The sequence below is a fragment of the Litoribacter populi genome (genome assembly GCF_007483685.1).
Taxonomy (GTDB): Bacteria; Bacteroidota; Bacteroidia; order Cytophagales; family Cyclobacteriaceae; genus Litoribacter; species Litoribacter populi.
This window is the reverse complement of record NZ_VMKN01000001.1, coordinates 2,968,676-3,025,477: the sequence shown is the minus strand read 5'-3', so window position 1 is coordinate 3,025,477 and position 56,802 is coordinate 2,968,676. Positions and strand designations below refer to the sequence as shown.

The following is a 56,802-nucleotide window of genomic DNA, read 5'->3' as shown; positions in this document are numbered from 1 at the left end:
CATGATTCCAATTCCAGATCATATTAAGGTATCCAGTAATAATTATAGAATTCTGGCTGCTAATTATATCAAGTTTCTGGAAGAAGGCTCGCCGGAAATGGATCAGGAGAGGTTTTCAGCAGTTCCTGATTTGATCAATAAGGCTAGTACTGAGATGAATGACTGGGTATACGAAACAGTAAAAAAATATAAGTCTCAAGGAAAACTGGTCGCCCTACTTGGAGGTGACCATAGTACCCCGCTGGGCATGATCAAGGCAATGACTGAAGAGCATGATTCTTTTGGGATTCTTCAGATAGATGCTCACGCCGACTTAAGAGTTGCTTATGAAAACTTCGAATACAGCCATGCCTCCATATCCTATAATGCTCTTAAATATTCTCAGGTAAGCAAGTTGGTGCAAGTAGGTGTTCGGGATTATTGCGAGGCCGAAGCGGTGATGGCTCAGGGTAACAAGAAGATCAGTACCTTTTATGATAAAGCTTTGAAAGAAGCCTTATTTGAAGGAAAAAACTGGAAGTCAATCTGTGATGACATCATTAGGGAGTTGCCAGAAAAAGTTTATATCACCATCGATATTGACGGCTTTGACCCGAAGTTATGCCCAAATACTGGAACACCTGTAGCGGGAGGTTTTGAGCTTGATGAAGTTCTGTATCTTATGAAACAAGTGGTGAGGTCCGGTAAGGAGATTATCGGTTTCGACCTAGTGGAAGTGGCACCAGGACCTGGAGAGGATGAATGGGATGGAAATGTGGGAGCTAGAGTCTTGTACAGAATGTGCAATCTTTTGGGGGTTTCACAAAAAAGATTGAGTTTTAAATAACCTTTAGAGAGGCTGTGTGATCGCAGCCTCTTTTTTATGATATTAATCAAAATGATTTTTGAATGAAAGGATTAATTCTAACCGATAAAATTTCCGACAGAATTGCTGTAAGGGATGTCGAATTACCAGAGTTAAAAGATGATGAGGTACTGGTGGAAATAAGGGCCGCTGCCCTCAATCACCGGGACCAATGGTGCCGAGAGGGCCGATATCCCAATATCCAAAACGGGGTGATTTTAGGTTCTGATGGGGCTGGGGTGGTCAAAAAGCTTGGGAGGGACGTGGATCCCACTTGGCAGGAAAAAGAAGTGATCATCAATCCGGCCATGAATTGGGGTGAGAATCAAAAGGCCCAATCTAAGGACTTTCAGATTTTGGGCATGCCTTCCCATGGGACATTTGCCGAATTTGTGGTGGTAAAAGGAGATAGACTTTACACCAAGCCTGAGCACTTGAGTTGGGAAGAGGCCGCTGCCTTGCCCTTAGGTGGATTGACGGCTTATAGGTCGGTGTTTTTCCATGGGAAAGTTGAAAAAGGGCAGAAAGTCTTGGTTACCGGCTTTGGCGGAGGAGTAGCTCAATTTGCGGCTCAATTTGCCGTAGCAGCAGGAGCTGAGGTGTTCGTGACAAGTGGGAAGGAAGAAAAGCTCTCCATAGCAAGGCAACAGGGTGTAAAAGAAGGGTTTAATTATAAAAAGGAAAATTGGGCCGAGGATGCACGAAAAGTAACAGGAGGGTTTGATTTGGTAATAGACAGTGCAGTAGGAGATACCTGGGGGGATCTATTGAAGGTTTTGAAGCCAGGGGGAAAACTGGTGTTTTACGGCGCTACTTTAGGCAATCCAACTGGACTGGATATGAGAAGGGTTTTTTGGAACCAATTGACTATTCAGGGCAGCACTATGGGGAGTGACTCTAATTTTGAGGAAATGTTGGCTTTTGTCAAAAGTACTAAAATTGTTCCCGTTGTGGATCAGGTTTTTAAACTTGATGATGCACTGCAGGCTTTTGACAGAATGAAGGCAGGAGATCAAATTGGGAAGATTGTTTTGAGCATGGATTAATCCAAATCATTTTCGAAAAGAAAATTTTGGTAGGCATTTTGCAGCTCCCTTTGGGCATGGTTATCATTTTTAGCCTTGGCCAGAGAGATTCCCTTTACAAAAATGGATTTAGCTTTTTCCAACTCATCTTTTTTTTCAAAAAACAAACCCGCATGATAGTAAGTAGGTAGATAATCCGCAAACTTCTCAAGTAGCAGGTCGAAATAATAGGTAGCCTTTTGGATGTTGGAGTTTTGATACTCCAGCGCTAATGCATAAAAGTTAAAAGGGTTGTCAGGCTCCTCCTTTGCGAAGTCCAAAAGTTGCTCAATACGGCCTAAATTGCTCATGATTACGTTTTTTAATTAACATTGTATTCGTTAAATTCACGACAAATTAAAGAAAAATAAAATAATAAAATATATGAAAATTCTTGTATGCATCACTCACGTGCCGGATACAACATCCAAAATTCAATTTACAGATAACAATACCAAATTCGACAAGTCTGGTGTTCAGTTCATTATCGGTCCCTATGACGACTACGCGTTGGCTAGGGCTGTGGAATTGAAGGAACAGACAGGTGGAAGTCTTACCGTTTTGAATGTTGGAGAGGCCGAGACTGAGCCGACTATCAGAAAAGCTTTAGCTATTGGGGCAGATGATGCCATCAGAGTGAATGCATTTCCAAAGGATTCCCTTTTTGTGGCCAAGCAGATCGCTCATTACGCGAAAGAGGGCGGTTATGACTTGATCCTTATGGGTAGAGAATCTATAGATTTCAATGGCGGTATGGTTCACGGTATGGTTGGAGAACTTTTGGGCATGCCCTCGATTTCCCCAGTCATGAAGCTTGACATCGAAGGAAGTACAGCCAAAATGGCCAGAGAAATCGAAGGTGGAAAAGAGTATTTGGAAGTTAATCTTCCATTTATTGCCGGGTGCCAGGAGCCAATCGCTGAATGGAAAATTCCCAATATGAGAGGAATCATGTCAGCCAGAACCAAGCCTTTAAATGTCGTAGAGCAGGTTTCAGATGAAGCTGCCACAGGCGTAGTGGAATTTAAACTTCCTCCTGCCAAAGGTGAAGTGAAGCTGATCGACAAGGACAATGTGGAAGAGTTGGTTAAGCTTTTGAAAAACGAAGCCAAGGTCCTTTAATTAATTGTTTGAATCCAAAATTGAAAAATATGTCTATTTTAGTATATATAGAACAGGCTGACGGAGCCATCAAAAAAACATCATTGGAAGCGGTCTCTTTTGCCAAGGCTTTGGCCGACAAAGAGGGCGGAGACGTTGTTGCTGTTGCACTTGGTACGATTGACCAAGGTGAACTTGCGAAGACTGGGTCTGCCGGTGCTAGCAAGGTGCTTCATGTAAACGATGAGAAGCTTAATGCTGGAGTGATTCAGGCTCATGCCGCTGCAGTTGCGCAGGCTTTTGAAAAGGTAGCTGCTAAAACTTTGATTCTGGCAAAAAGCTCCTTAGGAGATGCAGTAGCTGCAAGGTTGGCTATTAAGCTTAACGCTGGATTAGTTTCCAATGTGACGGATCTTCCAGAGACCGGGTCTGGGTATAAAGTGAAAAGAAGCATTTACACAGGAAAGGCATTCGCAGAAACTGAGCTTACTACGGACAACAAGATCTTGGCGGTGAAGAAAAACGCTATTGACTTGAAAACTGACGGAGCGGACGCTACTGTTGAGGATTTTGATGTTAACCTTGACGAATCTGTTTTCGCTGCAAAAATCACTTCAACGGACCAAGCCACTGGCGACATCCTATTACCTGAGGCTGATATTGTAGTTTCTGGTGGTCGAGGTATGAAAGGTCCTGAAAACTGGAATTTGATCGAAGATTTGGCTAAAGAGTTGGGAGCAGCTACTGGTTGTTCCAAGCCGGTATCAGATATTGGGTGGAGACCTCACCATGAACACGTAGGACAGACAGGTGTGAAAGTAGCACCGACTTTGTACGTGGCGGTTGGCATATCAGGAGCCATTCAGCATCTTGCAGGAGTCAATTCTTCCAAGTATATTGTAGTTATTAATAAAGATCCGGAAGCTCCTTTTTTCAAAGCAGCTGATTACGGAATTGTAGGCGATGCATTTGAGGTGTTGCCAAAACTTACGGAAGCTGTAAAAGCGTTAAAATAACTTGCTGTGGATAACACTGTAGAATTAGAAATATTAGGATTATCTTCCAATCATTCCCAGTCAGGGTCATTTACCCTGGTGATGGGGGAGCAAGAGGGGAGTAGGCGTCTTCCGATTGTCATCGGTATGTTTGAGGCCCAAGCCATTGCTATAGAGATTGAGAAGATTATTCCTAATAGGCCTATGACCCATGATCTTTTTAAATCATTTGCGGCCAATTTCAATTTTTCAATTGACCATATTTTGATTTCCGATATGCGGGAAGGTGTATTTTACGCCAAGATTGTTTGTCAAAGTTCTGTCAAGAATGTGGAGATTGATGCTAGGCCTTCGGATGCCATAGCGATTGCGGTCCGCTTTGACGCGCCAATTTACTGTACACAGAAAGTGATGTCGGAAGCTGCCATTGAATTTACTGAAGAGGAAGAAGAAGATAAAAGCACCGCTAGGGGAGAAAAAGCCTCCAAACCTGCTGCCAAGTCGACTACTTCTGAGGGCAGTTTGAAAGATTTTAGTCTTGAAAAGCTAAATCAAATGCTTGACAAAGCTATAAACAGTGAAGATTATGAGCGTGCAGCCCGGATCCGGGATGAAATAAACAGACGTAATTAAGAAAATGAACAAAGCCTGAAGAAAACTCAGGCTTTTGTTTTTTGTATGCATATTCCAGTCAAAATCCATTATATTTACCGCCTTGTAAAATATTGTATTGTACTTTTGAAGGGCAATTCTGGAATATATAAATGGATTACGTTAGAGGTATTATAGGGATAGTTGCCCTGCTGGCATTTGCGCTGATTTTTTCATCTAGTAAACGATCTGTGGATTGGCGTTTGGTTGGTATCGGAGTTATTCTTCAATGTGTGTTTGGGTTCTTGATTACAAAAGTTGATTTTGTGGCTCAAATTTTTTCTGCGGTAAGCCGTGGTTTTGTAAAATTTCTTAGCTTTTCCAGTGATGGGGCCATTTTCCTTTTTGGAGATCTGGCTACTAATTCCTTCGGGTTTATATTTGCCTTTCAGGTATTGCCTACCATTATTTTCTTTTCTACTGTATCAGCAGGGCTTTATTATCTAGGTGTCTTACAAAAGGTCGTTTTTGGTATTGCCTGGGTGATGTCTAGAACCATGGGGCTGTCGGGTGCAGAAAGCTTGTCTGCGGCGGGCAATATTTTCTTGGGACAGACAGAGGCTCCGCTGCTGGTAAGGCCCTTTGTTCCCACGATGACACGTTCAGAGCTGATGTGCTTGATGACTGGGGGAATGGCCACGATTGCAGGAGGCGTCTTAGCAGGTTATGTGGCATTTTTGGGTGGTGACAGTTTGGAAGAGCAGAGCCGTTTTGCTGCCTACCTTTTGGGAGCGAGTATTATGAATGCGCCAGCTGCCATTGTGATGTCAAAGATCATCATTCCTGAAACCAATAGGGAAAACCTAAACGATGAATTGGAAGTAAGCCAGGAAAACATGGGTGTGAATCTAATTGACGCCATGTCAAGAGGAGCTTCTGATGGGTTGCGTTTAGCCGTGAATGTTGCGGGGATGCTTTTGGCCTTTATTGCAGTGATTGCAGCTGTAAATTATATCCTAACAGGACTGATAGGAGAGGTGACTGGGCTGAATTCATTTGTGGTAGCCTCCACTAATGGTCAGTTTAGTGGGTTTTCTCTTGAATATATCTTAGGTCAGGTGTTTAGAATTTTTGCTTTTCTAATCGGAGTGGAGTGGTCGGATTCCCTACAGGTAGGATCATTGCTTGGGCAAAAAACAGTGATCAATGAATTTGTGGCATATCTTGGACTGGCCGAGATGAAGGAGGCAGGATCACTTTCTGCCAAGTCGGTAGTAATTGCCACCTATGCCTTATGTGGGTTTTCCAACTTCAGCTCAATTGCTATTCAGGTAGGAGGCATTGGCTCTATTGCTCCAAATCAGCAGGGGAATTTATCAAAATTGGGTATGCGCGCCTTATTGGCAGCAACTTTGGCATGCTTGATGACAGCTACTATTGCTGGTGCGCTTTTCAGTTAAGTGGCACTATTAGATAAAAAAAATGCCATGGAAATTTATCCATGGCATTTTTTTATGCTTAAGACCTTTAATCGTTGATGACAATTTTTTCGATTCTGTCTCCAGCTTTAATTTGATCAATGATATCCAAGCCTTCCGTTACTTTTCCAAAGCAAGTGTGGTTTCTGTCCAAGTGGCGAGTGTTGTCCCTATTGTGGCAAATGAAAAACTGGCTGCCACCGGTGTTTCTACCAGCATGAGCCATGCTGAGCACACCTTTCTCATGGTGTTGGTTGCCACCATTCAGCTCACAATCGATATGGTAGCCTGGGCCACCGGCACCAGTTCCATTAGGACATCCTCCTTGGATTACAAAATTTGGGATTACCCTATGGAAAGTAAGTCCGTCATAGAATCCTTCCTTGGATAATTTTACAAAGTTTTCAACGGTCTTTGGGGCGTCTTCATCATAAAATGAAACCTTCATGACCCCTTTGGCTGTTTGTATTTCTCCTGTTGTCATAATTTTTTTTATTTCTGCAAAAATACTGATTCTCTGATGTAGGGCAAATTAATTTAAACATTAGGATAAAGAATTTGATTAAATTAAGACTACCAACTTGTATAGTATTATGAACAATAGAGAGAAACTTGAAAAAATGGACAGGGCCTTAAGGCTCCTGGAAGATCTGAAAAACAGTCAGGTCGCCCTGATAGAGAAAGCTTCACAGCTTCAATTAGATGCTATGGAGTTTAGTTTTAGTCAGATGGAGAAAAATATGGGCGATCTCTATTCCCGGTACAACGAATCCTTAGATATGTTAAATGAAGAAGTGGAGAGGTTCGAAATCAGAAGAAATAAATTTGAACAGGAACACGGGTTGGATAAGGAAGAAGAGTAAAAATAAAAACGGGCCACCGCTTAGGAAGGCCCGTTTTATATTTGGGTTTATATAAAGGTATATTTATACCTTTGGTGCTCCTGCAAGGATTTCCTGACTTGCATAGTCAGCATATTTTTCGAAGTTCTTCACGAAAGATCTAGCTAGCTCCTGGGCTTTCGCATCATATGCAGCTTTGTCTGACCATGTATCTCTAGGGTTCAATACCTCATCCGGAACATTAGGGCAGGTCTGAGGTACTTCTACACCGAAGATTTCATGCTTTTTGAATTCTACATTGTTCAACTGGCTTTCTAAAGCGGCACTTATCATGGCTCTGGTATATTTCAGCTTCATTCTGCTGCCAATTCCATAAGGCCCACCTGTCCATCCGGTGTTGATCAACCAAACATTCACATCATTTTCTTCCATCTTCTTGCCAAACAAAGTTGCATACTGGGTTGGATGTAAAGGAAGAAATGCTGCCCCAAAACACGCGGAGAAGGTTGTTTGAGGTTCAGTGATGCCAACTTCTGTTCCGGCTACTTTAGCAGTGTAACCTGAGATGAAGTGGTACATTGCTTGGCTAGTATTCAGTTTGGAGATGGGAGGAATCACACCAAAAGCATCTGCAGTAAGGAAGAAGATGTTTTTTGGGATTTCACCTACAGATGGAGTAACCGCATTGGAAATGTGGTGGATAGGATAAGCAGTTCTAGTGTTTTCAGTCACCTCGCTGTTTGAGTAATCTACCGTCCTAGTGTTAGGATAAAACCTGGTGTTTTCTACAATAGCTCCAAATTTAATTGCATCCCAAATATCTGGCTCTTTCTCTCTAGTAAGGTCAATTACTTTAGCATAACATCCGCCTTCAAAGTTGAAAATTGCATTTTCAGTCCATCCATGTTCGTCATCGCCAATAAGTCCTCGTGAAGGATCAGCGGATAATGTGGTCTTACCTGTACCGGAAAGGCCAAAAAAGATAGCTGTATCACCTTCTTTGCCGATGTTGGCTGAGCAGTGCATAGAAAGTACATTGTGCTCGTGAGGTAAGATATAGTTAAGAACAGAGAAGATGCCTTTTTTCATTTCACCAGCATAGCCAGTTCCGCCAATAAGAATCATTCTCTTGGAAAGATTCAAAATGGCGAAGTTTTTTTGTCTTGTTCCGTCCACTTCAGGGTCGGCCTCAAATTCAGGGGCACAGATGATAGTGAAGTTAGGGTCGAAATCCTCTAGTTCATTAGCTGCAGGGCGAAGGAACATATTGTGGCAAAACAGGTTTTGCCATGCATGAGTGTTGACAACACGAAGGTTTAATCGGTAATTAGGGTCGGCACCAGCAAAGGCGTCTCGCACATAGACGTTCTTGTCTTCTAAAAATTTCACCATTTTCTGGTGTAAGCCGTCAAAGTTTTCCTGACTGATCGGGATATTGATATCTCCCCACCAAACGCTTTCCGCAGTTTTGTCGTCTTTGACTACAAATCTGTCCTTTGGGGATCTTCCAGTAAATTTACCTGTATCCGCCATCAAGGCTCCATCATCAGTGAGTTTACCTTCATTGTTTTGAAGGGCATGTTCTACCAGTTCTGCCGGAGACAAGTTCCAAAAGGCCTTGTTTACCTTTTCGATTCCTATTGAAGACAGTGTTTTTTCAGCAGACTTGAGCATAAGATCTTGCATAATTTTGGGTATAAAAAAGGATTGTTAATTTGTTGCGTAAAGATAGATATTATTGGCAAGTAGTATGCCAAAAAAGTGGATTTATTCGCAATTCAATCGATTTCATAACCCATAGGTGAGAAATTAAACAATAATTAAAAATAACAAAAAATACCCAGAATATTAATGTTTATCTCATCTATTTTTGCAAAATAATTAATTAGTGGTATCCCTTTCCGGATAGCATTATCTTCCATTTCAAAAAAATCCATTATCATTGCAGGTGCGAAATTAATTTTGAATTTAAATATTTAGAGTTGGAAAACGAAGAAATGTATCAGGGCAAGCATCATGCTCCTGAAAATCTGACCGAACCCGAGTTGTTTGGCCATCCGAAGGGGTTGTTTTACTTATTCTTTGCAGAGCTATGGGAAAGGTTCTCTTTTTATGGAATGAGAGCATTGCTGATGCTCTATATGGTAAATGAGATTTTCCAGGCCATTTCCAATAGAGATGCGGTTTCAGCAGTCATCTATTCGGCATACGGATCCTTGGTGTATGCTTCCCCGGTGATAGGGGGTAAAATCTCCGATCAATATCTAGGATTTCGGAAATCCATCATGCTCGGCGGCCTGTTAATGTCGATTGGACACTTTGTGCTTGCCATTGAAAATAACATTGCTTTTTTTCTTGCCCTGGCGTTGATTGTAGTGGGGAACGGCTTCTTCAAACCTAATATTTCCACTTTTGTGGGCTCCTTATATAGGGCGACTGATCCCAGAAAAGATTCAGGTTTCACCATTTTCTACATGGGAATCAATATCGGAGCTGCGGCCTCGCCTATTCTATGCGGACTTTTAGCCACTTATTATGGCTGGCATTATGGATTTGGGCTGGCCGGAGTCGGCATGCTTTTGGGTCTTTTCTTTTTCTGGAACGGTATGAGGAAAGGTGTGTTCATGGATAAGGGCCTTCCTCCGGATCCTGAAAAACTGAAAGAAAAAGTTTTGGGCCTACCTTTGGGTACATTGATTCCTGTTTTGGCCGTTTTGTCGGTACCTTTAATTGCATTCTTGATTTCTTCCTATGGTTACATTGGTGGCGGAGATACATTCCTTGGAGAGGTGACAATTGTAAATGTGCTGTTCTATGGAATAAGTTTGGCCATACTTCTTTTTCTGGGATATGAGATTTACCGGGCCTCAGCTGCAGAAAGGGGTAAACTGTTTGTTGCAATTCTACTTACTATATTTATGACCTTCTTCTGGGGTTTCCATGAGCTTAGTGGGAGTGTGATCACCTTATTTGCTGACCGAAATGTAATTCTTCCAAACATCAACTTTGGCTGGCTACCTTTCGTGGATGGAAGCTGGTCAATAGGTGCGGCAGAAACAAATGCTATCAACCCTATCTTTATTATCTTGCTATCCATACCCGTTTCTAAAATGTGGACTGGACTCGACAAGTCCAAACTCAACCCACGTACACCTTATAAATTCTCATTTGGACTTGGCTTAATGGCTTTAGGCTTTTATATATTGGGATTCAGTAGGGTGTTTGCTGATGCCCAGGGTTATGTACCTTTTATTTACCTTATCTTGATGTATATGCTGATTTCTTCTGGAGAACTGTTTATGTCTCCAGTTGGGCTTTCGAAAATTACTTCCTTGTCACCAGCCAGGTTGGTTGCTTTTATGATGGGGGTTTGGTTTCTTTCCTCAGCTTATGCTTTTCAGATTGTAGGTTTTATTGCCAAGCAACTGTCGGTTGAAAATACGGAAGGCAGGGCTACATCAGGTCTTGCAACTTTGGACGTGTATGCGGATGGTTTTCTGTTGATAGCACAATATGCTATGGGAGGGGCTATTATTGTATTAATAATTTCTCCATTTATGAAAAAGTGGATGAAGGAAGTCCACTAAAACTAAAAGGGCCGCTTCATCAGAAACGGCCCTTGTTATTATTAATGTTCGTTATTTCCCTTGCTTGCAGACTTTCTAAAGTCGATGGCTGTGATGCCTGCTCCAAGGCCAACTAATATACAAACGATTAGCAAAAACGTCTGAGCCCCTGGCATGATTGGAGCACTGAAAATTTCTAATAGCATATGAAAGTGATTTTATAGTTTCAAATTTTGCGCAATTTAATACAGACTGGTGTTAACACAAAGGAATAAGTCTCTAAAAACAAAACCAACCTCTATCAGGTTGGTTTAGCGGTCTAAATAAGGTTGTTTTAATCAATCTCATCGTCGAAATCTTCGAAGTCCCCGTCATCTTCATTGAGGTCATCATCAAAATCTAAGTAGCTGTCATCTACCAATTCATTTTCTTCATCTAAATCGTAGACTTCTTCCCGAAATTCTGCTTCGAATTCGTTGACATCATCCATGTCATCGAACTCATCCATGTCATCTTCAAACATAAGGATTATGGTTTTATTTTCTACAAATATATTAATTGATGTAGAATTACCCATTTGAGGAAATAAAAATTTTCAAAAAAATATTTTTGGATAAAAAATTGGTTTTCAGAGGTTTGTGTGGTTGTTCTGAAGGGTATAAAAAAATAGCTCTGAATTATTCAGAGCTAAATGTCAATTGAAAATTGTCCTGATGTATTTTTTTATTAAAGGCTTGGACAAATACCGTTTTACGACCGAATAATTCATTGCTTTGTTGATATCACTTTCATCTACAGAGCTGCTGAGAATGTAAATCTCTGGATATTTCGTTTCTCTTGAGGTAAAAGCATCCAAAAACTCCCACCCGTTCATTTCAGGCATATTTAAATCCAAAAATAAGTAATTGGGGGCGATGTTGGTTATTCGCTCTAAAGCATCTGTCGCCTTCTCGAACTTAAAAATCTCGCAGGGCTCCTTTATGTTCTTGGAAATTAGCTTTTCCGTAACAAAAGTACTGATAGGATCATCATCAATCAGAACAATTTTAACCATTGAAATACAAAATAAGGGTGTCGAATAGCATAAATAATTATGTAAAAGTAAGTATTAATAATTAGCTTTCAACACAAATAGCAAAATATTTTATTCGAAAACAAGTTTTTTGTACTTAAAATGCATTTTTATTCCATATGTTTCAGCTGGTTACCATCCAAATAGGCCTGGCTGTTTAATATGAAGCATAAGCTTATTAGGAGTTTTTACTAACCAACTTGGTGGAGAATTCCTTTAGAATTTTTTCCACAGCGGCTTTGACTTTTTTTTGTTTTTCATTAGGATTATTAACAGTACCTACAGCAGTAGCCCTCATAATTACTCGATCTGCTTGAGGGTCGATGAAATCAATGATCACCTCACCTTGATCGTACTTTTGTGTCCGAGCAGTAGGCGGTCCCCACATCGGCCACCACATGTCATAGGGGTGGGGGTATATTATTCTTTGGTTTGGAGTAACATCTGTATTATACCTAATGATTAAATCGGGTTGATCGGCATTGTAGGAAAAACCCCGTTGCTCCATTCCCTCCACCAAATGTTGCTGCAACCTCTCTTCGATAATAGGGGAATCAAATGCAGGCTTACCTTTCACCTCATTTAATATTGCAAAGGTGTGGTATTGCTTCGCTTCAATAAAATCGCTTTTTTCAGTATAAACCTTTACAGGGTTACATGCCAATGAAAATATTGCCAGCAATCCCCATATGCTCAATGTTTTAATATTAAACTTCATTTTGAACTCCTTGTATTTTTCTTTCATTTAAGTTTTAAGGAAGTGTTAGCTTTGTCACCTCCTTTTACCAAGGTTATAAACGAGGAGGCTTAGTCCAGGTTGTGCTACTGGTTTTTAAATTATATTAAAGGGAATAGCCAAAATTGCTGTCATTCCTTACATTTGTGCCAATCAAAAAATTGAGAAAAATGGCAAAGCCGGATTTTGATGATATTTTTATGGAATTGGCTGTCAACTTGGCCAAGCGCTCGCATTGTATCAAAAAGCATGTAGGAGCAGTATTGACAAAAGAGACCCGTATTATTTCTATAGGTTACAATGGGCCGCCTCCCGGAACCCATAATTGTGATGAGGAGTTTCCTGAGCATGGTTGCAGCAGAGATAGCAAAGGAAGCTGTTCGCTTGCGCTTCATGCTGAGCAGAATGCGATCCTGTATGCTGTGAAAAATAATGCTTCCGTTGAGGGCTCTACACTTTATGTCACTTTAGCACCTTGTTTGGCATGCGCAAGAATAATTTTCAGTATGGGAATTTCCAAAGTCGTCTTCCTTTTTAGCTATGCGGAGTACAAGGGCTTAAAGGAAGACGAAGGCTTGGCATTTTTAAAGAAATTCGGCGTGGAAGTGGAGAAGTATGAAAAAGAAATTGAGTTCCAAGACACCTTGATTTAGATGAAATTCACCTCAGGATGGAGTTCAATTCCGAATTTGCTATTTACATCCTTCTGAATTTTATTACTCAAGTCTTTGATGGCTGAACCTTCCCCATTGCCATAGTTGACTAATACCAAAGGTTGATATTCGTGAACGCCGATTTGGCCAAAACGCTTGCCTTTCCAGCCTGCCTGCTCAATAAGCCAAGCCGCGGGTACTTTTACCCCGTGCTCATTTGGATAGCCAGGAATTGAAGGATGTGAATTCTTTAACTCATTATATTGATCGACGGGAATGGTTGGGTTTTTAAAAAAACTACCGGCATTTCCGATCTTTTTTGGATCAGGCAATTTACTTTGTCTGATTTGGATCACCGCATCACTTATGGATTTCAAGTTCAGATCGGTCACTTTCATGGACTTCAACGTGTCAGCAATAGCGCCATAACTGGTGTTGAATTCTGGCTTTTTATTTAGTTTGAAAGTAACATGGGAGATGATATACTTTCCTTTTTGGCTGGTTTTGAAAATGCTTTCTCTGTACCCGAATTGACATTCATCATGAGTAAAGGTTTTGCTTTTTCCTGAAGACCTTTCTATTGCTTCTAAGCTGTGAAAAACTTCCTTGATTTCCACTCCGTATGCCCCGATATTTTGCATAGGAGAAGCGCCCACTGTTCCTGGGATAAGACTAAGATTTTCCACTCCTGCCCAATTTTGGGAGATAGCTTTCAGCACGAAATCATGCCACACTTCACCAGCACCAACTTTTACCAAAACGGAATGATCCAATTCTTCAATTACATTAATTCCGGGGAGGTTGATCTTCAATACCAGCGCATCTATGTCCTGGGTCAAGAGAATATTGCTGCCACCTCCCAATACAAAAAGCTCTAGATTTTCCCTTTTGGCAACTTCCAAGCCGTCTAAAATGTCCTCAACAGTATGCGCTTCGGCGAAAAAACGTGCTTTTTTGTCAATTCCAAAGGTGTTGTATTCTTTTAAAGAAATGTTTTCTTGTATATTCATGCCTTGTTTATTATTGCGAATTAAATAAGTTTTTGGCCAATAAGAAAGGAATTGGCTTTTTGCCTTTCAAATTTCACCTCAATCCAAATTAAACCTCGATGAAGGAAAATAAAGAAATAATCATCAACGGAGTAAATATAAGACCTGGGCAGACCATAAACATTGACATCGCCATTGCCCGGTTACCGACCCATACTTTAATTGACCTGCCCGTATTCATAAAGCGTTCCAAACAGCCCGGACCGGTGGTATTGATCAGTGGAGGAGTGCATGGTGATGAAATAAATGGGATCGTTACGGTGAAAAGAATGCTGGAGGAGGAGATGTTTGATCCCATCAAAGGTACCTTGATATACATTCCTTTGGTAAATGTATATGGTTTTTTGAGTAATAGCCGGACTTTTCCTGATGGGAGGGATTTGAATAGGAGTTTTCCAGGAAGCAACAAAGGTTCATTAGCATCCCAAATCGCCCATATTATTACTACTGAAATAATACCACATATTGATTATGGAATCGACATCCATACCGGTGGTCGGATGCTAAGCAATTATCCTCAGATTAGAGTGGATTTTAAAGATAAAATGGGTCTGGACCTAGCCAAGGCATTTGGGTCATATTTTATTATTAACTCTCCTCATATTGATAAATCTTTCAGAAAGGAGGCTTATAAAAATAATAAACATATCCTAGTATATGAAGGGGGTGAGTCAATGAGATTGGATGATCTATCAGTTGATGAAGCCATAGCCGGGACTAAGAGGATGTTGCAATACTTGGGGATGATAGAAGGGGATCTTCAACTCAAAGAATCATTGGTCATTAATGAAAGTTCGTGGTTGAGGGCTAAGATTTCAGGGATATTTATCCCTACAGTCAAGCTTGGAGAGCAAGTGAAAAAAGGGCAAATTTTGGCAAAAATTTCCGACCCTTATGGGCAGGTAAAAGTGCCTGTAAAGAGTACTACAAATGGCTACATTGTAGGGTTGAACAACCTTCCAGTGGTAAATGCAGGTGATGCATTAGTACATATAGGTCGAGTTTAGTTATAAAAAATCTATAAATTTTTACAAAAAATTACTAAATTGAATCGTTTCACCTTTTAAAATTTAGAAATGATTAATTTTGAGCAATTTAAATCTGTAAGGGGTTTAACTGAGAAACTTAGTGAAAACCTTGAAACAGAAGATTTTGTAATCCAAGCCACCGAAAAAGTTAGCCCAACAAAATGGCATCTTGCCCATACCACCTGGTTTTTTGAAACTTTTATACTCCAGGAGCTTGACCCAGACTATACCGAATTCCATCCTGATTTCAATTTTCTTTTCAATAGTTATTACAATGGCAAGGGGGATCGCACTGAACGTGACCACCGTGGTCTGATGACAAGACCTACCGTAAGACAGGTCTTTGCATATAGGGACCATGTGAACCGTGGGATGAAAAGATTCTTTGAAAAGACGGAAATTGACCAACATTTACATGACCTCCTGGCCCTAGGTCTAAACCATGAGCAACAACATCAGGAACTGCTACTTACTGATTTGAAATTCAACCTTTCTCTTAACCCTTTATACCCGGCAGTTTTGGATTGCCAGGAGTATCAGAAAAGTAACCATAAGGGTTGGGTGAAAATAGAAGAGGGCCTGTTTGATATTGGTTTTGAGGGGGAGGGTTTTTCGTATGACAATGAACACGGACGGCATAAAGTGTTCTTAGAATCTTATGAGATAGCCAAGTCCTTAGTGACCAACGGTGAATATTTAAAGTTTATGGAAGCCGGTGGCTATCAGGATCATAATCTTTGGCATTCGGAAGGGTGGGACTGGGTCCAAGAAAATGAACTCGACAAACCTTTATATTGGCAAAAACAAAACGGCGAATTTTATTATTATACTCTAAACGGGTTTCAACCTATAGCATGGGACGCGCCTGTCGCTCACGTTTCGTATTACGAAGCATCTGCATATGCGGCTTGGAAGGGTTGTAGGTTGCCCACTGAATTTGAATGGGAGGCTGCTGCTGACCATTTTGACTGGGGGCAGCGTTGGGAGTGGACCAACTCTGCCTATCTTCCTTATCCTCGTTACGCGAAGGCACCTGGAGCGATAGGTGAGTACAATGGAAAATTTATGGTGAATCAGATGGTATTGAGAGGGGCTTCCATTGCTACATCTCCAGGACATTCGAGAAAAACCTACAGAAATTTTTTTAGTACGCCATCCAGGTGGCAGTTTTCAGGAATTAGACTAGCAAAATAATATATGAACCACACTACCACTTATGACCAGATTTTTGCCCAAGATGTGTTGCAGGGATTATCTTCCCCGCAAAAGTCGCTTCCGTCCAAGTATTTTTACGATGAGAAAGGGGACAAACTCTTTCAAGCCATTATGGCCTTGCCTGAGTATTATCTCACAAGAACCGAATATGCCATATTGGAATCCTACAAGGATAAAATTTTGGCCCCATTTATAAAAACTAACCAGCCCTTTAATTTGGTGGAACTTGGTGCTGGAAATGGTTTGAAGACAAAAATCCTTATCAGATTTCTCTGTGACCAGAAAGTGGAATTCACCTATTTTCCAATTGATATTTCTGGAAATGTATTGAGAGAACTTGAGGACGATCTCACTGAAATTTGTCCTCAATTGATAGTGAATTCAATTACAGGCACCTATAGAAACTCTCTGAAGGACAAAATTTGGAATAACGGCGACCAAACTTTAATGCTGTTCTTAGGCTCTAATTATGGTAACTTCCTAGAGGAGGATGCTAAGGAACTTTTGCAAAAAATCACTGAGTCACTACAGCCAGGTGATGGCTTACTTATGGGATTTGATCTGAAGAAAGATCCTGAATTGATATTAGCAGCCTATAATGACGTTAAAGGAGTGACAAGAGATTTTAATTTAAATCTCTTGGAAAGGATTAATCGGGAACTTGGGGCTAATTTTGTTTTAGATAAATTTAAGCATTGGCCTGTTTATAACCCAGTGAGTGGTGAGTGCAAAAGTTATTTGGTAAGCCTAGAGCAACAGGATGTACATCTAGAAGCCTTGAATAAAACATTCCATTTCAATAAAGCGGAACCAATTTTCACCGAAGTTTCAAAAAAATATGGGCTTCATGATATTGCAGACTTAAGTAGAGAGAAAGGTTTTGATGTGGTTAATAACTTTATGGATGAAGAAGCTTTCTTTTCTGATAGTCTTTGGGTTAAAGTTTAATTATTTCTTACTCAGTATTTTAAAACATACTATTCAGCGTTTTCCAATTTATGGGAAACGCTTTTTTTACAATCTAGAGTCATTGGCAATCAAAATTAGAATGTTGAATGAATTTTTTGTAAATAAAAATTATTATTTATAAATATTGGAAGAGTGTTTGCTTTAATTTGGAGTATATTGATTATTTTATTTACTACCTTATACCGCAACTGCTATGTCAAATCGAAATAAATTGATCGCCGCTAATATATTTGCCCTATTTGCTACCATTATTATGTTGGTAGCCGGAAAAACGCTAGAGATAGAGTTCGGGTTAGCCGCTGAGAATTTAACCCCCACTATTTTGTTACTATTAATACCCCAATTGGGATTCGTATTTACTTGGCTGACCCATCGGGAGGTTAAAAGCCAAAATACAGCTAATCTTGATTAAGAGAAATAAAAAAGGCCGTGCAGAAATTTCTGCAAGGCCTTTTTATCTATTCGAAGAAAGTTTTTAATGCTTCGATTTTTCGATTCAACGATTCTTCTACCTGCCTGTAAGCTTCACGGTTAGGAAGCGGTTCATGCACAGAAATATAGTACTTGATTTTAGGCTCAGTTCCAGAAGGCCTTGCAGATATCTTGCTACCATCTTCTAGGTAGAACTGTAACACGTTTGATTTATCAAGGGTCATCGCTATTTCAGTGTTGTTCACCACATCGTACTCTATACTTTCCTGAACATCCACGATTTTGACTACTTTGATCCCGTTGATGTGAGTAGGCCTGGCAGTCCGGAAACCATGCATCAATTGCTGGATTTGTTCTGCGCCGTCTTTTCCTTTTTTGGTCACTGAAATCAATTCCTCCTTATAGAAACCATGTTTTATATAAATGTCAGCAAGCACATCGATCAGACTCTTTCCCTGGGAACGATAATAAGCAACTGCCTCGGCTGTTAAAGCGCATGCGGATACTCCATCCTTATCCCTTACAAAGTCTCCTATAAGGAAGCCGAAGCTTTCCTCCCCGCCGGCAATGTAAATTTCCTCACCTTCCTTTTCACGGATTACCATAGCGATGTTTTTGAATCCAGTCAAAGTGCTGTAAAACTTGGTGTTGTATGCTTTTGCAATCTCTTGGATCAAATCTGTGGTCACAATTGTACTCACGATGAAATGCTGACCAGTCAGCCTGCCATGTTCCTGCATTTTGGATAAAAGATATTCTGTCAGGATAACTCCAGCCTGGTTGCCATTTAAAAGTTCATATGCTCCATTCTCATTCTTGATCGCAGCAGCATATCTGTCTCCGTCAGGGTCACAGCCTAAAACCAATGCTGCATTAACCTTTCTTCCTAACTGGAGTGCCATGTCCATGGCTTCAGGCTCTTCTGGATTGGGATAAACCACAGTAGGAAAATTTCCGTCTGGCTCTGCTTGCTCCTTTACCACATGCACATTTTCGAATCCAAAAACTTTTAATGCTGCCGGAACCATCTTACCGCTTGCCCCATGAATTGGGGAAAAGACAATCGGCATATCCTTTTGCGTAAGATTAGCAGCAGGTGAAAGGCTCAATTTTTTGACCTCATCAAGGTATATCAAATCAAAATCCTCTTCTATGTAGGTCAAAAGAGCATCATTTTTATCCCATTTCACTTTGTCAAAAGAATCAATTTTTTGAACCTCCATGATAATACTCTTGTCGTGAGGAGCTACAATTTGTCCGCCATCTTCCCAATAGGCTTTGTAGCCGTTGTATTCTTTTGGGTTGTGAGAAGCTGTTACCATTACGCCACTTTTGCAACCATAATGTCTAATGGCAAATGATAACATTGGAGTGGGGCGAAGTTCTCTGAAGTATAAAACTTTGATGCCATTGGCGGTGAGAACATTTGCAGTGGTTTCAGCAAAAAGCGTATTGTTGATGCGGTTATCATGAGTAATAGCCACTTTGATCTCCTGGCCTGGAAATGATGCCAAAAGGTAGTTAGCTAAACCTTGAGTTGCCATGCCTACAGTGTAAACATTCATTCGGTTTGAACCCACGCCCATAACACCACGGAGCCCTCCAGTTCCAAATTCCAGGTCTTTGTAGAAAGAATCGATAAGTTCTGATTTGTCTTCAGCAGCGATCATACGGGCAATTTCTAACTTGCTGGCCTCATCAATATTGCTATTTAGCCATTTCTCAGCTTTTTGGGTGATAAGTGTATCTGTCATTTTCTGATAAAAAGTTATATAATATAAAATATGGTTTTGCTATAGGAATAAAAAAGCCCCAAGTCTTTAACCAAAATCTGATGTTGTAGTTTTGGTGGTATAAAAACTTGGGACTTGTTTAATTTGTTTAATCCAGCTTACAGATTGCCCCTAAGTGCCTGTTCTCTTTCAATAGCTTCGAATAATGCTTTGAAATTGCCTTTTCCGAATGATTTGGCTCCTTTTCTTTGGATAATTTCAAAAAACAAAGTCGGTCTGTCTTGTACCGGCTTGGTGAAAATTTGCAATAAGTAGCCCTCGTTGTCTCTATCTACCAAGATATTAAGCTTTTTCAGTGGCTCAAGATCCTCTTCAATAGCTCCCACTCGGTCTAGCAGATCATCATAATACGTGCCAGGCACTTCTAAAAACTCCACTCCACGTCTTCTTAATTCAGATACTGTTTCAATGATGTTGTCAGTTGCGATAGCCATATGCTGTACCCCTGCGCCGTTGTAGAAGTCAAGGTACTCCTCGATTTGGCTTTTCTTTTTCCCTTCAGCAGGTTCGTTGATAGGAAATTTGATGTAGCCGTTGCCATTGGAAACTACCTTAGACATCAAGGCTGTATACTCGGTGGAAATGTCTTTGTCATCGAAAGTAACCAGCAAATTGAAGCCCATTACTTTTTCGTAAAACTCAACCCACTTATTCATTTCACCCCATCCTACGTTACCTACGCAGTGATCGATAAATTTGAAGCCAACCGGAGTTGGTGTATACAAACTTTTCTTTTCCACAAATCCCGGGAGGAAAGGGCCGTTGTAATTGCTTCTTTCTACGAAGGTGTGAATAGTCTCACCGTAAGTCCGGATTGAAGCTACTTTAACCTCCCCGTTATCATCAGATATTACTTTAGGAGCCTCATAGGATTCAGCTCCTCTCGATGTGGTTTCCTGATAAGCTTTTTCGGCATCATCTACCCATAAGGCCAAAACTTTCACCCCGTCTCCGTGCTTTTTGATGTGGTCAGCTATAGGGTGGTCCTGTTGTAGGGGAGTGGTAAGCACTAACCTGATTTTACCCTGCTTGAGCACATACGAGGCTCTGTCCTTCACACCGGTTTCAGGACCAGCATAAGCGATTTGCTCAAAACCGAAAGCGTATTGATAATAAAGGGAAGACTGCTTGGCATTCCCTACATACATTTCAACATGATCAGTGCCGTTGATTGGCAGAAAATCTTCTTGCATAATCTATTGTTTTGGGTTTATATTCAATTTTGATGTAGACAAAGATAAAATTTTCTAGCCAAATTCGGTAATACCAGCCTTATTACTTCAAAGCTGTTTAAATGGGGGAAAAACTTTAAATTCTACCCTTTTTGGAAACTTTTCCCTTATTCTTTACCTTCATATTTACATTGAAAACTACAAACCTTTATTTATGGATTTTGACAAACTCGACGAGGATTTGACGGCGATAGTGGAAAAGAGAATCTCCCTTAGCAAGATAACCTATGCCGATCCGAAATATGACGATATTGAAGAAGAACTTCACGATCTTGAAGATGATCTAAATGAGGAATTTGGACCATTTCTGGAAACTCAATTGGAGAAAATTTATGATAAGCTTTGTCCTGACAATGACGTGTTGCTTCCATCAGCCTATTTAGCAAATAAATATACGCCGATGTTGCCAGATGCAAGAGGTGTTGTAAGCTATGAGGTAAAAGGTATGGAAGGGGTGCCCGTGGAATCTGAGCAATTTGACGGCCAGGATGTGCGTATTATATTGGTGCCTAACCCTGCCAGGTTTGTGATGCAAATCAATGGTGTTTCTTTAAAAGATCTCTGGAGATCCAGATAAAAAGTACCTGATTTAAACAAAAAAAGGATGCAAGGGGAATTCCCCTTGCATCCTTTTTTTGTTTTGTTCAATTAAATTTAGAAGCCCAGCTTAAATCTTAGATCCTTCATAAGCCCACTTGCGATTTCTCTTGCTTTGGCTTCTCCTTCAGCTAGTTTGAGATCTAGCTCTTCGGGGTTGCTCATGAAGAAATCAAACTGCTTGCGCTGCTCAGCATATTTACCTAAAATCAAGCCGAGAAATTCTTTTTTAGCATGCCCGTAACCGAAATTTCCAGCCAAATATTTTTCCCTCAATATTTGAGTTTCCTCAGCTGTTCCAATTAGTTTGAAAAGTTTATAAACATTACAGGCGTCCGGATCTTTTGGCTCCTCAAGTGGGGTGCTGTCCGTCACGATGCTGTTGATGTTCTTTTTAAGTTGTTTTTCAGGAAGGAAAATATCGATATAATTATGGTAGGACTTGCTCATCTTTTGGCCATCAGTACCTGGGATAATCATCACATCTTCATTTACTCTGGCCTCCGGTAGGGTGAAAAAATCCTCACCTAATTTATGATTAAAAGAGCTGGCAATGTCACGAGTCATCTCTAAGTGTTGCAATTGATCTTTGCCTACAGGAACAATATTGGCGTGGTATAATAATATGTCGGCCGCCATCAGTACAGGGTAGGTGAAGAGCCCAGCGTTTACATCAGCGAGGCGGTCAGATTTGTCTTTGAAGCTGTGCGCATTTGCCAGCATTGGGTATGGGGTGTAGCAGCTGAGGTACCAGGTAAGCTCAGCTACCTCGGGAATTCGAGATTGTCTGTAGAAAACACTTTTATTGATATCCAATCCAAAAGCAAGCCAAGCAGCAGCTACGGCCTGCACATTTTCTCTTCTACTTTGGGCATCCTTGATAGTGGTCAAGGAATGAAAATCGGCTATAAAAATGAATGATTCGTTGTCATCTTTCTTGGTCAATGCAATAGCTGGTTCAATTGCACCTAATAAATTGCCCAAATGGGGCCTACCTGAACTTTGAATTCCTGTTAATACTCTTGCCATCGATAAAATTTTTGGCGCAAATTAAAGAAATGTGGACACAAATCCCTGTATTTTTACCGTTATTTGCCATTATGAGAAATTCAATGTTTTGTCTATTAGTTGTGGTTTTCTGTTTGGGTCTTACTCAAAACATTGCTGCCCAGTCTATTGCCGATCGTCCCATCATTTGGGAAAAGCAGCGAGTGGATCTGGGAATGGTGATGGAAGAATCCGGTATGGTGACCAGCGATTTCTATTTTGTGAACCGAGCTGATTTTCCTGTTTTCATTCAGGATGTGGTGACCGATTGTGGCTGTACTGTGGCCTCATTTACAACAGATACCCTTTACCAAGACAAGATTGGTGAAATAAAGGTTGCCTATGATCCAACGAATAGAGGAGGACAGTTCAGCAAAATGGTCATAGTAAAAACGAATATTGATTCGGATGGCGATACTCTATTTGTTGAAGGCTATAACTTGCCTTATCCAGAAAACGTTGACACCCATTATGCTCATAGGGTGGGGGATATGGGTTTCAAATTCACCAGTGTAAATGTGGGTGATGTCATTAACAACGAACCAAAGACTAAGTACGTTGACTTTTTCAATTTTAAAGACATGTCGGTAACGCTTAACGAGGCCAAAACCGAATTGCCGGATCATATTAAGTTAAAAATGAGTCCGGCTATCGTGCCAGCTAAATCCAGAGGTATTTTGGAAATTTCCTACGATGGGGAGGAAAAAGGGGACCTTGGCTTTTTTGATGAAACCATCAAATTCTTTATCGAAGACAAAGGAACTCACGAAATGGAAGTTAGATTATTGACAACTATTCATGAATACTTCCCTCCAGTCAAAAAATCGGAGATAAACGAACAGCCTAAGCTTGGTATTTCTGATGTGAATGTGAATATGAGCAATGTGTCGGCCAGCCGTCCTGTAAGCAATTCCGTTACGCTTAGTAGCATGGGTGGTCAGCCGGTTAATATCCGAAAGGTGGTATCTAATTGTGAATGCCTTTCTATCGAGTTGGAAAACTATGATATCGCCCCAGGAGATAAAGAGCAGTTGAGGTTTACCTTTGATCCAAGAGGGAGACAGGGACTTGACCATAAAACGATCACAATCTTCAGCAATGACCCTCTAAGTCCCACACGGACCATCCTGATAAAAAGCAGCGTCAAATAAGTTTTAAGCCTCAAAAAATTGAGGCTTTCTTTTTGCTTCAATTTTGAGATAACCAATTTTTTTTATCGTATGATAGTTAGGTTGCTGACACTTCCTTTTCGATATGGGTTTTCCAAACTCAAAAGAGCCATAGGCAAATTGGACATTATCCAGATAGAGTCTCTCTATGCTTTTGGTAATGAGAGGAAGGTCTATATAAAAGCTAGGGTGGTGGAGGCTTATAAGCAGAGTGTGCCTACTGAAAGAAAATCAGCTCCAAAAAATATGCTCGCTGCAGTGAGGAGATATTCGGGCAGCAGTGTTTCTGATGTGGAAGTGTTGGCGCGTTTGGGTGACAGTGAAATAAAAATGGTAAGTGATGAAGAGGGGATTTTGGAAGGTAAATTCAAAACACCCCCTGCTAGTAAAAATGAACTTGTAAGCTTTACCTTTATCGAGAATGGAGACCTGAGCTATCAGCAAAAAGAAGTGTTATTTCCAGTTAGTCGATATTCTTCAGAGCATCCTGTGGGTATCATATCAGACATTGATGATACGATCTTGGTGTCAAAGGCCACACAATTGGGGGAGAAGCTTTGGCTATCCATTTCCAAAAATGCCTATACCAGAAGACCCTTTCCGGGGATCAGTAAATTTTATAAAGGACTTACCAACTATGGCGAAAATCCAGTTTTTTATGTTTCCAGCAGTGATTGGAATCTAAATGAATTGATAAAAGACTTTTTGGAATATAGGCACATTCCTAAGGGACCACTTTTATTACAGGATCTACACGTTAATCTCCGAAATATTTGGAAATCTGGTGGTGGAAGCCATGTTCATAAAAAGGAGAAAATAATTCTTCTTTTTAAACTTTACCGGAGTATGAAGTTTATCCTAGTAGGAGACAGCGGTCAACACGATCCTGAGCTTTATGCAGAGGCTATTGAAGAATTTCCGGATAAAGTAATCGCTGTTTACATCCGAATCATTAGACCAATGGACTCAGAAAGGCGGCAATTGCTGGATCGGTTTAAAGATAAGGTAGCTATTGCCTACGTGAAAAACACGGATGAGGCAATCAATCATGCACTTGAAAATGGCTTTATAAAGCCTGATATTATATGAGAAATATTTTGCTTTTTTTCAACCCGACCGCCGGTAGAACTCAGGTGGCAGAAGAGTTTTTATTGTCAAAAATCAACACGGCTTTTCCCAATTTAGAAAACCTGTATAGTCACATTCTTAAAGGAGATTATAAAAAGCCAGATAGCATTAAAAAGAGTCTGGATAGACGGCCTTGGGATTTGGTAATAGTGGCTGGGGGTGATGGTACGGTCAGAAGGGTAGTGGAAGTCTTCATCAATGATGACTATAACTATACTATGGGTATTCTCCCTTTAGGTTCTGCCAATGGGTTGGCTACTTGTCTAGGAATGTCTGAACTGGAAGAGGCTTTAGAGGCTATGGTAGAGAACAGGACGACAGAGATGGATGTTTTAACTATTAATGACAACATTTGCCTTCACCTTAGCGATTTCGGTTTTAACGCTGGCTTAGTTGCCAAATACGATCAGATCGACGGTAGGGGGATGATTTCCTATTTGAAAGGAGCCTTTGCGGAAATCTTTGAGAATAAGCCTTATAATTTCTCGCTTGAAGTTGATGGTAAAACTGTAAATTTGACCGCAAGAATGCTATTGATTGCTAACGGTCACCAGTACGGAACTGGAGCAATTATCAATCCAGCAGGGAAAATTGACGACGGAGAGTTTGAAATTTTAGCATTCAATCCCGAGGGACTAGATGAGATTGCAAATTTCTTTTACCATCTGATGAGAGGAGAACTGAAAAGCTGTGATTTTGTAAGAACTTGGAAATGCACCCAAGCCACAATCCAAAATCCAGACGGTGTTACATTTCAAATTGATGGGGATGTGGAGCGAGATGTGAGAGAAGCAAGAGTTGGAATGTTGAAAAACCGGTTAAAGGTTGTAATTAATCTGTCAGAAATGTAAAAAGGGAGCAAATCGCTCCCTTTTTTTATTTTATTTAAATGCCTGCAGACCCGTGATTTCTTGACCTAAAATTAATAAGTGGATGTCGTGTGTGCCTTCATAGGTAATCACCGATTCCAAGTTCATCATGTGACGCATGATCGGGTATTCCCCAGTGATGCCCATGCCGCCGTGAATCTGGCGAGCCTCACGTGCTATTTCCAATGCCATATTTACATTGTTTCGCTTAGCAAGGGATATTTGGGCAGTGGATGCTTTACCTTCATTCATCAACTGTCCCAGTCGATGGGTGAGAAGTTGGGCCTTGGTAATTTCAGTAAGCATTTCGGAAAGCTTTTTTTGGATTAATTGGAATCCACCTATCGGTTTACCAAACTGCTCTCTTTCTAACGAGTATCTTCTAGCAGAGTCATAACAATCCATGGCAGCACCTAACGCCCCCCACGCGATACCGTATCGTGCAGAGTCTAAACACATCAATGGTGCACCTAGCCCTGATTTGCCAGGTAGGAGGTTTTCTTTTGGGACTTTCACATCATTGAATACCAACTCGCCAGTACAAGAAGCGCGCAGAGACCATTTGTTATGGGTTTCTGGAGTAGTAAACCCTTCCATGCCCCTTTCGACTATAAGTCCATGAATTCGGCCTTCCTCATTTTTCGCCCATACGACAGCTATATCAGCTTTTGGCGAATTGGAAATCCACATTTTGGCACCATTCAATAGATAATGATCGCCCATATCCTTGAAGTTGGTTACCATGCCGCTAGGATTTGAGCCATGGTCAGGTTCGGTCAAACCAAAACAGCCAAGCATTTCGCCAGAAGCTAATTTTGGAAGATATTTATTTCTTTGATCCTCAGATCCGAATTTGTAAATGGGATACATAACCAGCGAACCCTGAACCGAAGCCGTGGACCTCATGCCTGAGTCTCCCCTTTCAATCTCTTGCATGATCAGACCATAGGAAATGTAATCTAATCCACCACCGCCGTAATTTTCGGGGATTTGAGGTCCAAATGCCCCAACATCACCAAACTTTTTGACAATCTCATAAGGGAAATAAGCGTCCTGACACCAGTTTTCTATATTAGGAGAAATCTCCTTTTTAACAAAATCGCGGATTGAGTTACGGATAAGTATATGCTCTTCAGTTAGCAAATCGTCCAAGTTGTAAAAATCCACCCCCTCGAATGCGTCCTGCTTCTGAGATTTGTGTTTTGCCTCGGCTGCCTCCATAATTAATTTTGCTTAATTGGTTTTTAAAATTGAATTTTACATTTCGAATGCTGATCAAATGCTCAGCTTTAAGATTAACTCAAGTAAGCAAGAACTTTCTTAAAAAGCTACCTTGGTTACAGAAATTATTCCTTATGGATAAGCATAAACCCAACAATGACATTGCTCAAAAGATTGAACTTTTGGAACAAAAATTTAAGGCTTCCGGACAGGACCTTTCCTCATATCTGGAGGGCTTGCTCTATGCCGATTATTTGACTTACTGGGACTACATCAATCTTGATACCCTTTTAACTCTACAGCAGCCCAAAACCTCATTTAAGGATGAGAAAATTTTCATAATTTATCACCAGATTACTGAGTTGTATTTCAAATTATGCCTTTGGGAAATGGAGCAATTGGCAGAGGAAAAAGATATTAAGGCTGACTTTTTTAAACAAAGGCTAGAGCGGGTCATCATGTATTTTGACCATCTAATTTCTTCATTTGCAGTAATGTGGAAGGGCATGGAGAAAGATCAGTTCCTTAAATTCAGGATGTCCCTTTTACCGTCTAGTGGTTTCCAGAGTGCTCAGTATCGTTTTATTGAGGTACTGGCTACAGATACACATACATTAGCTGCCTTAAAGTTCCGCAAAGAGGTAACAACCCAAAGCCCGACCCAGGAGTTGTTTGACAAGCTATATTGGCAATTTGGTGCAACTGAACTCGCAACTGGGGAAAAAACGTTGACTTTAAAGTCTTTCGAGTTAAAGTATGGCAAGGAGATCAAGGACCTGATTGACAAATATAAGAGTAGCAACTTGTGGCAGCAGTATTTGATATGTGCCGACAAGGATGAGGAGCTTAAGGGGTTGATGAAGACTTTTGACCTGAAGGCAAATGTTCATTGGCCTCTCTCTCATTATAAGTCAGCTGTGCGGTATTTGCAGCGTGACCCTGTGGACATTGCCGCTACTGGCGGCACTAATTGGCAAAAATATTTACCTCCGCGTTTCCAGAAGGTAATTTTCTATCCTGAACTTTGGTCGGAGCAGGAGATCGAGGAATGGGGGAAAGGCTGGGTTGTCAAAGAGGTCTTTGGGAAAGAAGAATAAAATAATGATCGTTCGCAATTATGTCAGTAGATAATTTCCTTTGATTTTGGGGAAGGATGACCGAAGAAACCTAAATATTGATTTCAGCCATTCTTTTATAAGTTGACGGTGGATACTAGCAATAGAGTGGATATAATATAATAAATTTTAAGGATAACTACCTTACAATCATGAGAAAAGAATTGAATATAGTCCTGAAGCCCGAGGAGGCTTTTGAGGAAAAAGTATTGCGTGACGTCCTTTTGCAAAAAGCGGGCATTCCCTTGCAGAAGGATGATGTAGAGGTTAGGGTACTAAAGCGATCTATTGATGCCCGGAGCCGCAGTCAGGTAAAAGTGAACATTCAGGCGGAAGTATTTGTCAAAGAAACCCCACCCTCCAGGCTTACTAATTCCTTTAACTACCCCAATGTCAGCGATGCACAGCAAATGATCATTGTAGGAGCAGGGCCGGCTGGCCTTTTTGCAGCGCTTCGAGCGATTGAATTGGGGGTGAAGCCTATCGTAATCGAAAGGGGTAAAGACGTAAGGGCTCGCCGACGAGACCTTGCTGCTATAAATAAGGATCATAAGGTAAATCCAGAATCTAATTATTGCTTTGGTGAAGGAGGAGCAGGGACCTACTCAGACGGAAAGTTATATACCCGCTCCAAGAAAAGAGGGGATATAAGAAGAATCCTTGAAATAATGGTCGCCCATGGAGCCACTGAGGAAATTCTTGTGGAGGCCCATCCGCATATTGGAACAAACAAATTACCTAAGCTTGTGGCTGAGTGGAGAGAAACCATTCGCAATGCTGGAGGCCAGGTTCTTTTTGATACCAAAGTAACAGATTTTATGATTGAGGGGAATGAGCTCAAGGGTGTAGTTACCCATGAGGGTGAAAAAATTACTGGTATCGGGGTTGTTTTAGCCACGGGACACTCTGCTCGCGATATATTCCATTTGCTTCACAACAGGAAGGTTCTGATCGAGGCAAAGCCTTTTGCTCTTGGTGTTCGGATTGAGCATTCCCAAAGTCTTATTGATCAGATTCAATATCACTGCAAAGTCGACAGAGGACCTTACTTGCCGGCATCTTCCTATAGCCTAGTTCAGCAGACCATGTTTGAGGGTAAGCAACGGGGTGTATTTTCTTTTTGCATGTGCCCGGGAGGCTTCATTGTGCCTGCTGCTACTGCACAAGAAGAGCTGGTGGTCAATGGAATGAGTCCTAGCCGAAGGGATAGTAAATTTGCCAATTCAGGCATGGTGGTGGCAGTGGAATTAGAAGACCTTCCCCAATATCAAAAGCATGGGCCTTTGGCAGCAATGGAGTTTCAGGCAGAAGTAGAGCATAACGCTTGGATTTATGGGGGGAAAACCCAAGTAGCGCCTGCCCAGCGATTGGTAGATTTTATTAATGGAAAAGAAAGTAGTTCGCTACTTGACACCTCTTACCAACCCGGCTTAGCTTCTGTTAATATGCATGAAGTCTTACCCGATTTTGTGGGGAGTAGACTCAAGGATGCATTTACCGCTTTTGGTAAAAAAATGCGCGGTTACCTAACTAATGAGGCCCAAATCATCGGTGTGGAAAGTCGAACGTCCTCTCCGGTGCGTGTGCCAAGGGATAAGGAATCCTTTGAACATCCGCAGTTAAAAAGACTTTATCCATGTGGTGAGGGTGCCGGATATGCAGGTGGCATAGTTTCAGCTGCAATGGATGGGGAAAGGTGTGCTGAAAAGTTAGTCGAACAATATTATCGCAAATTTAACTGATTTACCATGACTCAAAAAAAGACTGTAATTCTGGGAGCTACTTCCAATACGAGCCGATATGCATTCATTGCAGCAAATATGCTGGATGATTATGGTATGGAATATATTCCTGTAGGGATCAAAACAGGGCAGGTCAACGGAAAAGAAATCCTGGATCTTAGGGAAAAGCCTGAAATCTCAGATGTGGATACTGTAACTCTCTATATCGGTGCCAGAAATTTGCCCGAATGGCACGATTATATTCTTTCACTCAAGCCTAAAAGGATAATATTCAACCCAGGTACTGAGGATCAAGAGCTTATGAAAAAGGCCAAGAATGAAGGAGTGGAAACTGTTTTTGGCTGTACATTGGTCATGCTAAGATCAGATCAGTACTAAGGATTCCCGTCTTCATTTTTTGCTTTCCAAATGAGGAAAAATCCTCAAATTTGACGGTTTTTCGCTAAAAAAGCCGTATTATTAAAGATTGAAAAACTTTGAATAACTGAGGCCATATGCCTCCTTTGAGAATGTTATTGAGATTACTATGAGTCAAGAAAATGAGAACCGCGCGGATTACGGCGCGAGTAATATTCAAGTCTTAGAAGGATTAGAAGCCGTAAGAAAAAGGCCCGCCATGTATATTGGCGATATTGGCGTAAAAGGGCTTCACCACCTCATTTGGGAAGTAGTTGACAACTCTATCGATGAGGCTCTCGCAGGTCATTGCGACACCATCCACGTGACAGTTTTAGAGGATAATTCCATTTTGGTGGAGGATAATGGTAGGGGGATCCCAACCGACCTTCATAAAAAAGAAAATAAATCCGCCCTAGAAGTGGTAATGACTGTACTTCACGCTGGAGGTAAATTTGACAAAGACACCTACAAAGTGTCTGGTGGTCTTCACGGTGTAGGTGTTTCCTGTGTGAATGCTCTTTCAACCTATTTGAAAGCTACAGTCCATAGAAACGGTAAGGTATTCGAACAGGAGTACTCCAAAGGTATTCCTCAAACAGAGGTGATCGAAATCGGTACTACTGACAAAAGAGGTACTTCCATCCATTTCAAACCGGATGATTCCATCTTCCAGGCTACGGAGTATAAGTATGAAACAATTGCTACCAGGCTAAGGGAAATGTCATTCCTGAACGCGGGCATTCGTATCACACTTACCGATTTGAGAGATGTGGAAGAGGATGGTAAACCAAAAGCTGAGGAATTTTACTCTGAAGGAGGATTAGTAGAGTTTGTTCAATACCTTGACGAAACCAAAGATAAGATCATAGATGCTCCGATTTATATAGAATCTGAGAAAAATAGCGTGCCCGTGCAAGTGGCCATGAGCTACAACTCTTCATATTCTGAAAATGTGGTTTCTTATGTAAATACCATCAATACCTATGAAGGTGGTTCTCACGTTTCTGGTTTTAGAAGAGCTCTTACAAGAACATTGAAAAGCTATGCTGATAAATCAGGCATGCTTGACAAGCTGAAGTTTGATATCTCTGGGGATGATTTTAGAGAAGGTCTTACAGCGGTAATTTCAGTTAAAGTCGCCGAGCCACAGTTTGAGGGCCAGACGAAAACCAAATTAGGTAACTCTGATGTTGTGGGAGCGGTTGACCAAGCTGTTTCTGAGGTGTTGCAGATTTGGTTGGAAGAGCATCCAAAAGAGGCTAAAATCATCGTAGGTAAAGTAGTATTGGCGGCTCAGGCTCGACATGCTGCTAAGAAAGCTCGTGAGATGGTTCAAAGAAAGAATGTGCTCGGTGGAGGTGGACTTCCAGGAAAACTAGCAGATTGTGCTAACAGTGATCCAACGGTTTGTGAACTGTACCTAGTCGAAGGGGACTCAGCCGGTGGTTCTGCCAAACAGGGCCGTGACCGTGACTTTCAAGCTATTTTACCATTAAAGGGTAAAATCCTGAATGTTGAAAAGGCTCATGAGCATAAGATCTACGATAATGACGAAATCAAAAACATCCTGACCGCCCTTGGTGTTAAGTTTGGGACTGTTAATGACGAGCGGGAATTGGACGTAACGAGTCTCCGATATCATAAGATCATAATCATGACGGATGCCGATATTGACGGCTCCCACATCCGTACGCTAATTCTGACTTTGTTTTTTAGATATATGCGTCCTTTGATTGAAAAGGGATACGTTTATATTGCTCTTCCTCCGTTTTATTTGTTGAAAAGAGGAAAGGAGGAACGTTATTGCTGGACTGAGGAAGAAAGAAAAGCGATGATCAAGGAATTGGCTAAGGATGGCAAAGAGGATAGTGTTGCTATTCAGCGCTACAAAGGTCTTGGGGAGATGAACCCGGAGCAGCTTTGGAGCACCACCATGGATCCCAATACACGTACCCTCAAGCAGGTTACCATTGATTCTGCGGCAGAGGCTGACCATTTGTTCAGCATGCTGATGGGAGATGAAGTAGCACCCCGAAGAGAATTTATCGAGAAAAATGCCAAGTACGCTAAGATCGATACTTGATCTACATTTCTTGAAAGATACCAAAAAGGGGCCGTGTGCCCCTTTTTTTATACAAATACCTTATATTTATAGGGAATAATTTTAAATATCTTCAGATAGCATTTGCCAAACTGATATGGAAATGAAAGTAGCTCAGCAGGATAAAATTGAACAATTAATATATAGCAGTGACCTGATCAGCAGGGATTTGAGTTGGCTCAAATTTAATGATCGGGTATTTGATCAATCCACTAAGGAAAGCAGGTCTGTTTTTGAAAAACTGAAGTTTTTGGCCATTTCTGCTTCTAATTTGGATGAGTTTTTTATGATCAGGGTCGGGTCGCTATATAATTATCTGGATTATGATAAGGAGCGGGTCGACTATTCCGGTTTGAGGGAAGAGCCCTTTAAAATGAAACTTATGCAGGAAAGCCAAGACTTTCATGCTAAAATCCAAAGCCATTTTCAGGATAACTTACTGCCCAGTCTAAAGGATTCGGGCTTCATGCTTAGCAATGTGCGTAACCTGTTGCCTGAAGAGCAGGAGTATATAAAAGAGTACTATTATAAGGCTGTCTATCCTATGTTAACGCCGATGGTATTTGATGGGTACCATACTTTTCCCATTCTGATGAACAAACTTTTAATTTTTGGAGTGGTAACCATCAGTCCCGGAGATAAGAAGGATAATCGCAAACTTTCCTTTGTACAGATTCCTTCTAATATTCCACGTTTTTTCGAAATCGAAAGGGAAGACCTTGTTATTTACGTTCCGATTGAGGAGGTGATCCGAGTACATATTGTATCTCTTTTCAGAAACGTAGACATTGAATCCATTAACCTGTTTAGGATTACTCGAAATGGTGATTTCACATTGGAAGAGAGTGAAGATATGGATAACAATTTCCTTGAAGAGGTAAAAAGGAAACTTAATGCCAGAAAAACTGGCCGTGTGGTTAGGATTGAAATTGAGGATGGGTACAGTAAATGGATGGTCAATTTGCTAAAGGAGAGATGGATAATTAAGGATGATAGTATTTTTACTGTCGCCAAAACCAGTATGTTAGACTTTACAGGACTATGGCAGGTGATTGGGAATAAGCGCTTCAAGGACAAGATACCACCAATACCTGATCCTGTGCCACCATTATCCTATCCGGATGCAAGTACTGAGGATGTTTTTCAAGTGCTCAAGCATCAGGATGTATTGCTTCATCATCCTTACAATAATATTGATCCGATTTTGGATTTACTCGAAAAAGCGGCTGAGGATCCAAATGTCATGGCCATCAAAATGACCATTTATAGACTTGCGAAGGATTCTAGAATCACTACTGCATTGTTGAGAGCGGTCGAAAATGGTAAGCATATTTCGGTTTTGTTTGAAGTAAAAGCCCGTTTCGATGAGGAAAATAATATGCGCGAAGCCAAAAAGCTTCAGAAAGCAGGTTGTTTCGTGATTTATGGGGTAAGTAATTTGAAGACTCACACAAAACTTTTGCTGATAGTCAAAAAGGATGAAGATAGGGTTACTCGATATGTGCACCTAGGATCTGGAAATTACAATGAGGATACCTCTAGGCTTTATACCGATATTGGGCTTTTGACCACTAATGAAACCTTAGCCAATGACGTCTCAGAGTTTTTTAATGTTATCACTGGGCATTCAATGCCTACTACATATAAAAACCTGATCACAGCGCCTAGAGATATGAGAAATCAGCTTATCAATTTCATTGAAGATGAAGCGGAAAATGCTAGAAAAGGCCTCAAATGTGGAATTTTTATCAAAGTTAATTCCTTGGAGGATAGTGAAACAATTTATGCTTTATATCGTGCCTCACAAGCTGGTGTACCAATAAAGCTTATAGTGAGAGGCATATGCTGTCTAAGGCCAGGAAGAGTGGATTTGAGTGAGAATATTGAGGTGATTTCCATTGTTGGTGATTTTCTCGAGCATTCAAGGATTTATCATTTCCACAACAATGGGGATTTCAGGACCTATGTGGGAAGTGCCGACATGATGGTAAGAAGTTTTGACCGACGGTTGGAATCTTTGTTTCGAGTTGAATCGTCACTACTTCAAAAGCAATTGATGAATATTCTATCTTTTAACTTAAGGGATAATGTAAATAGTTATGTTATGCAAGAGGACGGCAACTATGTGGCCAAGCATCCTGAGGACGATGAGGAACCGTTTAACATCCATCGAGAATTTTTCCATCTCGACTCTAATAAAGTGAAAGAAGTCATATTAATTGAATAATAAAAAAGCCTTTTATAGAGGCTTTTTTATTATTTATTTCTTTCATATAGCAGATTCATAACGCCGTCTTTCAAGCCCACATCCGGTACAATCATTCTTTTTGAATTAGCGGATTGCATAGCGTGTAGATAAATTTTAGATGCCGGGATAATTACATCTGCCCTGTCAATATTTAGATTTAGGACATTCACTCGTTCTTCAAAGCTGTAACTTTCCAGGAAAGATTGAATTTCCTGAATCTTGTCCATATGAAGGTATCGCTTGTTTTTGGAAGGCTTCGATAATTCAAAAATTTTATTGATATTTCCACCTGTCCCTATACAGGTGATTTTTTGCTTTTCGGTAATATTTTCATGGATAAACTTATCCATTTTCCTCCAAACTTTTGGATCTTCTTGACTGTCCATGGCCCGGACTGAACCTATTTTAAACGACTTGCTAGCAATTTTAGCTTTATCCTTATAGATGTTCAATTCTGTACTTCCGCCACCAACATCGATATGTAAATAGGGTTTTTCATCAATATAGGCCCCTAGTGCCATATTGATCAAGTCTGCTTCTTTATTCCCATCTATGATGTGGATTTTCAGACCAATATCTTCTTTGACTTCTTCAACGATTTTGCGTCCATTTTCAGACTCCCTCATGGCAGAAGTAGCGCAAACCATGTAATCATCGACCTCATAAAGGTCAATGAGGATTTTGAAGGCCTTCATTAACTTCAAAAATTTCCGTCTGTTATTGTCGCTGATATTTTTATTGTCAAAAACGTCATTTCCCAAGCGTAAGGGAAATCTGAGGTACTCGAGTTTTTTGAAATTTATATTGCCCTGATAATTAATGACATTGGTGATTTGTAAACGGATGGCATTGGAGCCAATATCTACGGCAGCTAATTTCAATACGTTATCTGGTTTTAGTTCAGGTTTGATAATGGCAAATTGAAAAATGTAGGTCAAAAATCCTAGCTTTTATCTCTTGACATTGCCAGCATGATAACTCCAGTTATTAGCGCAATCCCACCTACGTAAGGGGGCCAATTGATGGTCTCTTCTTGCTCTGCGGTCACATTCACAGGACCAGCATCAATTATAGTTTCTTCGGTTGTATAGGAAAATCCTGTGATTATCAACATAATAATTCCCAATACGACTAGTATTATTCCAAAAATTTTCATCGCGGTTAAATTTAGTACAAATTCAATACTACAAAATATTGACCAAACTTTTAAATATTCTAAGTAGTTGGTGGTTTATTAATCCATTATTTGGTTAAAATGGAAAGAAATATGGTAAAAATAAAGTGGCAAGTACCCAGTACATAAGATTTAACGGAGTGCCGATTTTAAGGTAATCCACAAACTTATAATTGCCTGGCGTATATATCATGGTGTTAGTCTGATAGCCCATGGGAGTCATGAAACTTAATGATGCCGCAAAGGTAACCGCCATAATAAATGGTCTTTCGCTCACTTGCATGGAACTTGCCACTGCAATGGCAATGGGGGCAAGAAGAGCAGCTGTGGCATTGTTGCTCATGATATTAGTGGCCAGAAAGGTAATCCCAAATATTGAACTCATCACCACAGTCGGACCATACTGCCCCAATGATCCGGTTAACCCTCGCGCCAAAAGGTCTGCAGCACCGGTTTTTTCCAATGCCACACCCATGGATAGAATGCCAGCCAACATGAATATAACCTTCCAATCTACGGCTTTATATGCCTCCTCTGCGGTGAGAGATCTTAATAGGATTAGCATTACACAGCCTGTGATAGCAGCCACAGCGATTGGGAAAATTTTGAAGGTTGCTAATAACACTACCATGATTACGATGCCCAACGTAAGAATCATTTTCTTCCAACTGAATTTAAATGTTGGTTCCTCTGATATGATCAGTAGATCTTCCGAGCTGTTTCTTATTTTATTGATCATTTTATCTTCCGATCTGATCAGCAAGACATCACCGGCTGATAAGCGGGAATGAGTAAGTTTGGTAGTTTTGATATCATTCCTGTGCCGGATTCCCAAAACGGTGTTCCCGCTATAAAAATCCCGAAAATTTATTGATTTTAGGGTCTTGTCCACTAGGTAGGAGTGTGGGGTAACCATAGCTTCATAAAGTTTGGTGTTGCCGGTTTCCAAATCTTCGTCGGTAAATTTCAAATCTACTTTCAATGACACTCCCGGGTGGTCTTTAATTACTTTCAGAGTCTCTTTATCACAACTGATTCTGATGGTATCCCCATCCTTGATGACCGAGTACGGATATGCATTTAGTACTTCCCCGTCCTTTCTGACAATCTGTAAGGCTTCAATTTCGTGATCGTTAAAAAAAAGGGCTGTTTTGATCGAAGTCCCAATATCTTTAAAATCTTCCTTTATACTGATTTCTGTGAGATAATCACCTAGATCGAAAATTTCGGTAAGGTCCCTTTTGACGGGCCGGTCAGGACTCAGCCATCTTCCAATGGTCAACATATAAATAAGTCCTGATATCAAAAATACCAATCCCATTCCACTCATTTCGAAAATGCCGAAAGGCTCAAGCCCATTTTTTTCAGCAATCCCACTCACCAATATATTGGTACTGGTACCTAATAAAGTACAAACTCCGCCCATCAAAGCGCCAAAGGATAGGGGCATCAGCAATTTTGAAGGGGCCATCCCTGTGTCTTTTGCTATTTTTATAACAGTAGGCATCAGGATAGCCACCACCGCAGTATCATTTATGAAAGCTGAAAGTCCACCTGCAAAGACCATCATGGTGAGCATGAACAAAAATTCATTTTTCTTGCTCATCCTTAGAAAGATTTTGTTGAGGTTGTTCAAGGAGCCCGATTTGAAAATGGCAGCACTGAGGACGAACATAGCTCCAACGGTAACCGTTGCTGTATTGCTAAACCCGGAAATTCCTTCATCAAAGGTCAGAATACCCGTGACCATAAATAAGGCCATGACGAGCACAGAAATAGTATCAATGGAGAATTTCTCTGTGAAAAACAGAACCATGGCCAAGATGATGATGGCAAAAACTGCAGTAATTTCTCCTGTCATTACATTTTGTGATAGTAGCCTTTTCTCATCTTTCTTCTTACGCGGAAAAAGTTAAAAAAGCCAACAATTATTAAAACTATACTGATGGCAAAGGAAAAATAGCCAAAACTACTGATATTGGCTAGATCTTCAACCTTAACAAGTGCTGTGCCACTAACCAGAAAGTACAAACTTGTCCGTATATACGAAAGTAATGTCCTTTCATTGGCCATCCGTGTTCTTTGCCTAGCCAAATAATCCCGAATGATAAGTGGAGTTTCTTCCATGGTGAAATTTAAAAATTAATTTTATATGGTTATATTTGAATATCTTATATTAAATATACTAATAATATGAAAAATTATTTACTTATTGTATTTTTTCTGCTATTTACAACCTCTTCGTTACGAGCACAAATCATTCCTGCTGACACCATCTTTCTTAATACTTTAGAGCAGGGTTTTTGGACTAGCGACTTCAGCCTTGGTATCAACTTTAATCAGGCTTCCTTTAGTGGGAACTGGAGAGGTGGAGGGATCAATTCTATTGCGTTTGGAGGAATCGTAGCCGGAAAAGCTAATTATATGAAGGGAAGATTTACTTGGGACAACGAACTGGAGCTGTTGTATGGAGTGGTCAATAATCAAGGAGAGCAATCTCGAAAGCAAAATGATAGGATGTTTTTTGATTCCAAAGCAGGTTATCAGCTCACAGGTAATTGGGGGGCTTTCTTTTCTGCCAATTTTATTTCGCAATTTGCCCCAGGTTATGATTATGATACTCCTGAAAGGTTGATGATTTCAGATTTCCTTTCTCCAGGTTATCTCACTACAGGTTTTGGGTTGGAATATAAACCAAATCAGGAGTTTAATTTACGAATAGCTCCATTGTCTCCAAGATTCACATTTATGAGAAATCAGGAATTATTCTTAAATGTTCCTGACAACTATGGGGTCCCTATTGGCAGTCAACTGAGAACCGAGTGGCTGGCGTTTCAACTCTATGCTACTTGGGATAAGGATATTACTGAAAACTTAAATTTAAGGTCCAGATACATGATGTTTGCCAATTATGAGACCATGGAATGGCGCAGAATTGACCATCGTTTTGATCTCACTTTGACGGCGAAGATCACGGAGTGGGTGAATGTTACTTTCACCAGTATAAACCTATATGATTTTGACCAAGATCCAAACGTACAATATAGCCAAGCCCTTGCAATTGGTTTAATGTATAAAATTGGTAATAAACAGTAGGAGCATTCAAAGATTTTGTTCGAAATGTTTTGCTATTTGGAAAAAGTTGTTAATTTTGTTCTAATTGTGGTAGTTAAATAATAGTTGGTTTAGTTTTCATTTTAAAGAGCAGGAAAATTTTTCCTGCTTTTTTGCTTTATTTTAGCTAAAGCCAAACTATCAAGTCAAAATTGCGTCAGAAGAATAGCGGTAAAAAGAAATGGGCAATGGATAACTACGAAAAGGAAATTTATGGCGAAGTTTTGTACTGGGAAAGAAAAATCACAAGAAAACCCAGCATCATTGGCAGCCTACCCAAGGCTGTACAAAACAAAATCAATAATTGGCTACCAGAAAAATTTCATCAGGCTATTACAGCCATAGTGGAAAAGATGGTGAAAGGTATTCAGTTGGGGTCATCACTCTTTACTTCCCGTCTTCCATCAAATACACCTATTGCAATTAGAGAAAAAATGGTGAGTGATAAAATTAAATTTTATAAAAAGACAGCTGCCGTGGAAGGAGGTATCACAGGTGCTGGTGGGATTATTATGGGATTTGTTGATTTCCCTGCTTTTCTGAGTATAAAATTTAGAATGCTTATGGAAATAGGCTCACTTTATGGCTATCATGTATCCGACTTTAAGGAACGCCTTTTTTTGCTGCATGTTTTCCAACTCGCATTTTGCACCCACGCCAAACGTCTCGAAGTGCTAAATTTGATAAAAAACTGGGAAAAATATAGTCATAAACTGCCATCCAAAATTGAGGATTTTGATTGGAAAACTTTTCAGTTGGAATATAGGGATTACTTAGATTTAGCCAAATTGGCACAACTTATACCAATAATCGGCGCAGGTGTCGGCGTGGTGGTCAATTATCGGTTGGTCAACCATCTCGGGGAAACTGCAATGAACTGCTATAGGCTTCGGTATTTTAACCACCAAGAGGTTTAAGATATTACTTTATCACCACTAATTTCCAGTCTGGTGGTTGATTTTTCCAGTTAACGCTGAACATCTCTTCACCTTCATAATTAGTAATCTCTAGATCAATGTTGAAACCCTGTACGGTCAATTTGCTTATATTGATAAATTTTATGTATTGAGGCAAAATAGGTTTGAAAAAGGAAATTTCCTTCTTTTCAGGTCTAATCTTTATCTGCAGCAAAGCCTCCAATAACATAAAAACCGCTCCAACTGCCCAAGCTTGAGGGGAGCAGGCAACAGGATAGGATGTAGGTCCTTCTCTTTCTCTTCTTTCCAAACCGCAAAATAGTTCAGGGAGCCTTTGAAGTTGGATGAAGTGACTTGCGTCAAACAAACCAGTTAAAAGTTTTAGAGCTTCTTTCCTACACCCATATTTTGCCATTCCGGACGCAATTAATGACACGTCATGTGGCCATACTGATCCATTGTGATAGGATAGGGGATTGTACCGGGCTTCTTTAGAGGAGATGGTCCTTACTCCCCAACCACTGTACATATCTTCCTGGATCATAGCTTTTGCTACAAGTTTTGCTTTAGCGTCATCCGCAATGCCCGTGAATAAAACTTGTCCTGCATTCGAGGATTTGACTCTGCAAGGTTTTTTGTTACCATCCAGAGCCAGGATATAACAACCCATTTCTTTATCCCAAAAGGTCTTGTTGAAATCCATTTTCAGCTGCCGTGCTTCTTTTTTCCATTTTAGAAATAGCTCACTTTCTCCCAAATGAAGAGCCATTTTGGAAGCTTCAATTTTGGCCGCATAGACGTAACCTTGCACTTCACAAAGTGCTATCGGAGGTTCAGCTAGCTCCCCTTCTTCATAGAATATGGAATCGTAGCTGTCTTTCCAACCTTGATTAGTCAATCCGTTTTTTGCCTTATGCTTATACTCCACAAAACCATCACCATCTAAATCTCCATATTTGTCCACCCAATCTAATGCGGCTTTGATATTGGTCCAAATAGACCGGATGGTTTGAAGGTCGCCTGTTCTGGAATAATAAGCCCCGGCAAGCATTACAAATAGTGGGGTGGCATCGATGGTGCCATAATATTTTTTGAATGGGACTTCATTCAAAGCCGACATTTCACCGCCCCGGGTTTCGTGCAAAATTTTCCCCGGTTCCGCATCCGACTTCTCATCCTCGGTAGTAGATTGATGGGCGGCCAGGAATTTTAAAACATCTTTAGCCACCTGTGGGGCCACCCATAAAACTTGCAGAGCAGTAATAATCCCGTCTCGTCCAAAAGCGGTGTTGTACCAAGGCACTCCTGCATAGGGATATTTGCCATGAGGGGTGTCTGCCAGTAAGGATATCAAGTCAGTTTTCGAGCGGTTTACCCAATGGGTGAAGCTCTCATTGGAGGTGAAAATGTTTGGAAATAGTGATTTAGTGTTTTCAAGATCTGGTAAGAATTCTTCCTTAACTTGGAGAAAATCCTTAGGTTTCATGTTTCCCTCCTTAACTTCCCCTTTTACAAAGTGAATGCTAAAATTCAGGTGTACCGGTTTTTGAGGTTCCAAGTTTAGCTCAAAAGATAAATTGCTTGCCTTTTCATTATAGTCAAATTCTTTTTCTGAAGAAAAAACAGTTGTCCTCTTAACATTATCAAGCCCATTATAGCTTATCAAAAGTTGGTTTTGGGACTTTATTTCGGGTTTATGTAGGTCTCCTCGTTTTTCTCTTTTTGCGCCCCTTACTTCAAATATGTCCGAAAAATCAGCATTGATTAAAATAGATAATTTTACCTTATAGGATATATTTCCATAATTCTCTACCTCTATTTTTTCATGAAATTTTTCCGCCATTACAATTTGCCTTCTTCTTACATGAATCGTTTCCTCTGGAATCACCGTCTCATTGTTTAATTTTAATTTGGGATTGGTTAGATCCACGGAAAGGATTTCGTTTTCCTCCTTGATATTAGAGCTTAGCAAAATGAATGGAAGATTTTCCAGGCGCAACTCCAGATGGTTGATATATCGGGTGTCTTCGTGAAAGATGCCTTGCGCTTTCTTGGCACCTGGAAAGATGTCACCGCTACGACTGAATATTCCGAAAGTATTGCAGTCATTTAATATCTGAACCCGATCGTCGGCATAGGCCGATTCGTGGAGGTAATTTGCATTGGATGCGTCCTGAGCCATGAGATGGTTGTTTTAGGTGTTGATAAAATTATCCAGCCAATTTAGTATTGGATTTACCGAAAAGTGGATGGATAGGTTTGCCTTTATTTATGAGGTTTTCATAAACATCTAGGTAATGTTTGGCCATTACTTGGATGCTAAATCTTTGCTCAAAAACTTTTCGGATTTTATTGCGGTCTAATAGCTCAATGTTTTCTAAAGCTTTTACTGCTTCCTCAATGTTATTAACAATAAATCCATTCTCTCCCCGATCGATTACTTCTGGTATCGAACCATGGTTATAGGCAATTATAGGCGTACCGCATGCCATTGCCTCGATCATCACCATACCAAACGGCTCTGGCCAGTCAATGGGAAACAATAAAGCTTTGGCATTGCGTAAAATTTCTCCTTTCGCTTCATCTCCAACTTCACCAATAAATTCTACGTGGGGCTGTTCAATTAAGTGGGAAATTTTTGAGTCAAAGTAGGCTTGGTCAACCTTGTCAATCTTTGCTGCAATTTTTATTTTCACCCCTGCTAATCTGGCAATTTCAATGGCTCGATCCGGCCTTTTTTCTTGGGAAATTCTTCCCATAAAAACCACATAATCACCTTTTCCTTCACCCATTTGATATAGATCCAAGGGTAAACCATGATAAATAGTTTTTTGCCAATTGACTCGCCCGATGGGGGTACGCTGTGAATTGGATATGGAAACTAAGGGTTGGCATCCAAATTTTTTGTAGATATATTGATGCTCAGGCAGGTCGAGTCGCCCGTGAAGGGTGGTAAGATGTGGTGTGGGGTTTCTAAGCGTAAAAGGGAAATGTAGGTAATCCGTGTGGAAATGAAGAATATCAAACTCGTCTACACGGTCGATGACCTCTTGCATTTGTACAATATGGTGGGCAAGGGGGTCAAAAGTCTGCCCTAATCTCAAGGACTCGTTTGTATGGGCAATTAAACGGGCCTTGGTAACACTATCACCAGAAGCAAACAACGTTACTTGATGGCCTTGGTTAACTAGCTCCTCTGTGAGGTAACTGACAACTCTTTCCGTTCCTCCGTACAATTTGGGAGGCACGGATTCGTACAGGGGTGATATTTGGGCTATTTTCATATGTGAAATATTAACCGGCCACTATAAAGACTTTTTTAAAATCTTTTAGTGGCCGATTAATCCCAAGCATCAATCCCGATGCCATAAGATTTAAATCACTTAGCCATAGAGGTTTTAAGCGGTCGCATAGTCAGAGTATCCAACAGCCTTTTTCTAGAGTTATTGGTATTTTCTGTTAGTGCGGCTACTAGTTTTTTGGCTAAATGTCGATGATGGTGGTAATTGTAAAGGTATTTTTGGATACTTTCGCGCTTTCCAATTATTTCTTCCTCGGTCAGGTTTTCAATTTTATTTTTTAATTCCTCCGCGGTGTCGTAGGTGATTCCTAAATTATGGTTGGTAATTATTTGGTCAGGGTTGACCTTATTTGTGGTCAATATGGGCGTGTGTACTTGCATAGCTTCAAGGAAAGTATTGCTAAATCCTTCAAAAAGAGAAGTATTTAGCAGAAATTTCGCACCTGCTAAATAATTCGACACCTCGCTTTTCTGAAGAAATCCTACAAACTCCACGTTGGGAAGTTTTTCTAATTTTTGAATATATTCCTGAGTTTTAGAATCGATGCTTTTTGCAGGTTCCCCAGCTACCACAAATTTCTCCTTTGGAAGCAGGATTGCTATTTCGTGCAGAAGTCCCAAGTTTTTCACGGCTTTGAAAAGCCCCAGCCAAAGAATATGACCTTGCCACGCGTAACTGTTTGTAGTCGGCTTATATTCTATAGGGTTCGTGATTTTTAGGATTTTATTGTTGGGATATTTTTCCTGCATTTGGCCAAATTGATATTCATTTTGACAAATGATGCAATCGGCCAAACTAAATGCATTTTCCACAACCATCTGATGCGGCTTAGAGTATTTTCTCAAAAACCTGTCATCAACCATGGCATCACTCGAAATTCTCATTAGGAATTCGATCCTTAATTTTTTGCAAATCAAGGCTAGTACCATCGATTGCCAGCCAGGGACGCCCTGGTAGAGGTAGTCTGGTTTGTAATCCTGTATTTGTTTATGAATATATGGTATGCGGTAGCTTACCCACCTAATCCAACGCATGCCTTTTTTGTCGTCGAATATAGGAAGGAGCTTAAGGGTACGATACTCTGGCTTAAGCTTTTCTTTGGGGGCATTGGTCATTAGCGCCACTTCGTGCCCTTCTTCCAATAATCCCTTAATCCAGTTTAATGCCTGAACAGCTGCTCCACCGGTTGGTTTTTCGTTTTCTAGGAGTAAGTTGACGATTTTGTCGTCGTAAAAAAGAAATCGTGACATATCAAAAGTTTTTTATCAGGGTAATTCAAAAACCTTTCCATTTTTAAAAAATAAAGCCGGAAACCCGGCTTTTTACTTACACTAAGGAATCCTTAAAAATCTGAAAATGCTCGACAAGACGTTTGGCAGCTGAACTATTGCTTACAAGATAGCTCAGGAGCAACCCTGTGTCACTTTTAATATTAATTCGAGCATACTCTAGAACAGGGACCATATTGTTAACTTTATACCGGAGATCTCTTTTCCCGCTTTTATTAACCTTTTCCCAGGTTTTTCCGATTATAGTTGCATCTACTGGAGGTAACTCAAACTCCGTCCAGATTTGTTGCTTATATTCCATTTCTAAATCTTGAAACCTCAATATTCCCAATTTATTATTCAATCCTTTTACTAAAATAAACCCTGGATAAATGTATAAGTCTTCTCCTTTCAGATTATGAAAATGAAGCGCGTTGGAGGTTGAGTGAATAAAATCTAGCTTTGCGTAATTCAATAAAATTCCCTCCCTATTACGGCTCAGATCATTTGCCTGCCTTTTATCCTCAAATGAATCAGGAGTACAGGAGCTGATGTCCCAGGTTTTTTCAGAATTTAATAGCCCGAAATAGGATTCCATTAGTTTTTGATAATCATATTCCATGCTCTTTTCCATTATCAAGGAAAGATCTATATGACAGGTGGAAAGATCCTCTTCTATTTCTTTTATGGTATTTTGCGCTTGTCTAACTTTCGTATCAAATTTATCGGTGAGAAAACCTACAAGTAAAATTCTGGCAATGTTTCGAGACAATTTCTTTTTAGCAAGATTAGTTTTAGCTATGGCTAATTCTTTTTTCAGCTGGATCCTTTCCTCAAAACACGAGGAAATACTTTCACCAAGGTCTTCGAGGTCTTTTGGTGAGTATTCACTAGCACAAGATTGATCAAGTAAATCATCAATCTCTTCTATGGCTACATTTCCAGAAGTCACGAGGCTAGGGAAGTCGGTAGCTTTTCTTCCACCACCAATTCGTTTACGGTCATAAAGTCCAGTGCCAGGAATGCCTGTATTTAGAAAGCTTCCTTTTTGACCAATGTTAACACTGGCTCCTGGAATTCCGATGGTTGTGCTGATCCCTGATTTGCTAAAGTTAAGTGTGACTCCGGGAAATAACTTGGCTCTTTTTCTGAACTTCATAAAGTAGGAAATTTGAAAGTAAAAAAAAATATTTTAAAAAGGCGACTGGACCTGGAGGAACCAGGTTAATCACAATTGATTATCTAATATATTGATTATTTGTTATTTATAAAAGCCTTTTTACCAGAGAACTTCAGATTCTCATTGTTTTAAGGTTGAAAAAAGAATAGTTTAAATCTGAATAATTATATACTTTGTTGATATATGATGATATAAGGATTTTTTAAGTTTTTAAATTCACATAATTAAGTCGATAAACTTTTGGTAAGTTCAAGAAATTCACCGTATATTAGCATTGAAGATAAAGAAAGAGATTGGCTATTTTTTTGCTTCTTCAAGTAATGATATATTATGCTCTTTTAAATTGATTTTGATTATGAACCCAAAATTTTACTATTTGATCTTTACTTTTTGCGCTCTACTTTTTGTTACTTCCTGTCAGCAAAAGGCGCTGGTAGGTGATGTGAATGATCGTTTTGATGTAAGAAATATGCGTGATTCCATTCAACTCGGGGAGTATAATGAGATCGCGGAATTGAAACTCAACCTTTCAAAAGATCACTTTCTAAAAGAGGTCAAATTGATGGTTGATTCTCAAGATACATTACAAAGTCTGAGGGTTTACCAGATGGTTGAAAGTGGGAGTGGTTGGGAAAAACTGCCAATTGCTGCTCTTAATGAAGTGACAGGTGATGTGATAGTTTACTTAGATAAAAATTTACCGGCAGGGGAACATACATTTCTGGTAAGTATCTATCCAAAAGAAAAAAGTGTGGCTCCAGATGTTAGAGTAAGCTTTGATCATTTCCTATCCGATAAAGGAAGAATTAGCAATTCAGCTGATGTGGAACCGGGTATTTATAATATAAAGAGAATTGCAATTCCTCTGGAGATGATTCAAGAGGAGATAGATATTGAGGGATAACTTTTTCAACTGGGATTGATTGATTTTTACAAAGAACAAAGACTCCGCGGCTACTGGCTGTGGAGTTTTTCTTTTAAACCTTTTATTCTCGGTCTTTCGACTCTTTTATAATAAGCAGTTGTCCAGCACCATTTCCAAAAATTCGTTTTCACTCATTAATTGTATATCGTCCCTTTTTTTCTTTTGTTTTAGAAAAGAGGCGATTTTTTCCGGACCAACATTTTCACTGCCATATACCAAAAGATTTGTTTTACCATTTACGGTTGCCTGAATGCGGAAACCCATTTGAGAGGCATAGGCGGCCATTTCCGTCCTTCTGATCTGAAAGACGCCTGAAAAGACAACTCTGCCAAGGATGTTTATAGTGTTGGCATTCAATGCTGCAAATGACTCTATTCGGTTCCAGTCCTGCTGAATCAAAACTGAATCTCGTGTATGACCTCTCCAAAAGATTATTTGATGCCCATTTAATTCAATTTCCCCTGTGTCCATAAGTTCTTGCGCCAGTGGGTTTTTTAATCGCGGGTGGTTATTCATATTGCGTTCATGAACACTACAATATTCCTGGGCCAGATTTATTAAATTTTCGTATTCCCTTTCACTACAGTGTTCGACAAATCTTCGGTGCTCAATGTATTCCATGAAGTAGTTGAAATCTTCTGTATCCTCACAACATGGGGCCGAGTTGGGTGGCGTCAAGTATAATACGGGTTCTATTCTGCAAACATCAAAATCACTGTTGATTAAGCTAAAGATTGTTTTCTCCCAAGTGTTAACCTGGTCCACAAATGCCTCCCGAAGTTGTTCGGAATCGCCGTGAATTGGCTTCATGCCAGCATTGAATGATCTATAGCATTCAGGTATGGAGCTTTCATCAGAAAAAAGTAGAGATAATTCTAAAGCCCGTCGGACTAATTGATTGTTTAGATGAATGGTCATGGTAGGTTTTAAAAAATGTTAAAAATTATTCACAATATAATTAAAAGTTTAATAATAAGTGGTCTGAAAATCGTAAATAAGTAATAATTAGGTGATTCATTCCGGCGTTGACATAAAAAAAGCTTGCACAATGCGTTGTGCAAGCTTTTAGTGTACCCGGAAGGATTCGAACCCTCAACCCTCAGAGCCGAAATCTGATATTCTATCCAGTTGAACTACGGGTACTTTTAAATAACCCTGCTAGGTTGTTAAAACCTAGCAGGGTTTTATGCGCTTTTCTAGAAACCTGCCAGGTTTAGAAGTTCTAAACAGGTTTTAGCATGCAAATATAATATAATTAGGCGTTGTTTAATACACCTTGAACTTTTTCTGCAGCTTCTTTCAATGTAATTGCTGAAGAAACTTTCAATCCTGATTCGTCGATGATTTTAGCACCTTCTTCAGCATTAGTTCCTTGCAGTCTTACAATGATAGGCACTCTGATGTCTCCGATAGACTTGTACGCTTCCACTACACCGTTAGCGATTCTGTCGCATCTTACAATACCACCAAATACATTGATAAGGATAGCTTTTACATTTGGGTCCTGAAGGATGATTCGGAAACCAGCCTCAACAGTCTGAGCATTTGCCCCTCCTCCTACGTCTAGGAAGTTAGCAGGCTCACCTCCTGAAAGTTTGATCATATCCATAGTTGCCATAGCTAGACCGGCACCGTTGACCATACAGCCTACGTTTCCGTCAAGCTTCACATAGTTCAATCCAGATTTGCCAGCCTCTACTTCCAAAGGATCTTCTTCGTTCAAGTCTCTCAACTCTGCAAGGTCTTTTTGTCTGTAAAGGGCATTGTCGTCAAGGTTTACCTTCGCATCAACGGCCAAAATCTGATCGTCAGAAGTCTTCAACACAGGGTTGATTTCAAACTGAGAAGAGTCAGTAGCATCATATGCGTTGTATAAGGCAGTGATAAATTTCACCATTTCCTTAAACGCATTTCCCTCCAAACCAAGTTTGAAGGCTACTTTTCTAGCTTGAAAGCCTTGAAGACCTACTTTAGGGTCAACCCACTCTTTGATGATTTTCTCAGGAGTCTTCTCGGCTACCTCTTCAATGTCCACACCACCTTCGGTAGAAGCCATAATGACATTGCTGCCAGTAGCTCTGTCCAAAAGGATTGACAGGTAATATTCTTTAGGCTCGGAGTTTCCAGGGTAATAAACGTCCTGTGCAACTAAAATTTTGTTTACTTTCTTGCCTTCAGGTCCTGTTTGGATAGTCACCAAAGTCCCGCCTAGGATGTTTTTGGCTTTCTCTGTTACCTCATCCTGGCTTTTGGCTAAGACCACACCGTTGGATTGAGTTTCCTGGATTTTACCTTTACCACGTCCTCCGGCATGAATCTGAGCTTTCAGTACATACCATGAAGTACCTGTTTCTGCATTTAGTTTCTTTGCGGCTTCAAGTGCTCCTTCCGGAGTATCGGCTACGATGCCCTCCTGGATTTTTACGCCGTATGACTTTAAAACTTCTTTAGCTTGATATTCGTGTATATTCATCCTAGTGAAAATTTTTGCCCGAAGTTAACTTTATATGTCCGTTTTTTCAAGGAATCTCCAGCTCTTTTTGCCAAAAGAACCCTAATTTTAAGTTATTCCGTCAAATAGTTTTAAATTTGGAAGTGTCAAAATTTAATTATGCTTACAGCTCAAGGAATTCATAAATATTACGGAGATCTACATGTCCTTAAGGGTGTGGATGTTACTATTAAAAGTGGGGAGATCGTCTCTATCGTGGGAGCTTCAGGTGCGGGGAAAAGCACCCTGCTTCATATTCTGGGTACTTTGGACCAGCCTGATGAGGGTATGGTGAAAGTGGATGATAATGAACTAACCAGAATGAAAGGGGATAGGCTGGCTGACTTCAGAAACCACAAAATCGGATTTATATTTCAATTCCATAATTTGCTTCCAGAATTTACTGCCGAGGAAAATATTATGATTCCTGGAATGATTTCCGGCAAATCTGCCGAAGTGCTCAAGCCTAAGGTGAAGAAACTTGCTGATCTGCTTGGGATAGCTGGGAGACTGGAACATAAGCCAGCAGAACTTTCAGGTGGTGAGCAACAGCGGGTAGCAGTAGCAAGGGCCCTTATAAATGATCCTCAGATAATTTTTGCAGATGAACCTAGCGGAAACCTGGATTCTGCCAGTGCGCAATCTCTGCATGAATTATTCTTTAAACTCAGGGATGAATTTGGTCAATCATTTATCATTGTGACCCATAATCAGGAACTGGCACAAATGGCTGACCGTATGCTTACAATGCAAGACGGCGTAATGGTGTAAGGTTCTTACACCTTATCCTTCATTTCAATTTACTATCCAATTCCAGTATTTCATTTGGATCAACAGGTTTGGTAAAATAGTGGTCAAAACCAGCTTCAAGGCATTTCTTCTCCCAGTTTTCATGGGCGTACGCGGTAAGAGCATAAAAACGTGTACTGTTTTTCTCTCGAAACCCTTCACGACTTATTCTCTTCATAATGTCAAATCCATCAAATTCGGGGTCGTTAAGGTTTAAGTCCACGACCACTATATCAAATTGTGCATTCACCAATAATTCAATTGCTTCTGAACCATTGCTGACACAAACAACATCAGCTACCTTGGCCAACAATGCTGCGAAGACCACCCTATTGAGTTCATTGTCTTCGATATAAAGTATTCTCATTCCAAATAATAGGGGCTGGTGGAAATATTTAATTTATGAAATAAGTCCGTTTGTTTCCATTTTTATCAAGTTGACTGTAATTCCTTTTAGTAAAGATAGCAAAGAAAACCGAATAAAGCATTTTTTACTTGTGCTTAAGGAATTTAAAACTTTATCAAATGAAAAGGTTTTCAAGCAGCAGGTTCACCACAAAAGTAATTCTTTGAAATTTAGTCTACTCATATACCTCAAAGAGCTCATCTTCATACTCGGTTAAATATTCTTGTAAACTATTTAAATCATCATAATCTAGTAATTGCGGATCTACATTATGTAAATTCCAAGTTGCTAACTCCCTAAGATATTTATTTAATGGGTGCCCAGGATTGTCTACAATCTCAAGAAAACTTCTAAAGCCTTCTGGTCCACCTACTTCATCAGGCGGACAGTTTCCAGATGACTCCAGCAGTATCGATCTGCCTTTGAATATTTTTCTATCCTCCGGGGTAATTTCCTCGAACGTGATGGTATGCCACCATTCGCTCTGTGGTCTATAATAAAAATAATAGAAAGGTGAACAATTATTATTGTCCATAAATTTCTTTTTTAGATAGGTCCTAGTGGGTGTTGACATTTTACCTTTCTCAAGATTGACCTTTGCATTAGATGGTCCCACCCCGAATTTCGGCTTGCTTTTGTCATTCAAAAATAAATAAGAATCAAATTGGTCCCACATCATGATATTCTGAATGATGTGATGCAATCTCTCCATGGAGATATTTTCCGCGACCAGACAGGTTCTGTATAACGGATAGGGCATATCATCTAATGAAATCTTGAGCTTAATAGGTTCTGCGTTGGGATTAATTTTTGGTGCCATAAAAATTGTTTTAATAAAAAGTGGTTTTACAAAATATTATTTTACGATAAAAATAAAACAAAGTCCCAATAATTAAACATTATTGATTCTTAAAATTTGTTAAGAAAAGCCCCGCTTACCTTGTAGGTAAAGTTAGCGGGGCAGATGTTTTTTTTGCTTTAAGGCCAAAGCATTTTTAAATGAAAATTTTAAATTTCCTTGTCGTAATCCCCCAGAAATTCTCTCAAAATTTCAATGTTCACATCATTGACGTCCCAGGGATCACGATCATCTTCATCCCACTCCAGCCATTCTCTCAAGCTGGCATTTTCAGGATTGTCAGGGTCGTTGATTACAGTAAGAAAATGTTGATAGCCTCCCGGCCCTCCGATATTCTCCGGAGGGCAATTTCCTTCAGCTTCTAAGAGCATTGCCTTTCCTTTAAACATATTCTTGTCCTCTTGGCTAACTTCTTCAAAAGTGATTCTATGAATCCAACTGTCACCAAAGTCATATTCATAATAGAATGGTGCTCCTTTGCGCTTCATCAAAAATTCTTCCCTCAATGAAGTTTCTTCCGCATCTTCCAGTTCATCATCCTCCATGCAGTCGCCTGTTATCAATCCAGTCTTATATGCTGGCTTCTCCATTTTGTCAATAAATTGATATAGATGCTCATCATCCCAAGGCATGACACTCTGGATTATCTCATGTAATCTTCCCATAGAAATATGGGCTGGCACCAGAATGGCTCTGAAAACCGGAACTGGCATATCCTCCAAAGATATTTTAAGTTTGATAGGGTCGGGTTGAATCGAAATGATTGGTGTTGACATATTGATAGGATTGTTTTGTTTTTTGAAATTATAAAAAAATCTTTAACTCTTCACCTTGCCCAAATTCTCAATCATATTTTGAATGTGTTTTTTTGCTCCGAAAAGATCTTGAAAAACAGCGGCCACCTTGTGCTCCTCATCCAAAAGGTAAGTTACTCTCTTAGGCATATTGATTATAGGTATAAGAGCATCATATGATTTGCAAACTTTGCCGGAGTTGTCTGATAAAAGTTCGTAAGGGAGGTTATGTGCCTTCTTGAACTTTTCATGTGATTCTATACTGTCCCGGCTGATACCGAAAACAGGGACGTCAAAAGTTTCGAAATTATTCCGAAATGAACATACCTCAGCAGTACAACCTTTGGTGAAATCCTTAGGGTAGAAAAACAGGATGCATGCTTGTCCTTCCAAATCTTTTGACAAAGTTATCTTCTTTCCGCCAGTGGCGGATAATGTGAAATCAGGGGCCTTCTGGCCGGTTTTAAGTGACATATTACTAATCAGGTTTGTAGAATAAAATTATGGCTGGTAGGTTATTGGTTTACTTTCATTCTATATGGAACCAATCTTCAATATTTTTAGTTGCTTGACCATGGTAGAACCCATCATAAATGATTAGGAATTAATTAATTATATTTTTTTTTAAATCAACCATGTGTGGTGAAATCCCAATGCCAATACCTAACCAATTCCTATGCACAATTATATAATGAATGAAATCGATTTGATGAGGAAACATGGGGTTGATTTTAAAGAATATAATGAAAATTCACTTTTGATTGATAATGAAGTCCACTTCGATTGTCAGCATTGCTTCGATTTTGTAGGTGGGAAAATCTCTGTTTGCTATGAGAAAATACAGAAGGTTTTATTAGTTGAATATGAGTTTAAGACTTTCCAAAACACCCATATGTGTTTGATAGAGCTCAATGATTTAACTAAGTCTTGGTGTATTATTGATCAAAGTGTCCAGCATTTTATCAATGTTCACATTGGTTTTGCAGGAAAAACGGGAATCGGGGATATTAAGGTCAACCTTAATACTTGGAAAGAAAAGGCCAAGGCTGAAATACTAATGGTAGCCTATAAATTTTATTTTGCTTCCGTTAAGAAAGTAGGAGGATTAAAGAGTAAAGTTTAAAGGGGTGAGGTCCTTTACCTATGTAAAATTGGTATACCTTTGTAAATACATCAATAAAAAAATAGAAGGGGTTAATCAGCCTCTTCTATTTTTTTGAGGGGTTCTTCTCATCTTACAAAAAATTACCAACACTTAAAATTCAAGTTTCTTTTGAGTAATAAGAGCATTCAGCACATGCTGCTGGCCGGAGTGTTTTTCTCTATCATGAACGTGTCGGTGAAATACATTTCACACCTGCCAGCAATTGAAATAATCTTTTTTAGGTCACTGTTCAGTTTTATATTCACTTTTGCCATACTTAAGAAAAAGAGCATTCCACTTTTTGGTAACAATAAAAAGCTGCTAATACTTCGCGGCGTGGCGGGTTCAATCGGACTTATTTCCTTTTTCTACACCTTACAAAACATCCCTCTGGCCAGTGCGGTTACCATTCAATATCTTTCTCCGATTTTTACCACCGTATTGGGGATTGTGATAGTTAAGGAGAAGGTTAAACCTTTACAGTTTTTGTATTTCGGGATCGCCTTTGCAGGTGTCTTGATGATAGAGGGGTTTGACCCGAGGATTTCACCTTGGTGGCTTGCGGTGGGCATTATTTCGGCATTATTTTCAGGTTTGGCATACAATATCATTCGGAAATTGAATGTGAGTGAACACCCGCTAGTGATAGTGTTTTATTTTCCCTTGGTTACTTTACCCATTGTAGGGTTGATTAGTATTTTTGCGTGGGTTCCTCCCCAGGGCTGGGATTGGGCAATCTTGCTGGGAATAGGTATCTTTACACAGTTTGCACAGTATTTTATGACCATGGCCTATCAAAATGCACAACTGTCTAAAATTGCTAGCCTCAATTATATAGGTATCGTGTATGCACTTGGCTTCGGCTTCTTGCTCTTTGACGAGACCTATGATTTGTTGATCTACCTCGGGATGATGATGGTGCTGGCAGGCGTGATTTTAAACTTGAGAAATAAATGAAGATAACCAAAGACCTGTATCAAAGCTCCTTGGCGCTTTTGACGGATTTTTACCAATTGACCATGGCTTATGCCTATTGGAAGTCAGGGAAAGCAGAGGAAGAGGCAGTTTTTAACCTTTTTTTCAGGAAAAACCCCTTCCAAGGAGGCTTTACTATCGCTGCAGGGCTTGATTATGTTATTGACTACTGCCGTAATTTTCATTTTGACGAACAGGATTTGACTTATCTGGCTGAAATGAAAGGTAAGTCTGGTGAAGTGATGTTTGAGCCTGCATTTATCGATTACCTTCGGGAAATGAAGTTTTCCTGTGACATAGACGCTGTGGAAGAAGGATCCGTTATTTTCCCCAATAGCCCCTTGATTCGGGTAAAAGGTCCCTTGATTCAATGCCAGTTACTAGAAACACCTTTATTGAACATTACCAATTTCCAAACCCTTATCGCCACCAAAGCGGCCCGAATCGTGTTAGCTGCAAAAGGAGAGGATGTGTTAGAGTTTGGCCTGCGCCGGGCTCAGGGAATTGATGGGGCTTTGGCAGCCAGCCGGGCTGCCTATATTGGTGGCTGTGCATCCACTTCCAACGTGATGGCGGGAAAACTCTTTGGAATACCCGTTTCAGGCACCCACGCCCATAGCTGGATTATGTCATTTGATACGGAAATGGAGGCATTTAAGGCTTACGCAGATGCACTTCCCGACAATTGCGTTTTCCTGGTCGATACGTATGACACTATCAAAGGGGTTAAAAATGCTATTGAGGTTGGGAAAGCCCTTCGGGAAAAAGGCAAGGAAATGCTTGGCATAAGGATAGATTCGGGGGATTTGGCCTACTACAGCAACAGAGCTAGGCAATTGCTTGATGAGGCCGGGTTCCCAGAGGCCAAAATCGTGGCCAGCAATGATTTGGACGAACATATTATGTTTTCACTGAAAGTGCAGGAATCCTCAATTAATGTGTGGGGGGTAGGCACGAAGCTAGTCACTGCATATGATCAGCCGGCTTTAGGCGCGGTCTACAAGCTTTCTGCTATAAAGAAGGAGGGTAAATGGATACCCAAAGTCAAAGTTTCCCAACAATCCATAAAAATCAATATTCCAGGTTTTCATAATGTGCGGCGTTTCTACAAAAACGGGGTGGCCAATGCAGATATGATATTTTTGGAAAACGGAGAAAATGATAAAAATGAGTTTTTATTAATTGACCCCATAGATCCCACCAAACGTAAGAAAGTAGGCAGGGATTGGGAAAGTGAGTTGCTATTAAAAAAGATTTTTGTAAAAGGGGAAAAGGTCTATCATAGGCCGGATATCCATACAATAAGAGAGAATACGAAGATGAACTTGGCCAAATTTGACAAGGCCCACAAACGATTGGTCAATCCCCACATTTATGCCGTGGGCCTGGAAGAGTCATTATATACGCTAAGAACATCCTTGGTATTGGAAGCCAAATCTAACAATGGAAGATAAAAAAATTATATTTAGTACAGTAGGTTACCAGTACCTTCAGAGTCAGGTGTTGGAATTGGGAGACTTCAAAAAAGGGGAGGTCGAAGTAAAAACCTTCCCTGATGGAGAGCGCTATCAACGTATCTTGACTACTGTAAGTGGCCGCGATGTTGTACTCATAGGCGGAACAGTAAGTGATTCTGATACTTTGGAAATTTATGATTTGGCTTATGCACTCATCAAGTTTGGGGCAAGATCCATTTATTTGGTGTTTCCATACTTTGGTTACTCTACCATGGAGAGAGCTGTCAGACCCGGGGAGGTCGTAACTGCGAAATCCAGAGCGGTGATGTTTTCATCACTACCAAGGACGAGTTTGGGAAACCATTTCATGTTTTTTGATCTACATACTGAGGGTATCCCTTACTATTTTGAGGGACAGGCTTTGCTTAACCATATTTATTGCAAGCCCATAGTAACCCGTGTGGCCAGGGAGCTTGCCGATGACGGTTTTGTACTGGCCTGTACTGATGCCGGAAGAGCCAAGTGGGTGGAATCACTGGCCAATGACATGGGGGTAAATGCCGCTTTTGTCTTCAAAAGGAGAGTAAGTGGTGAGGAGACAGAGGTGACATCCATCAGTGCAGATGTGGGTGGTAGGGACGTGGTCATCTATGACGATATGGTCCGCACCGGTGGTTCGTTAGTCAATGCCGCCAAGGCCTACAAAGAAGCAGGTGCCCAAAAAATCTATACCATTACCACCCCATGGCCTATTCAATAATTTTGCGATTGAGAAAATCAGAGACAGTGGAGTGATTGAGAAGGTCATCACCACTAATACTTATCCCCAAACCAATGACCACAACGGTTTTTTGCAGATCGAAAGCGTGGCCCCATTGATCGTTGAAAGATTAAACATGAAATAATATGAAAGCTTTAGTGATTGTAGATGTTCAGTATGATTTTTTGCCGGGCGGGGCTTTAGCCGTGAAGGATGGGGACAAAATAATCCCTGTGATCAATTCTTTGCAGCCTAAGTTCGACTTAATTGTGGCAACCCAGGATTGGCACCCGGCCGATCATGGGAGCTTTGCCAGTAACCATCCCGGTAAAAATGTGGGTGATATTACCCAACTCGGAGGTGTGGATCAGATTCTCTGGCCGGTACATTGTGTGCAGGAAAGTAGAGGAGCAGAATTCCACGCCGATTTGGGTACTAGCAATTGGACAAAGGTATTTCGTAAAGGTACTGATAAGGAAGTGGATAGCTACAGCGGATTTTATGATAACAACCGCCAACAGGACACAGGCTTAGCAGATTTTCTGAAAAATAAAGGCGTATATGAAGTTGTAATAGTAGGTCTTGCTGCCGATTATTGTGTGAAATTCACGGTCTTGGATGCAATCCAAGAGGGTTTTGAAACAACTCTGGTCAAGGATGCTACCATGGCTGTGAACATTCAAGAAGGCGACTTCGACAAAGCCCTCCAGGAAATGCACCAAGCCGGCGCCCAAATCATACTTTCTGACAACCTTTAACCCTTTTAACATCGGTCATCCGACATCCGACATCTGTCATCCAAACATAAAAAACATGCAACTACCCATCATACAAATCGACTCCTTTACTGACACTCCATTTGCGGGTAATCCAGCAGCAGTTTGCCTCCTTCCTGCGCCAATAAGTGAAGAAGGGATGCAGCTGATAGCAGCTGAAATGAACTTGAGTGAA

57 protein-coding genes and 1 tRNA gene (2 of these 58 only partly in view) are annotated in these 56,802 nt (G+C 40.3%); 31 read left to right on the top strand and 27 right to left on the bottom strand.

All coding sequences use genetic code 11. The annotated features are described in order from the left end of the window. Both FPL27_RS13135 and FPL27_RS13130 read left to right on the top strand, forming a co-directional pair. A protein-coding gene (locus FPL27_RS13135) for an agmatinase family protein (RefSeq protein ID WP_143961523.1) crosses the window boundary here: on the top strand, positions 1–826 show its 3' portion. It extends 242 nt beyond the left edge of the window; only the last 826 of its 1,068 coding nucleotides appear in the window; its start codon lies off the left edge, out of view; the stop codon is at positions 824–826. A 62-nt stretch (positions 827–888) separates the two neighbouring features. Further along, entirely contained in the window at positions 889–1,890 is a 1,002-nt protein-coding gene (locus FPL27_RS13130) for a zinc-binding dehydrogenase (RefSeq protein ID WP_143961522.1), read from the top strand. Here FPL27_RS13130 and FPL27_RS13125 read toward each other — a convergent pair. Further along, a complete protein-coding gene (locus FPL27_RS13125; protein WP_143961521.1) occupies positions 1,887–2,219 on the bottom strand; it encodes a tetratricopeptide repeat protein in 333 nt (110 codons plus the stop codon). The two genes, FPL27_RS13130 and FPL27_RS13125, sit on opposite strands and share 4 nt — an antisense overlap. A 73-nt stretch (positions 2,220–2,292) precedes the next feature. On the opposite strand from FPL27_RS13125, the gene FPL27_RS13120 reads away from it, so the two are divergent. From FPL27_RS13120 to FPL27_RS13105, 4 genes are all read left to right on the top strand, one after another. After that, positions 2,293–3,030, top strand: coding sequence for an electron transfer flavoprotein subunit beta/FixA family protein (locus FPL27_RS13120; RefSeq protein WP_143961520.1), 738 nt, complete (start codon positions 2,293–2,295; stop codon positions 3,028–3,030). Between the two features lie 29 nt (positions 3,031–3,059). After that, positions 3,060–4,025: an electron transfer flavoprotein subunit alpha/FixB family protein gene (locus FPL27_RS13115; protein WP_143961519.1), complete on the top strand. Its 966-nt coding sequence runs from the start codon at positions 3,060–3,062 to the stop codon at positions 4,023–4,025. Between the two features lie 6 nt (positions 4,026–4,031). Next, positions 4,032–4,637, top strand: a complete 606-nt coding sequence (locus FPL27_RS13110; protein ID WP_143961518.1) for a bifunctional nuclease family protein — start codon at positions 4,032–4,034, stop codon at positions 4,635–4,637. Positions 4,638–4,768: 131 nt separating this feature from the next. Further along, positions 4,769–6,055, top strand: coding sequence for a NupC/NupG family nucleoside CNT transporter (locus FPL27_RS13105; protein ID WP_143961517.1), 1,287 nt, complete (start codon positions 4,769–4,771; stop codon positions 6,053–6,055). Between the two features lie 67 nt (positions 6,056–6,122). Here the strand turns inward: FPL27_RS13105 and FPL27_RS13100 are convergent, their stop codons facing one another. After that, positions 6,123–6,557, bottom strand: coding sequence for a peptidylprolyl isomerase (locus FPL27_RS13100; protein ID WP_143961516.1), 435 nt, complete (start codon positions 6,555–6,557; stop codon positions 6,123–6,125). Positions 6,558–6,666: 109 nt separating this feature from the next. Between FPL27_RS13100 and FPL27_RS13095 the strand changes: the two genes are divergently transcribed. Further along, positions 6,667–6,936: a hypothetical protein gene (locus FPL27_RS13095; protein WP_143961515.1), complete on the top strand. Its 270-nt coding sequence runs from the start codon at positions 6,667–6,669 to the stop codon at positions 6,934–6,936. A 63-nt stretch (positions 6,937–6,999) separates the two neighbouring features. Here FPL27_RS13095 and pckA read toward each other — a convergent pair whose 3' ends face one another. Further along, a complete protein-coding gene (pckA, locus tag FPL27_RS13090; RefSeq protein WP_143961514.1) occupies positions 7,000–8,601 on the bottom strand; it encodes a phosphoenolpyruvate carboxykinase (ATP) in 1,602 nt (533 codons plus the stop codon). Between the two features lie 296 nt (positions 8,602–8,897). On the opposite strand from pckA, the gene FPL27_RS13085 reads away from it, so the two are divergent. After that, positions 8,898–10,502 (top strand): peptide MFS transporter, encoded by a 1,605-nt coding sequence (locus FPL27_RS13085; RefSeq protein ID WP_235893433.1) that lies wholly within the window; start codon positions 8,898–8,900, stop codon positions 10,500–10,502. A gap of 41 nt (positions 10,503–10,543) precedes the next feature. Here the strand turns inward: FPL27_RS13085 and FPL27_RS19830 are convergent, their stop codons facing one another. From FPL27_RS19830 to FPL27_RS13070, 4 genes are all read right to left on the bottom strand, one after another. Next, a complete protein-coding gene (locus FPL27_RS19830; RefSeq protein WP_185974373.1) occupies positions 10,544–10,687 on the bottom strand; it encodes a hypothetical protein in 144 nt (47 codons plus the stop codon). Between the two features lie 128 nt (positions 10,688–10,815). Further along, positions 10,816–11,004, bottom strand: coding sequence for a hypothetical protein (locus tag FPL27_RS13080; protein WP_317129445.1), 189 nt, complete (start codon positions 11,002–11,004; stop codon positions 10,816–10,818). A 171-nt stretch (positions 11,005–11,175) separates the two neighbouring features. Beyond that, positions 11,176–11,535, bottom strand: a complete 360-nt coding sequence (locus tag FPL27_RS13075; protein WP_143961513.1) for a response regulator — start codon at positions 11,533–11,535, stop codon at positions 11,176–11,178. Positions 11,536–11,731: 196 nt separating this feature from the next. Continuing rightward, positions 11,732–12,298: a DUF4136 domain-containing protein gene (locus tag FPL27_RS13070; RefSeq protein ID WP_143961512.1), complete on the bottom strand. Its 567-nt coding sequence runs from the start codon at positions 12,296–12,298 to the stop codon at positions 11,732–11,734. Between the two features lie 161 nt (positions 12,299–12,459). On the opposite strand from FPL27_RS13070, the gene FPL27_RS13065 reads away from it, so the two are divergent. Further along, entirely contained in the window at positions 12,460–12,942 is a 483-nt protein-coding gene (locus FPL27_RS13065; RefSeq protein ID WP_143961511.1) for a deoxycytidylate deaminase, read from the top strand. On the opposite strand, the gene murB is transcribed toward FPL27_RS13065, so the two are convergent. After that, on the bottom strand, positions 12,939–13,952 hold the full coding sequence (gene murB, locus FPL27_RS13060; RefSeq protein ID WP_143961510.1) for a UDP-N-acetylmuramate dehydrogenase: 1,014 nt from the start codon (positions 13,950–13,952) through the stop codon (positions 12,939–12,941). The genes FPL27_RS13065 and murB overlap by 4 nt on opposite strands. A gap of 98 nt (positions 13,953–14,050) precedes the next feature. Here murB and FPL27_RS13055 point away from each other — a divergent pair, with 98 nt between their 5' ends. The 3 genes from FPL27_RS13055 to egtD all read left to right on the top strand — a co-directional run bounded on the left by FPL27_RS13055 (position 14,051) and on the right by egtD (position 17,182). Further along, a complete protein-coding gene (locus tag FPL27_RS13055) occupies positions 14,051–14,998 on the top strand; it encodes a succinylglutamate desuccinylase/aspartoacylase family protein (RefSeq protein WP_143961509.1) in 948 nt (315 codons plus the stop codon). 69 nt (positions 14,999–15,067) lie between these two features. After that, positions 15,068–16,213 carry an ergothioneine biosynthesis protein EgtB gene (gene egtB, locus FPL27_RS13050; protein ID WP_143961508.1) on the top strand — a complete coding sequence of 382 codons (1,146 nt, stop codon included), beginning with the start codon at positions 15,068–15,070 and terminating at the stop codon, positions 16,211–16,213. 3 nt (positions 16,214–16,216) lie between these two features. Then, the gene (gene egtD / locus FPL27_RS13045) at positions 16,217–17,182 is read left to right on the top strand and encodes an L-histidine N(alpha)-methyltransferase (RefSeq protein ID WP_143961507.1); all 966 of its coding nucleotides are present in this window, start codon (positions 16,217–16,219) and stop codon (positions 17,180–17,182) included. A 479-nt stretch (positions 17,183–17,661) separates the two neighbouring features. Here egtD and FPL27_RS13040 read toward each other — a convergent pair whose 3' ends face one another. Together FPL27_RS13040 and hppD are read right to left on the bottom strand one after the other, a co-directional pair. After that, positions 17,662–19,389, bottom strand: coding sequence for a phospho-sugar mutase (locus FPL27_RS13040; protein ID WP_143961506.1), 1,728 nt, complete (start codon positions 19,387–19,389; stop codon positions 17,662–17,664). A 137-nt stretch (positions 19,390–19,526) separates the two neighbouring features. Then, positions 19,527–20,621, bottom strand: coding sequence for a 4-hydroxyphenylpyruvate dioxygenase (gene hppD, locus FPL27_RS13035; RefSeq protein ID WP_143961505.1), 1,095 nt, complete (start codon positions 20,619–20,621; stop codon positions 19,527–19,529). Positions 20,622–20,814: 193 nt separating this feature from the next. Here hppD and FPL27_RS13030 point away from each other — a divergent pair, with 193 nt between their 5' ends. Beyond that, positions 20,815–21,237 carry a hypothetical protein gene (locus tag FPL27_RS13030; RefSeq protein WP_143961504.1) on the top strand — a complete coding sequence of 141 codons (423 nt, stop codon included), beginning with the start codon at positions 20,815–20,817 and terminating at the stop codon, positions 21,235–21,237. 77 nt (positions 21,238–21,314) lie between these two features. On the opposite strand, the gene trpS is transcribed toward FPL27_RS13030, so the two are convergent. Beyond that, positions 21,315–22,286 carry a tryptophan--tRNA ligase gene (gene trpS, locus FPL27_RS13025; protein ID WP_143961503.1) on the bottom strand — a complete coding sequence of 324 codons (972 nt, stop codon included), beginning with the start codon at positions 22,284–22,286 and terminating at the stop codon, positions 21,315–21,317. A gap of 71 nt (positions 22,287–22,357) precedes the next feature. On the opposite strand from trpS, the gene FPL27_RS13020 reads away from it, so the two are divergent. The 3 genes from FPL27_RS13020 to FPL27_RS13010 all read left to right on the top strand — a co-directional run bounded on the left by FPL27_RS13020 (position 22,358) and on the right by FPL27_RS13010 (position 25,452). Next, positions 22,358–23,455 (top strand): DUF1573 domain-containing protein, encoded by a 1,098-nt coding sequence (locus FPL27_RS13020; protein WP_143961502.1) that lies wholly within the window; start codon positions 22,358–22,360, stop codon positions 23,453–23,455. A gap of 69 nt (positions 23,456–23,524) precedes the next feature. Further along, complete coding sequence (locus FPL27_RS13015) at positions 23,525–24,562, top strand: phosphatase domain-containing protein (RefSeq protein ID WP_143961501.1); 1,038 nt, start codon at positions 23,525–23,527, stop codon at positions 24,560–24,562. Beyond that, positions 24,559–25,452, top strand: coding sequence for a diacylglycerol/lipid kinase family protein (locus FPL27_RS13010; RefSeq protein WP_143961500.1), 894 nt, complete (start codon positions 24,559–24,561; stop codon positions 25,450–25,452). Before FPL27_RS13015 ends, FPL27_RS13010 begins: the two co-directional genes overlap by 4 nt. Before the next feature lie 30 nt (positions 25,453–25,482). Here FPL27_RS13010 and FPL27_RS13005 read toward each other — a convergent pair whose 3' ends face one another. Further along, a complete protein-coding gene (locus FPL27_RS13005; protein WP_143961499.1) occupies positions 25,483–26,691 on the bottom strand; it encodes an acyl-CoA dehydrogenase family protein in 1,209 nt (402 codons plus the stop codon). Positions 26,692–26,825: 134 nt separating this feature from the next. Between FPL27_RS13005 and FPL27_RS13000 the strand changes: the two genes are divergently transcribed. The 5 genes from FPL27_RS13000 (at position 26,826) to ppk1 (ending at position 34,275) form a co-directional block, all read left to right on the top strand. Beyond that, a complete protein-coding gene (locus FPL27_RS13000; RefSeq protein WP_143961498.1) occupies positions 26,826–27,788 on the top strand; it encodes a tryptophan 2,3-dioxygenase family protein in 963 nt (320 codons plus the stop codon). A 170-nt stretch (positions 27,789–27,958) separates the two neighbouring features. Beyond that, positions 27,959–29,548 (top strand): NAD(P)/FAD-dependent oxidoreductase, encoded by a 1,590-nt coding sequence (locus tag FPL27_RS12995; protein ID WP_143961497.1) that lies wholly within the window; start codon positions 27,959–27,961, stop codon positions 29,546–29,548. Between the two features lie 6 nt (positions 29,549–29,554). Then, the gene (locus FPL27_RS12990; RefSeq protein WP_143961496.1) at positions 29,555–29,926 is read left to right on the top strand and encodes a CoA-binding protein; all 372 of its coding nucleotides are present in this window, start codon (positions 29,555–29,557) and stop codon (positions 29,924–29,926) included. A 148-nt stretch (positions 29,927–30,074) separates the two neighbouring features. Next, positions 30,075–32,030, top strand: a complete 1,956-nt coding sequence (gene gyrB / locus FPL27_RS12985; protein WP_143961495.1) for a DNA topoisomerase (ATP-hydrolyzing) subunit B — start codon at positions 30,075–30,077, stop codon at positions 32,028–32,030. Positions 32,031–32,151: 121 nt separating this feature from the next. Then, positions 32,152–34,275: a polyphosphate kinase 1 gene (gene ppk1, locus FPL27_RS12980; RefSeq protein WP_143961494.1), complete on the top strand. Its 2,124-nt coding sequence runs from the start codon at positions 32,152–32,154 to the stop codon at positions 34,273–34,275. Positions 34,276–34,304: 29 nt separating this feature from the next. Here ppk1 and FPL27_RS12975 read toward each other — a convergent pair whose 3' ends face one another. From FPL27_RS12975 to FPL27_RS12960, 4 genes are all read right to left on the bottom strand, one after another. Continuing rightward, on the bottom strand, positions 34,305–35,177 hold the full coding sequence (locus FPL27_RS12975) for a Ppx/GppA phosphatase family protein (RefSeq protein WP_143962163.1): 873 nt from the start codon (positions 35,175–35,177) through the stop codon (positions 34,305–34,307). A gap of 62 nt (positions 35,178–35,239) precedes the next feature. Continuing rightward, on the bottom strand, positions 35,240–35,452 hold the full coding sequence (locus FPL27_RS12970) for a hypothetical protein (protein WP_143961493.1): 213 nt from the start codon (positions 35,450–35,452) through the stop codon (positions 35,240–35,242). A 94-nt stretch (positions 35,453–35,546) separates the two neighbouring features. Beyond that, on the bottom strand, positions 35,547–37,331 hold the full coding sequence (locus FPL27_RS12965) for an SLC13 family permease (RefSeq protein ID WP_143961492.1): 1,785 nt from the start codon (positions 37,329–37,331) through the stop codon (positions 35,547–35,549). After that, on the bottom strand, positions 37,331–37,597 hold the full coding sequence (locus FPL27_RS12960; RefSeq protein WP_143961491.1) for a YidH family protein: 267 nt from the start codon (positions 37,595–37,597) through the stop codon (positions 37,331–37,333). Before FPL27_RS12960 ends, FPL27_RS12965 begins: the two co-directional genes overlap by 1 nt. A gap of 66 nt (positions 37,598–37,663) precedes the next feature. Here FPL27_RS12960 and FPL27_RS12955 point away from each other — a divergent pair, with 66 nt between their 5' ends. Then, positions 37,664–38,566 carry a DUF3078 domain-containing protein gene (locus tag FPL27_RS12955; protein WP_143961490.1) on the top strand — a complete coding sequence of 301 codons (903 nt, stop codon included), beginning with the start codon at positions 37,664–37,666 and terminating at the stop codon, positions 38,564–38,566. A 170-nt stretch (positions 38,567–38,736) separates the two neighbouring features. Next, positions 38,737–39,501, top strand: coding sequence for an EcsC family protein (locus tag FPL27_RS12950; protein WP_235893432.1), 765 nt, complete (start codon positions 38,737–38,739; stop codon positions 39,499–39,501). 4 nt (positions 39,502–39,505) lie between these two features. Here FPL27_RS12950 and FPL27_RS12945 read toward each other — a convergent pair whose 3' ends face one another. The 4 genes from FPL27_RS12945 to FPL27_RS12930 all read right to left on the bottom strand — a co-directional run bounded on the left by FPL27_RS12945 (position 39,506) and on the right by FPL27_RS12930 (position 45,230). After that, positions 39,506–41,683 carry an amylo-alpha-1,6-glucosidase gene (locus FPL27_RS12945; protein ID WP_143961489.1) on the bottom strand — a complete coding sequence of 726 codons (2,178 nt, stop codon included), beginning with the start codon at positions 41,681–41,683 and terminating at the stop codon, positions 39,506–39,508. A 28-nt stretch (positions 41,684–41,711) separates the two neighbouring features. Next, positions 41,712–42,785 (bottom strand): glycosyltransferase family 4 protein, encoded by a 1,074-nt coding sequence (locus tag FPL27_RS12940; protein ID WP_143961488.1) that lies wholly within the window; start codon positions 42,783–42,785, stop codon positions 41,712–41,714. A 95-nt stretch (positions 42,786–42,880) separates the two neighbouring features. Next, positions 42,881–44,053, bottom strand: a complete 1,173-nt coding sequence (locus FPL27_RS12935) for a glycosyltransferase family 4 protein (RefSeq protein WP_143961487.1) — start codon at positions 44,051–44,053, stop codon at positions 42,881–42,883. A gap of 76 nt (positions 44,054–44,129) precedes the next feature. Next, positions 44,130–45,230, bottom strand: a complete 1,101-nt coding sequence (locus FPL27_RS12930) for a DUF4236 domain-containing protein (protein ID WP_143961486.1) — start codon at positions 45,228–45,230, stop codon at positions 44,130–44,132. 295 nt (positions 45,231–45,525) lie between these two features. Between FPL27_RS12930 and FPL27_RS12925 the strand changes: the two genes are divergently transcribed. Further along, positions 45,526–46,155, top strand: a complete 630-nt coding sequence (locus tag FPL27_RS12925; RefSeq protein WP_143961485.1) for a hypothetical protein — start codon at positions 45,526–45,528, stop codon at positions 46,153–46,155. 105 nt (positions 46,156–46,260) lie between these two features. On the opposite strand, the gene FPL27_RS12920 is transcribed toward FPL27_RS12925, so the two are convergent. The 3 genes from FPL27_RS12920 to sucC form a co-directional block, all read right to left on the bottom strand. Next, on the bottom strand, positions 46,261–47,094 hold the full coding sequence (locus tag FPL27_RS12920) for a BRCT domain-containing protein (protein ID WP_143961484.1): 834 nt from the start codon (positions 47,092–47,094) through the stop codon (positions 46,261–46,263). 151 nt (positions 47,095–47,245) lie between these two features. Continuing rightward, a tRNA-Arg gene (locus FPL27_RS12915) sits at positions 47,246–47,319 on the bottom strand. A gap of 112 nt (positions 47,320–47,431) precedes the next feature. Next, positions 47,432–48,649 (bottom strand): ADP-forming succinate--CoA ligase subunit beta, encoded by a 1,218-nt coding sequence (gene sucC, locus FPL27_RS12910; protein ID WP_143961483.1) that lies wholly within the window; start codon positions 48,647–48,649, stop codon positions 47,432–47,434. 138 nt (positions 48,650–48,787) lie between these two features. On the opposite strand from sucC, the gene FPL27_RS12905 reads away from it, so the two are divergent. Next, complete coding sequence (locus tag FPL27_RS12905; protein WP_143961482.1) at positions 48,788–49,438, top strand: ABC transporter ATP-binding protein; 651 nt, start codon at positions 48,788–48,790, stop codon at positions 49,436–49,438. Between the two features lie 19 nt (positions 49,439–49,457). Here FPL27_RS12905 and FPL27_RS12900 read toward each other — a convergent pair whose 3' ends face one another. The 4 genes from FPL27_RS12900 to FPL27_RS12885 form a co-directional block, all read right to left on the bottom strand. Beyond that, positions 49,458–49,823 carry a response regulator gene (locus FPL27_RS12900; RefSeq protein ID WP_143961481.1) on the bottom strand — a complete coding sequence of 122 codons (366 nt, stop codon included), beginning with the start codon at positions 49,821–49,823 and terminating at the stop codon, positions 49,458–49,460. A gap of 214 nt (positions 49,824–50,037) precedes the next feature. Beyond that, on the bottom strand, positions 50,038–50,682 hold the full coding sequence (locus FPL27_RS12895; RefSeq protein ID WP_143961480.1) for an IS1096 element passenger TnpR family protein: 645 nt from the start codon (positions 50,680–50,682) through the stop codon (positions 50,038–50,040). 188 nt (positions 50,683–50,870) lie between these two features. Beyond that, a complete protein-coding gene (locus FPL27_RS12890) occupies positions 50,871–51,497 on the bottom strand; it encodes a plasmid pRiA4b ORF-3 family protein (RefSeq protein ID WP_143961479.1) in 627 nt (208 codons plus the stop codon). Positions 51,498–51,539: 42 nt separating this feature from the next. Further along, positions 51,540–51,989 (bottom strand): peroxiredoxin, encoded by a 450-nt coding sequence (locus FPL27_RS12885; protein ID WP_143961478.1) that lies wholly within the window; start codon positions 51,987–51,989, stop codon positions 51,540–51,542. 202 nt (positions 51,990–52,191) lie between these two features. On the opposite strand from FPL27_RS12885, the gene FPL27_RS12880 reads away from it, so the two are divergent. The 6 genes from FPL27_RS12880 to FPL27_RS12855 all read left to right on the top strand — a co-directional run. Continuing rightward, positions 52,192–52,638 (top strand): hypothetical protein, encoded by a 447-nt coding sequence (locus FPL27_RS12880; RefSeq protein ID WP_143961477.1) that lies wholly within the window; start codon positions 52,192–52,194, stop codon positions 52,636–52,638. Between the two features lie 174 nt (positions 52,639–52,812). Next, on the top strand, positions 52,813–53,616 hold the full coding sequence (locus tag FPL27_RS12875; RefSeq protein ID WP_143962161.1) for a DMT family transporter: 804 nt from the start codon (positions 52,813–52,815) through the stop codon (positions 53,614–53,616). Next, positions 53,613–55,088, top strand: coding sequence for a nicotinate phosphoribosyltransferase (locus tag FPL27_RS12870; protein WP_143961476.1), 1,476 nt, complete (start codon positions 53,613–53,615; stop codon positions 55,086–55,088). The genes FPL27_RS12875 and FPL27_RS12870 overlap by 4 nt, the downstream gene beginning before the upstream one ends. Further along, the gene (gene prs, locus FPL27_RS12865; protein WP_317129444.1) at positions 55,078–55,851 is read left to right on the top strand and encodes a ribose-phosphate diphosphokinase; all 774 of its coding nucleotides are present in this window, start codon (positions 55,078–55,080) and stop codon (positions 55,849–55,851) included. The genes FPL27_RS12870 and prs overlap by 11 nt, the downstream gene beginning before the upstream one ends. Before the next feature lie 146 nt (positions 55,852–55,997). Then, a complete protein-coding gene (gene pncA, locus FPL27_RS12860; protein ID WP_143961475.1) occupies positions 55,998–56,609 on the top strand; it encodes a bifunctional nicotinamidase/pyrazinamidase in 612 nt (203 codons plus the stop codon). Positions 56,610–56,664: 55 nt separating this feature from the next. Further along, positions 56,665–56,802 carry the start of a PhzF family phenazine biosynthesis protein gene (locus FPL27_RS12855; RefSeq protein ID WP_143961474.1) on the top strand. 654 nt of this gene lie beyond the right edge of the window, so 138 of the gene's 792 nt are visible here — the first part of the coding sequence; it begins with the start codon at positions 56,665–56,667; its stop codon lies beyond the right edge, outside the window.

What these genes read in the sequence shown, in the direction of transcription:
- FPL27_RS13055 (WP_143961509.1), top strand. Translation starts at nt 14,051, where the DNA reads ATGAAGGAAAATAAAGAAATAATCATCAACGGAGTAAATATAAGACCT.
- FPL27_RS12875 (WP_143962161.1), top strand. Translation starts at nt 52,813, where the DNA reads ATGCTGCTGGCCGGAGTGTTTTTCTCTATCATGAACGTGTCGGTGAAA.
- FPL27_RS12955 (WP_143961490.1), top strand. Translation starts at nt 37,664, where the DNA reads ATGAAAAATTATTTACTTATTGTATTTTTTCTGCTATTTACAACCTCT.
- FPL27_RS12960 (WP_143961491.1), bottom strand. Translation starts at nt 37,597, where the DNA reads ATGGAAGAAACTCCACTTATCATTCGGGATTATTTGGCTAGGCAAAGA.
- FPL27_RS12900 (WP_143961481.1), bottom strand. Translation starts at nt 49,823, where the DNA reads ATGAGAATACTTTATATCGAAGACAATGAACTCAATAGGGTGGTCTTC.
- FPL27_RS13010 (WP_143961500.1), top strand. Translation starts at nt 24,559, where the DNA reads ATGAGAAATATTTTGCTTTTTTTCAACCCGACCGCCGGTAGAACTCAG.
- FPL27_RS13005 (WP_143961499.1), bottom strand. Translation starts at nt 26,691, where the DNA reads ATGGAGGCAGCCGAGGCAAAACACAAATCTCAGAAGCAGGACGCATTC.
- FPL27_RS12935 (WP_143961487.1), bottom strand. Translation starts at nt 44,053, where the DNA reads ATGTCACGATTTCTTTTTTACGACGACAAAATCGTCAACTTACTCCTA.
- trpS (WP_143961503.1), bottom strand. Translation starts at nt 22,286, where the DNA reads ATGGCAAGAGTATTAACAGGAATTCAAAGTTCAGGTAGGCCCCATTTG.
- FPL27_RS12940 (WP_143961488.1), bottom strand. Translation starts at nt 42,785, where the DNA reads ATGAAAATAGCCCAAATATCACCCCTGTACGAATCCGTGCCTCCCAAA.
- pckA (WP_143961514.1), bottom strand. Translation starts at nt 8,601, where the DNA reads ATGCAAGATCTTATGCTCAAGTCTGCTGAAAAAACACTGTCTTCAATA.
- gyrB (WP_143961495.1), top strand. Translation starts at nt 30,075, where the DNA reads ATGAGTCAAGAAAATGAGAACCGCGCGGATTACGGCGCGAGTAATATT.
- FPL27_RS13130 (WP_143961522.1), top strand. Translation starts at nt 889, where the DNA reads ATGAAAGGATTAATTCTAACCGATAAAATTTCCGACAGAATTGCTGTA.
- FPL27_RS12870 (WP_143961476.1), top strand. Translation starts at nt 53,613, where the DNA reads ATGAAGATAACCAAAGACCTGTATCAAAGCTCCTTGGCGCTTTTGACG.
- egtB (WP_143961508.1), top strand. Translation starts at nt 15,068, where the DNA reads ATGATTAATTTTGAGCAATTTAAATCTGTAAGGGGTTTAACTGAGAAA.
- FPL27_RS12895 (WP_143961480.1), bottom strand. Translation starts at nt 50,682, where the DNA reads ATGGCACCAAAAATTAATCCCAACGCAGAACCTATTAAGCTCAAGATT.
- FPL27_RS13015 (WP_143961501.1), top strand. Translation starts at nt 23,525, where the DNA reads ATGATAGTTAGGTTGCTGACACTTCCTTTTCGATATGGGTTTTCCAAA.
- FPL27_RS12965 (WP_143961492.1), bottom strand. Translation starts at nt 37,331, where the DNA reads ATGACAGGAGAAATTACTGCAGTTTTTGCCATCATCATCTTGGCCATG.
- pncA (WP_143961475.1), top strand. Translation starts at nt 55,998, where the DNA reads ATGAAAGCTTTAGTGATTGTAGATGTTCAGTATGATTTTTTGCCGGGC.
- hppD (WP_143961505.1), bottom strand. Translation starts at nt 20,621, where the DNA reads ATGCAAGAAGATTTTCTGCCAATCAACGGCACTGATCATGTTGAAATG.
- FPL27_RS13080 (WP_317129445.1), bottom strand. Translation starts at nt 11,004, where the DNA reads ATGTTTGAAGATGACATGGATGAGTTCGATGACATGGATGATGTCAAC.
- ppk1 (WP_143961494.1), top strand. Translation starts at nt 32,152, where the DNA reads ATGAAAGTAGCTCAGCAGGATAAAATTGAACAATTAATATATAGCAGT.
- egtD (WP_143961507.1), top strand. Translation starts at nt 16,217, where the DNA reads ATGAACCACACTACCACTTATGACCAGATTTTTGCCCAAGATGTGTTG.
- murB (WP_143961510.1), bottom strand. Translation starts at nt 13,952, where the DNA reads ATGAATATACAAGAAAACATTTCTTTAAAAGAATACAACACCTTTGGA.
- FPL27_RS12880 (WP_143961477.1), top strand. Translation starts at nt 52,192, where the DNA reads ATGCACAATTATATAATGAATGAAATCGATTTGATGAGGAAACATGGG.
- FPL27_RS12970 (WP_143961493.1), bottom strand. Translation starts at nt 35,452, where the DNA reads ATGAAAATTTTTGGAATAATACTAGTCGTATTGGGAATTATTATGTTG.
- FPL27_RS12890 (WP_143961479.1), bottom strand. Translation starts at nt 51,497, where the DNA reads ATGTCAACACCAATCATTTCGATTCAACCCGACCCTATCAAACTTAAA.
- FPL27_RS13065 (WP_143961511.1), top strand. Translation starts at nt 12,460, where the DNA reads ATGGCAAAGCCGGATTTTGATGATATTTTTATGGAATTGGCTGTCAAC.
- FPL27_RS12930 (WP_143961486.1), bottom strand. Translation starts at nt 45,230, where the DNA reads ATGAAGTTCAGAAAAAGAGCCAAGTTATTTCCCGGAGTCACACTTAAC.
- FPL27_RS13100 (WP_143961516.1), bottom strand. Translation starts at nt 6,557, where the DNA reads ATGACAACAGGAGAAATACAAACAGCCAAAGGGGTCATGAAGGTTTCA.
- FPL27_RS13020 (WP_143961502.1), top strand. Translation starts at nt 22,358, where the DNA reads ATGAGAAATTCAATGTTTTGTCTATTAGTTGTGGTTTTCTGTTTGGGT.
- FPL27_RS13095 (WP_143961515.1), top strand. Translation starts at nt 6,667, where the DNA reads ATGAACAATAGAGAGAAACTTGAAAAAATGGACAGGGCCTTAAGGCTC.
- FPL27_RS13075 (WP_143961513.1), bottom strand. Translation starts at nt 11,535, where the DNA reads ATGGTTAAAATTGTTCTGATTGATGATGATCCTATCAGTACTTTTGTT.
- FPL27_RS13115 (WP_143961519.1), top strand. Translation starts at nt 3,060, where the DNA reads ATGTCTATTTTAGTATATATAGAACAGGCTGACGGAGCCATCAAAAAA.
- FPL27_RS13040 (WP_143961506.1), bottom strand. Translation starts at nt 19,389, where the DNA reads ATGACAGATACACTTATCACCCAAAAAGCTGAGAAATGGCTAAATAGC.
- prs (WP_317129444.1), top strand. Translation starts at nt 55,078, where the DNA reads ATGGAAGATAAAAAAATTATATTTAGTACAGTAGGTTACCAGTACCTT.
- FPL27_RS13070 (WP_143961512.1), bottom strand. Translation starts at nt 12,298, where the DNA reads ATGAAAGAAAAATACAAGGAGTTCAAAATGAAGTTTAATATTAAAACA.
- FPL27_RS12995 (WP_143961497.1), top strand. Translation starts at nt 27,959, where the DNA reads ATGAGAAAAGAATTGAATATAGTCCTGAAGCCCGAGGAGGCTTTTGAG.
- FPL27_RS12945 (WP_143961489.1), bottom strand. Translation starts at nt 41,683, where the DNA reads ATGGCTCAGGACGCATCCAATGCAAATTACCTCCACGAATCGGCCTAT.
- FPL27_RS12920 (WP_143961484.1), bottom strand. Translation starts at nt 47,094, where the DNA reads ATGACCATTCATCTAAACAATCAATTAGTCCGACGGGCTTTAGAATTA.
- FPL27_RS13000 (WP_143961498.1), top strand. Translation starts at nt 26,826, where the DNA reads ATGGATAAGCATAAACCCAACAATGACATTGCTCAAAAGATTGAACTT.
- FPL27_RS13125 (WP_143961521.1), bottom strand. Translation starts at nt 2,219, where the DNA reads ATGAGCAATTTAGGCCGTATTGAGCAACTTTTGGACTTCGCAAAGGAG.
- FPL27_RS13030 (WP_143961504.1), top strand. Translation starts at nt 20,815, where the DNA reads ATGGATTTTGACAAACTCGACGAGGATTTGACGGCGATAGTGGAAAAG.
- sucC (WP_143961483.1), bottom strand. Translation starts at nt 48,649, where the DNA reads ATGAATATACACGAATATCAAGCTAAAGAAGTTTTAAAGTCATACGGC.
- FPL27_RS12990 (WP_143961496.1), top strand. Translation starts at nt 29,555, where the DNA reads ATGACTCAAAAAAAGACTGTAATTCTGGGAGCTACTTCCAATACGAGC.
- FPL27_RS13105 (WP_143961517.1), top strand. Translation starts at nt 4,769, where the DNA reads ATGGATTACGTTAGAGGTATTATAGGGATAGTTGCCCTGCTGGCATTT.
- FPL27_RS19830 (WP_185974373.1), bottom strand. Translation starts at nt 10,687, where the DNA reads ATGCTATTAGAAATTTTCAGTGCTCCAATCATGCCAGGGGCTCAGACG.
- FPL27_RS13120 (WP_143961520.1), top strand. Translation starts at nt 2,293, where the DNA reads ATGAAAATTCTTGTATGCATCACTCACGTGCCGGATACAACATCCAAA.
- FPL27_RS12905 (WP_143961482.1), top strand. Translation starts at nt 48,788, where the DNA reads ATGCTTACAGCTCAAGGAATTCATAAATATTACGGAGATCTACATGTC.
- FPL27_RS12885 (WP_143961478.1), bottom strand. Translation starts at nt 51,989, where the DNA reads ATGTCACTTAAAACCGGCCAGAAGGCCCCTGATTTCACATTATCCGCC.